The 57,671-nt window shown below is 53.7% G+C and carries 43 protein-coding genes and 2 pseudogenes; 18 read left to right on the top strand and 27 right to left on the bottom strand.

What is annotated here, in order from left to right; all coding sequences use genetic code 11:
• Positions 1–268 precede the first annotated feature (268 nt).
• The 4 genes from MLE19_RS20455 to MLE19_RS20440 all read left to right on the top strand — a co-directional run bounded on the left by MLE19_RS20455 (position 269) and on the right by MLE19_RS20440 (position 4,153).
• The gene (locus MLE19_RS20455) at positions 269–1,576 is read left to right on the top strand and encodes an ATP-grasp domain-containing protein (protein ID WP_240720075.1); all 1,308 of its coding nucleotides are present in this window, start codon (positions 269–271) and stop codon (positions 1,574–1,576) included.
• A gap of 202 nt (positions 1,577–1,778) precedes the next feature.
• Positions 1,779–2,582 (top strand): M48 family metallopeptidase, encoded by an 804-nt coding sequence (locus MLE19_RS20450; protein ID WP_240720074.1) that lies wholly within the window; start codon positions 1,779–1,781, stop codon positions 2,580–2,582.
• A gap of 58 nt (positions 2,583–2,640) precedes the next feature.
• A complete protein-coding gene (locus MLE19_RS20445; RefSeq protein ID WP_240720073.1) occupies positions 2,641–3,225 on the top strand; it encodes an exopolysaccharide biosynthesis protein in 585 nt (194 codons plus the stop codon).
• Positions 3,226–3,532: 307 nt separating this feature from the next.
• The gene (locus MLE19_RS20440; RefSeq protein ID WP_240720071.1) at positions 3,533–4,153 is read left to right on the top strand and encodes a LysE family translocator; all 621 of its coding nucleotides are present in this window, start codon (positions 3,533–3,535) and stop codon (positions 4,151–4,153) included.
• A 62-nt stretch (positions 4,154–4,215) separates the two neighbouring features.
• Here the strand turns inward: MLE19_RS20440 and MLE19_RS20435 are convergent, their stop codons facing one another.
• The 17 genes from MLE19_RS20435 to phnC form a co-directional block, all read right to left on the bottom strand.
• Positions 4,216–6,180, bottom strand: coding sequence for a 2Fe-2S iron-sulfur cluster-binding protein (locus MLE19_RS20435; protein ID WP_240720069.1), 1,965 nt, complete (start codon positions 6,178–6,180; stop codon positions 4,216–4,218).
• Between the two features lie 57 nt (positions 6,181–6,237).
• Positions 6,238–6,885 (bottom strand): glutathione S-transferase, encoded by a 648-nt coding sequence (locus MLE19_RS20430; RefSeq protein ID WP_240720067.1) that lies wholly within the window; start codon positions 6,883–6,885, stop codon positions 6,238–6,240.
• A gap of 139 nt (positions 6,886–7,024) precedes the next feature.
• Positions 7,025–7,933, bottom strand: coding sequence for a LysR family transcriptional regulator (locus MLE19_RS20425; protein ID WP_240720065.1), 909 nt, complete (start codon positions 7,931–7,933; stop codon positions 7,025–7,027).
• Between the two features lie 2 nt (positions 7,934–7,935).
• Positions 7,936–8,847, bottom strand: a complete 912-nt coding sequence (locus MLE19_RS20420; protein WP_240720064.1) for a LysR family transcriptional regulator — start codon at positions 8,845–8,847, stop codon at positions 7,936–7,938.
• 80 nt (positions 8,848–8,927) lie between these two features.
• Positions 8,928–9,749: a phosphonate metabolism protein PhnP gene (phnP, locus tag MLE19_RS20415; RefSeq protein ID WP_240720062.1), complete on the bottom strand. Its 822-nt coding sequence runs from the start codon at positions 9,747–9,749 to the stop codon at positions 8,928–8,930.
• Positions 9,731–10,288, bottom strand: a complete 558-nt coding sequence (gene phnN / locus MLE19_RS20410) for a ribose 1,5-bisphosphokinase (RefSeq protein ID WP_240720060.1) — start codon at positions 10,286–10,288, stop codon at positions 9,731–9,733. The genes phnP and phnN overlap by 19 nt, the downstream gene beginning before the upstream one ends.
• Entirely contained in the window at positions 10,288–11,436 is a 1,149-nt protein-coding gene (locus MLE19_RS20405) for an alpha-D-ribose 1-methylphosphonate 5-triphosphate diphosphatase (RefSeq protein WP_240720058.1), read from the bottom strand. The genes phnN and MLE19_RS20405 overlap by 1 nt, the downstream gene beginning before the upstream one ends.
• Complete coding sequence (phnL, locus tag MLE19_RS20400; protein ID WP_240720056.1) at positions 11,433–12,191, bottom strand: phosphonate C-P lyase system protein PhnL; 759 nt, start codon at positions 12,189–12,191, stop codon at positions 11,433–11,435. The genes MLE19_RS20405 and phnL overlap by 4 nt, the downstream gene beginning before the upstream one ends.
• A gap of 40 nt (positions 12,192–12,231) precedes the next feature.
• Positions 12,232–13,095, bottom strand: coding sequence for a phosphonate C-P lyase system protein PhnK (gene phnK, locus MLE19_RS20395; protein ID WP_240720054.1), 864 nt, complete (start codon positions 13,093–13,095; stop codon positions 12,232–12,234).
• Positions 13,092–13,961, bottom strand: a complete 870-nt coding sequence (locus MLE19_RS20390; protein WP_240720052.1) for an alpha-D-ribose 1-methylphosphonate 5-phosphate C-P-lyase PhnJ — start codon at positions 13,959–13,961, stop codon at positions 13,092–13,094. Before MLE19_RS20390 ends, phnK begins: the two co-directional genes overlap by 4 nt.
• Entirely contained in the window at positions 13,958–15,049 is a 1,092-nt protein-coding gene (locus MLE19_RS20385) for a carbon-phosphorus lyase complex subunit PhnI (protein WP_240720050.1), read from the bottom strand. The genes MLE19_RS20390 and MLE19_RS20385 overlap by 4 nt, the downstream gene beginning before the upstream one ends.
• Positions 15,049–15,771, bottom strand: coding sequence for a phosphonate C-P lyase system protein PhnH (gene phnH / locus MLE19_RS20380; protein ID WP_240720048.1), 723 nt, complete (start codon positions 15,769–15,771; stop codon positions 15,049–15,051). Before phnH ends, MLE19_RS20385 begins: the two co-directional genes overlap by 1 nt.
• A 2-nt stretch (positions 15,772–15,773) precedes the next feature.
• Positions 15,774–16,223, bottom strand: coding sequence for a phosphonate C-P lyase system protein PhnG (gene phnG / locus MLE19_RS20375; protein WP_240720046.1), 450 nt, complete (start codon positions 16,221–16,223; stop codon positions 15,774–15,776).
• 41 nt (positions 16,224–16,264) lie between these two features.
• Entirely contained in the window at positions 16,265–17,011 is a 747-nt protein-coding gene (gene phnF, locus MLE19_RS20370; RefSeq protein ID WP_051912784.1) for a phosphonate metabolism transcriptional regulator PhnF, read from the bottom strand.
• Positions 17,012–17,046: 35 nt separating this feature from the next.
• Positions 17,047–17,841 (bottom strand): phosphonate ABC transporter, permease protein PhnE, encoded by a 795-nt coding sequence (phnE, locus tag MLE19_RS20365; RefSeq protein WP_240720044.1) that lies wholly within the window; start codon positions 17,839–17,841, stop codon positions 17,047–17,049.
• 67 nt (positions 17,842–17,908) lie between these two features.
• Entirely contained in the window at positions 17,909–18,928 is a 1,020-nt protein-coding gene (gene phnD / locus MLE19_RS20360) for a phosphonate ABC transporter substrate-binding protein (RefSeq protein WP_240720042.1), read from the bottom strand.
• A 62-nt stretch (positions 18,929–18,990) separates the two neighbouring features.
• Entirely contained in the window at positions 18,991–19,854 is an 864-nt protein-coding gene (gene phnC / locus MLE19_RS20355) for a phosphonate ABC transporter ATP-binding protein (protein WP_240720040.1), read from the bottom strand.
• Between the two features lie 362 nt (positions 19,855–20,216).
• Here phnC and MLE19_RS20350 point away from each other — a divergent pair, with 362 nt between their 5' ends.
• Together MLE19_RS20350 and MLE19_RS20345 are read left to right on the top strand one after the other, a co-directional pair.
• Positions 20,217–21,839 (top strand): BCCT family transporter, encoded by a 1,623-nt coding sequence (locus tag MLE19_RS20350; RefSeq protein WP_240720039.1) that lies wholly within the window; start codon positions 20,217–20,219, stop codon positions 21,837–21,839.
• A gap of 146 nt (positions 21,840–21,985) precedes the next feature.
• Positions 21,986–22,840 (top strand): sensor domain-containing diguanylate cyclase, encoded by an 855-nt coding sequence (locus tag MLE19_RS20345; RefSeq protein ID WP_240720038.1) that lies wholly within the window; start codon positions 21,986–21,988, stop codon positions 22,838–22,840.
• Between the two features lie 305 nt (positions 22,841–23,145).
• On the opposite strand, the gene MLE19_RS20340 is transcribed toward MLE19_RS20345, so the two are convergent.
• Entirely contained in the window at positions 23,146–24,045 is a 900-nt protein-coding gene (locus MLE19_RS20340) for an ABC transporter substrate-binding protein (protein WP_240720037.1), read from the bottom strand.
• A gap of 248 nt (positions 24,046–24,293) precedes the next feature.
• Here MLE19_RS20340 and MLE19_RS20335 point away from each other — a divergent pair, with 248 nt between their 5' ends.
• The 5 genes and pseudogenes from MLE19_RS20335 (at position 24,294) to MLE19_RS20315 (ending at position 32,674) form a co-directional block, all read left to right on the top strand.
• On the top strand, positions 24,294–26,459 hold the full coding sequence (locus MLE19_RS20335) for a TonB-dependent receptor (RefSeq protein WP_240720035.1): 2,166 nt from the start codon (positions 24,294–24,296) through the stop codon (positions 26,457–26,459).
• Positions 26,460–27,478: 1,019 nt separating this feature from the next.
• Complete coding sequence (locus MLE19_RS20330; protein ID WP_240720033.1) at positions 27,479–28,657, top strand: dsDNA nuclease domain-containing protein; 1,179 nt, start codon at positions 27,479–27,481, stop codon at positions 28,655–28,657.
• A complete protein-coding gene (locus MLE19_RS20325) occupies positions 28,657–29,136 on the top strand; it encodes a hypothetical protein (RefSeq protein ID WP_240720031.1) in 480 nt (159 codons plus the stop codon). Before MLE19_RS20330 ends, MLE19_RS20325 begins: the two co-directional genes overlap by 1 nt.
• A complete protein-coding gene (locus MLE19_RS20320; RefSeq protein ID WP_240720029.1) occupies positions 29,133–30,926 on the top strand; it encodes a hypothetical protein in 1,794 nt (597 codons plus the stop codon). Before MLE19_RS20325 ends, MLE19_RS20320 begins: the two co-directional genes overlap by 4 nt.
• 593 nt (positions 30,927–31,519) lie before the next feature.
• Positions 31,520–32,674, top strand: a pseudogene (locus MLE19_RS20315) (IS3 family transposase).
• 249 nt (positions 32,675–32,923) lie between these two features.
• Here the strand turns inward: MLE19_RS20315 and MLE19_RS20310 are convergent.
• From MLE19_RS20310 to MLE19_RS20295, 4 genes are all read right to left on the bottom strand, one after another.
• Positions 32,924–33,619, bottom strand: coding sequence for a FadR/GntR family transcriptional regulator (locus MLE19_RS20310; RefSeq protein WP_240720027.1), 696 nt, complete (start codon positions 33,617–33,619; stop codon positions 32,924–32,926).
• Positions 33,620–33,792: 173 nt separating this feature from the next.
• The gene (locus tag MLE19_RS20305; protein ID WP_240720025.1) at positions 33,793–35,310 is read right to left on the bottom strand and encodes a tripartite tricarboxylate transporter permease; all 1,518 of its coding nucleotides are present in this window, start codon (positions 35,308–35,310) and stop codon (positions 33,793–33,795) included.
• The gene (locus MLE19_RS20300) at positions 35,307–35,780 is read right to left on the bottom strand and encodes a tripartite tricarboxylate transporter TctB family protein (RefSeq protein ID WP_240720023.1); all 474 of its coding nucleotides are present in this window, start codon (positions 35,778–35,780) and stop codon (positions 35,307–35,309) included. Before MLE19_RS20300 ends, MLE19_RS20305 begins: the two co-directional genes overlap by 4 nt.
• Positions 35,781–35,849: 69 nt before the next feature.
• Positions 35,850–36,815, bottom strand: a complete 966-nt coding sequence (locus MLE19_RS20295) for a Bug family tripartite tricarboxylate transporter substrate binding protein (protein WP_240720021.1) — start codon at positions 36,813–36,815, stop codon at positions 35,850–35,852.
• A 518-nt stretch (positions 36,816–37,333) separates the two neighbouring features.
• Between MLE19_RS20295 and MLE19_RS20290 the strand changes: the two genes are divergently transcribed.
• Together MLE19_RS20290 and MLE19_RS20285 are read left to right on the top strand one after the other, a co-directional pair.
• Positions 37,334–38,110 (top strand): SDR family NAD(P)-dependent oxidoreductase, encoded by a 777-nt coding sequence (locus MLE19_RS20290; protein WP_240720019.1) that lies wholly within the window; start codon positions 37,334–37,336, stop codon positions 38,108–38,110.
• Positions 38,111–38,239: 129 nt separating this feature from the next.
• Positions 38,240–39,820 (top strand): aldehyde dehydrogenase (NADP(+)), encoded by a 1,581-nt coding sequence (locus tag MLE19_RS20285; protein WP_240720017.1) that lies wholly within the window; start codon positions 38,240–38,242, stop codon positions 39,818–39,820.
• Between the two features lie 245 nt (positions 39,821–40,065).
• Here MLE19_RS20285 and MLE19_RS20280 read toward each other — a convergent pair whose 3' ends face one another.
• The 4 genes from MLE19_RS20280 to MLE19_RS20265 all read right to left on the bottom strand — a co-directional run bounded on the left by MLE19_RS20280 (position 40,066) and on the right by MLE19_RS20265 (position 44,144).
• Positions 40,066–41,586: a tripartite tricarboxylate transporter permease gene (locus MLE19_RS20280; protein ID WP_240720015.1), complete on the bottom strand. Its 1,521-nt coding sequence runs from the start codon at positions 41,584–41,586 to the stop codon at positions 40,066–40,068.
• Between the two features lie 50 nt (positions 41,587–41,636).
• Complete coding sequence (locus MLE19_RS20275) at positions 41,637–42,161, bottom strand: tripartite tricarboxylate transporter TctB family protein (RefSeq protein ID WP_240720013.1); 525 nt, start codon at positions 42,159–42,161, stop codon at positions 41,637–41,639.
• 180 nt (positions 42,162–42,341) lie between these two features.
• Positions 42,342–43,349 carry a Bug family tripartite tricarboxylate transporter substrate binding protein gene (locus tag MLE19_RS20270; protein WP_240720011.1) on the bottom strand — a complete coding sequence of 336 codons (1,008 nt, stop codon included), beginning with the start codon at positions 43,347–43,349 and terminating at the stop codon, positions 42,342–42,344.
• Positions 43,350–43,409: 60 nt separating this feature from the next.
• Complete coding sequence (locus MLE19_RS20265) at positions 43,410–44,144, bottom strand: ribonuclease activity regulator RraA (RefSeq protein ID WP_240720009.1); 735 nt, start codon at positions 44,142–44,144, stop codon at positions 43,410–43,412.
• A gap of 747 nt (positions 44,145–44,891) precedes the next feature.
• On the opposite strand from MLE19_RS20265, the gene MLE19_RS20260 reads away from it, so the two are divergent.
• The 4 genes from MLE19_RS20260 to MLE19_RS20245 all read left to right on the top strand — a co-directional run bounded on the left by MLE19_RS20260 (position 44,892) and on the right by MLE19_RS20245 (position 53,424).
• Positions 44,892–46,136: an FIST signal transduction protein gene (locus MLE19_RS20260; protein WP_240720007.1), complete on the top strand. Its 1,245-nt coding sequence runs from the start codon at positions 44,892–44,894 to the stop codon at positions 46,134–46,136.
• Between the two features lie 12 nt (positions 46,137–46,148).
• Positions 46,149–48,062 carry a putative bifunctional diguanylate cyclase/phosphodiesterase gene (locus MLE19_RS20255; protein ID WP_240720005.1) on the top strand — a complete coding sequence of 638 codons (1,914 nt, stop codon included), beginning with the start codon at positions 46,149–46,151 and terminating at the stop codon, positions 48,060–48,062.
• Between the two features lie 1,257 nt (positions 48,063–49,319).
• Positions 49,320–51,821 (top strand): bifunctional diguanylate cyclase/phosphodiesterase, encoded by a 2,502-nt coding sequence (locus tag MLE19_RS20250; RefSeq protein WP_240720003.1) that lies wholly within the window; start codon positions 49,320–49,322, stop codon positions 51,819–51,821.
• Between the two features lie 46 nt (positions 51,822–51,867).
• The gene (locus MLE19_RS20245; RefSeq protein ID WP_240720001.1) at positions 51,868–53,424 is read left to right on the top strand and encodes a methyl-accepting chemotaxis protein; all 1,557 of its coding nucleotides are present in this window, start codon (positions 51,868–51,870) and stop codon (positions 53,422–53,424) included.
• 672 nt (positions 53,425–54,096) lie between these two features.
• On the opposite strand, the pseudogene MLE19_RS20240 reads toward MLE19_RS20245, so the two are convergent.
• Positions 54,097–55,233, bottom strand: a pseudogene (locus tag MLE19_RS20240) (IS3 family transposase).
• Between the two features lie 521 nt (positions 55,234–55,754).
• On the opposite strand from MLE19_RS20240, the gene MLE19_RS20235 reads away from it, so the two are divergent.
• On the top strand, positions 55,755–57,671 hold a 1,917-nt coding region (locus MLE19_RS20235; protein ID WP_240719999.1), incomplete at its 3' end, for a response regulator.

Genomic DNA, 57,671 nt, shown 5'->3' with positions numbered 1-57,671 from the left:
CGTTCACTGATTTTACATCTCAACGATTGAGAAAATAATCAACTCCCAAACAAGAGGAAAAGTTCTACAGTTATTCAACAGTAACTCTACAGTTTAATTGCCATTTGTAACCGTATCGACTAGGTTAGTTACAACGGGTGCGCTAAAAAACTTTTCTAATGCCGGTTGTCCCTATCGCTCCTAAGCACCACTGACTGATGCTCTGCTCACTTGGTGCGCTCCAATCTCTGCACAGTCAGATGGGATCAACCAGCAAGGAGGACATTGAATGTCGATAACATCAGAAAAGCAATTACCCGAAGCAGTAACGGCCTGGCGTGATCCGGAATTGGACTCGGTAAAAGGCACTGAAACGCCTAAAGATCCGAACAAAGGTTATATCGCACTCCTTGGCTGGAGCGTCAATGCGATCAAGGCTGCGCAGAAATTTGACCGCCGCTACATTGTTGTGGCTCCGGAATGGGCCGCGGATTTCTGTACCGCTAACAACATTCCGTTTATTCCGTGGGATTTTATCCGGTTGAATGACCGGTCCATGGAAATCGCCGAAAGGTTGAAAGAAGAAGGCGTCGATATCGCCATTCCGCTGTTCGAAGAAACCGTTGAGTGGTCCGGCGCGATCAACTCGGTTCTTCTCGACAGCCCGCGCATGTACGGGCAGTCCATTCTGTTCCGTGACAAGGCTCTGATGAAGCGCCGTGCTCAGCTTGGCGGCATTCGCGTCGGCATTTTCGAAGAGGCGCATGAGAAAGAGGACATCGTTCGCTTCATGAAGCGTGTTAACCAAACGCTGCTTAAACTTGATGGCGACCCGGATGATCCGATCCATGTCAAAGCCTTCGATAAAGCTGGCTGTCTTGGCCACCGGATGATTCGCACGATAGAAGAGATCGACAACATTCCGGATGAAGAATATCCCCTGCTGATGGAAAGCCATCTGGATGGCTGGGAGTTCGCCGTTGAGGCCTGGATTCACGATGGCAAAATCCAGTTCCTGAACATTTCGGAATACGTGACACTGGGTTATTCGGTATTCGTGCCGGCCACCGCAGAGCTCGAAAGCTGGCGTACCGCGATCACTAAGCAGATTGAACTGCTGATCAAAACGTTCGACATCCAGTTCGGTTTGATTCACCCCGAGTACTTCGTCACGGCAGATGGTGAGATGTACTTTGGTGAAGTTGCCTACCGTCCGCCTGGCTTTAAAGCGTTTGAACTGATCGAGAAAGCCTACGGCTTCAATGCTTATCAGGCGTCAATGCTGGTGTTCGATCCCAAAAGCACCAAAGAGGAAGTGGCGGCATTCTTCCCCCGCGAAGTGGTCGACGCAAAAGGCTACGCAGGTTGCTTCGGTGTGTATCCACGCCGACGTGTTGTTAGCAAGCTGGAAATGCCCGAAGAAACGATTAACCACCCGTATTTCGAGTCGCACGAATTAGTCGCGCCTACGGAAGAGACCGTTCCTGACCGGTCGGCCTTCGGGACGCACTGGGGCTTGCTCTTCTTCTTTGGAGACGACCCCATCAAGATGCGCGACCTGTTGAAAGCGCAAGAGGACCTGGATTTCTACGTTTAGAGATTCATTAGCGTAATACGCTGCACTATGGGCGCGTCTATCTGCATCAGGAGTACTCAAACTCCCGAAGCGGATAGGCGCGCCCTTTTGGTTGTCAGCAAAGGCTCCCTCAGTTGAGCTGAGGGGCTCTAAACAGAGAGGTTTGCCTCTCCCATTAACCAAGGCCAAGGTATAATCATTTGGTTTACTGATGAGAGATGCAATGCACCCGAGATTTCTGCTACGCCTACTGGTTATCCTGCCACTGGCACTGCTAACCGCCTGCGATGAAACGCCGACAGGGCGCTCCCAGTTGGCACTGGTACCTGAGAATATGATGGCTCAGATGGGAGAAGATGCTTTCGACCAACTGCGCCGTGACCAACCAGTATCACGCGACGCCGCCATTAACCGCCAAGTACAGTGCGTAGCCCAGGAAATAGTTGCCGCCGCCGAAGCGATCTACCCTGCCGATACCCTACCCGAGGCCTGGGAGGTTGTCGTTTTTGAGGAGCCTTCCCCCAATGCCTTCGCCCTACCAGGCGGGCGTATCGGCGTGCATACCGGCCTGCTACAAGTAGCCGATACTCCCGATCAACTGGCTGCAGTCATCGGCCATGAAGTGGGGCATGTGTTGGCCGACCATGGCAATGAACGCCTTACCCAGCAGCTTGGCATTAAGGCAGGAATGCTAGTGGTAGGGTTATTAGGCGAAGGGGACCTGGGCCAACAGCAGTTAATGCAGGCTCTGGGCCTGGGCGCCCAACTCGGCATCAGCCTTCCGTTTAGCCGCGCCCACGAAGAAGAAGCCGACTTGATGGGCTTAGCGATCATGGCGCAGGCAGGGTTCGACCCACAAGAGAGCGTGGCATTGTGGCAAAACATGGCAGCGCTCGGCGGCGGCCAGCCCCCGGAATTTCTTTCCACTCACCCCGCCAATAGGACCCGTATCGCGGCATTAGAGCAGGCAATGGAAGAAGCTGTGGCTTCCTATCGCACAGTAAGACCGGCAAATTGTTCTGGGTGAAACATAAGGCAAGCCTACACCTAGCCCGTTCGCATTTGATCTCTTATAGAGTCCATTGATGACCCAGCCGTTACAAAATCTTGAACAGCTCCTTGATCGAGTGAGCACAGTGGCCCGTCAAAACGAGCGGGTCTCCATTGAGATGGTAATCGAGTCCATTGGCAGCCGCTCTTTTGGGCCACTATTGATGTTGATCGGCATCACCCTATTTTCGCCGCTAAGCGGCATACCCGGCATGTCGTTCTTTATGGCGGCATTCGTACTGTTGGTAGCCGTGCAAATGCTGATTGGCCGCAAACGCTTTTGGTTGCCCCACTTCATTCTCAACCGCTCGGTTGAGCATAAGAAACTGCAGAAAGCGCTCGATTGGCTTAGCAAGCCAGCGCGGGGCATAGACCGCGTGCTTAAACCCCGATTAACTTTTTTAGTACAAAGAGGTGGCAGCTATGGCATTGCCGCGCTGTGTGTCGTCGTCGGCCTGTGTATGCCGCTCATGGAGCTTGTGCCGTTTTCTTCTTCAGCCGCCGGGCTGGCTTTGCTGATCCTAGGGCTTTCGCTAGTAGCTCATGATGGGTTACTAGCCCTTTTGGCGACCGTTATCTTCGGTGGAGCATTTTCATTTCTTATTATCCACTTATTGTGATTAGGGCTATGCCGACGTCACCCCTTGATTGACACGCTCTCGATGAAATCCAGCAGATCCTATTGTGAAATCGCCAGCAGCGTCGGATGATCCAGAAGTTTGTCTCTAATAGCGTCCAATTGCAGTCGTATAGGCGGTTAACTTATTTTAGTTATCCCTCAGCCCTGATATCACTCCAATATTGTCCAGCTTAATGGGGAGCGTTGCAGTAGAAAATAACCACTGAAATGTTTGCCCCCTGGCATCTCAAGGTTTACAACTTCATAGATAGGTATAATTAATAATTCGTTAGCAGGAAATTAACGCTATGTCGATTGAGCTATGGTTGTCATTTGTGCTGGCCTCTTTTTTAGTCATCGCTTCACCTGGCCCTGCCGTTACCCTGTTGGTAATGACGGGCATCAACCATGGGCGCAAAGCAGCACTCGCGATGTTGCCTGGCTTTTTCTTAGGCGATTTGATGGCGATGTCGCTCTCGTTTGCAGGCGTGGGCGCTCTACTGATGGCATCAGCAGAGCTATTCGCCATCTTAAAGTGGCTGGGTGTTTTTTACCTACTTTATCTAGGCATCAAGATGTGGCGTGAGTCCGGCCAATTGAACGACCTGGAATCTACTGGAGTAAACGTCAAGCAAGGGACTGCAAAGGCATTTTGGGTGACACTCTTGAACCCTAAAAGCATTCTTTTCTTCATGGCCTTTATGCCGCAGTTTGTTAACCAAACCCAACCTCTTGCACCACAGCTGGCGATTTTGTTTACTACTTTTCTTGCGCTGGGTCTCTTCTCAGATCTCGGCTACACGCTGCTATCGACCACCAGTCGCCAACTGATGACCGCCAAGTTTCGGCGCCTGCTACACCGTTGCGGAGCGGGTAGTTTGATTGGCGCTGGAGTATTGATGATGGTGATGCGTCGCCCTGCTGGTTAAAGCCCTGCCAGAACTTCTACCGCTTTGCCAAGCAGCCATCCACCGAAAGAACGAAACCCTACCTACCCCAATTCAATCGACAACTTCCCTGAGCCCGCCGCTGGGCGGGCGCTGCAGAGTAAGATTTTTCCCTCTGGTGCTGATATACCCTCTGGGTAAGTCACGCCTCCTGTGACCAGCGTGCAGGCGCACTCTCCACAGCTGCCACTGCGGCACCCAAAGGCAGGCGTTAGTCCCGCTGCTTCAGCAGTTTCCAGCAGGCTTTCGCCTGGCTGCCAATGGGCTACTGCACTTGGGTTAGCAAAGCTGACTTCTACCGGCTGTTCGGCGACGGGTATCGCGTAGGTTTGCGTCAACGCCGAGGGGCCGAACGCTTCGGTGTGTATCTGCTCAGATAAGAGCCCGATATCCAGCGCCTCTTGGTGGTAGCGCTGAACAAAAGCGGCGGGGCCGCATAGGTAGAGTTGCACCTCTGCAAGCGCTTGATCCGTCAGAATCTGCGCCAGCGACACCCGACCTGGAGTCCAACCGTTGGGTGCAGCGGCAGTTCCGGTCACGTGGCGCTTCAGACGCAGCCCTCGCGCTTCAAGGTCGAGTAGCTCCTTACCAAAAGGCGCCTGATTAATATCTCGCACGCTCTGAATTAACGTTACCGGGCCTCGCTCTGCTGCTGTCAGTTCATGGGCAAGGCTCACCAGCGGCGTAATGCCGATGCCGCCGCCCAGCAGCACCCAGTGAGCGCGCTCTGAGCCGCTGGCCGCCGCGGTAAACGAGCCCATCGGCAGGCTAACGGACAGTTCTGCGCCCACTTGCAGCGCACTGTGCAAATAGCGCGAGCCCTCACCATCGGCCTTCACACTGATGCGATAAGCGGCCTGGTGGCTGTCACCAGAAAGCGTATAGCTGCGCACTAGCGATGTTGCATCCAAACGCGGCACGCGTAGCGTAATAAACTGCCCGGCGTTAAAGGGCGCCAGCGCCTTGTCTTGTTGTGCTCTGTTTAAATAGAAAGAGCGAATTTCGGGCGTCTCCTGCACCACGTCAGTTACCTGCACGCGCTGTAGCTTCAACGGCACAAGCGCCTGCCAGGGCCCAAGCGGCGCGGCTTCAGCGGCCACCGTGCTGGCATGGCTACGCCAACCCAAGGCGCCAGGTCGCCACACGATATGGCGCGGTGTGAGGCACCAGTAGCGTTCCGCACCGGGATAACGGGCCCCTGCAAACGATTCATCCACCAACCGCGCCTCCCCGGAAAGATGCAGCACATCCCCGCTGACAAAATCCGGAATAGCTAACGCAGCACGGCCGGTGGTCAGCACGTTGCCCAGGGTGTTGAAGAATCGGTTGCCTGCAAAGTCGGGCAGAATCAGATCACGTCCCTGGCGGCGAATAAATCCCGCCTGCCCACCGCGATGAGAGGCATCCACCTGAACGCCCTGGTCGGTATGCGCGTAACTGCCCACGAAGGCTGTGATCGCCCGATCGATATGCGCCAGCACCGCGCCAGGCAGTTGATCCAGGGAGGAACTGCGGCTTTTTAAAACTGAGCCGGGCTGAGGCTGCACCCAGTTCATCGCCGACCAGTCATGAATGTACTGGGGGCAATTGCCGAAGGCATGAGTCACTTCCAACTGCCATTGGCCCGTTGAGCCTTGCAACACACCGTTGACCCGATTGCGGCGGCGCGTGTGCAGCTCAATGCCCAACAGCCCGATGCTGGTACCGCTGTTCAGTAGCGGTTCAAGTGGGTCATCCGTCGGTGGTGTTAATGCTAGCTCAAGCCGTGAGTCATCCGGCGCATCAACAAATCCCGGTGCGCCCTCTAACAGCGTGACCCAAGGCCAGCTATCTTGATCTACTGCCGCTGCCGCTACAAACGGTAACTGGGGAAAGAAGTGTTGCAGCTGTGGCGTTAAATAGGGCCGCATCACCTTACGGCCAACCCCATCCATCTGCTGCTCCACGCCGACCACGCGCTGTAAGGCAAGCTCGCCTTCATGCCATGGGCTGCCGATGTCGTTATTCACCCTCGACTCCTCGCGAGCCGTTTGCCCGCGTCGTTTTGAAATGCTGCATCGGCTGGCTCAGTTCACCAGCCCCACCTTGGTCACGCCCATCGGCACAAACCCTTCCAGCGCCTCAATGCGTTTCAACCAGCTGCGAATATGCGGGTAGGGTTCCAGCGAGACATTTCCTTCAGGCGCATGGGCGATGTAGCTATAGAGCGAAACCTCCGCCAGGGTGGCCTGCTCACCCACAAGGAAAGGCTGATTCGCTAAGTGGGCATCGACAATTTCAAACAGCGCATGAGCATCGGCAATCAGCGGTTCAGGATCGAACGGGGCATTAAACACCGTGACCAAGCGGGCCTTCATGGCGGAGTTCGCCAACGGGCCCGCCGCCACGGACAACCAGCGCTGCACCTGCGCCTGAAGCATCGGGTCGTCCGGCAGCCAGTGCCCAGTGCCCTGCCCAGAACTATGCTCAGAACCATAGCCGCGCACCAGATAGACCAGAATGGCGTTGGAATCAGCCAGGATAACGCCCTGGTCATCGAGCACCGGCACCTGCGCGAAGGCGTTCAGGTTCAGAAAAGGCGGCGCCTTGTGCTCACCCGCGGCAAGATCGACATCTATAAAGGTGGCAGGCAAACCGAGCAGCGAAAGCATCAGCTCGATGCGGTGGCAGTGGCCGGAAAGGGCGTGGCGATAAACCTTGATAGCGTTGGACATTAGCTTGTCTCCTTGGATGGGCGCTGTTAGCAGATGAGTGTCATCACTATTTAGTGAGCGATGTTACTCATCCTGCGCCAAATCAAGAGAGACAAGAATAGTGATTATCAGCAACGCAAAATTGCGCTGAGTGAAATAATCACTGCGCCAACTGCCCGCGCAGCCAGGGGGTCGCCAGCTCCAGAAATGCCAGAACGCTGGCGGGGGCTCGAATACCGAGCGCGTAGGTTAACGCCAGCGTGTCAGCCGCTGGCCAGAGGGGTTCAGCAACGGGTTCTAGTAGCCCCTGCACGCAGGCACCACGCGCTTCTAGCTCATAGCAGCGCACGATGCCTGCGCCCTCAATCGCGGCACGCAGCGCTGCGGCATCTGCGCTAATGCTAAGCCTGGGTTCAAAGCGAAGGAGCTGGCCTTCCGCTAAACGCCAAACAGATGCCTGCCCCTCTCGTGGGCAGTGAATGAGCGCATGGCGGGCCAAGCTATTGAGGTTTTCAGGGCGCCCTGCCCTATTCAGATAATGGGGGCTAGCAAACAGGCCAATACGCAAATCACCCAGGGGTCTGGCGTAAACGCCCCCAGGCAGCGGCCCACGCATCAGACGTAGGTGCGCCGGTGCGTCGCTCTCTATACGAACGGGGTGTTCATCAGCCAGCAAATTGACCTTCAGCCCGGGATGCTGCTCTTGCAGCCGCAGCACCAACAGCAACAGGAGTGGCTCTATCAACGCCTGGGGCGCCTGCAAACGGAGCGTGCCGCTGATTTCAAGGTGCTCTTGGCGCGCACTGGTTTCAGCGTCAGTGACGGCGTGGATCAGCGTCTCCGCGTATTCGTGCAAACGCTCGCCCGCCGACGTTAACGTGCTGCCTCGCGTTGAGGTGGTCACTAAAGCAACGCCTAGGCGCTGCTCCTGCGCGCGAAGCAGGCGATGGAGCTTGGGTGCCGAGAGGCTACTCGCCTCTGCGGCAGCCTGCACGCTGCCATGATGGGCAACGGCAGATAGCGCTATTAAAGCCTCGTAGCGCAGCATTGATTCAGTGGGAAGCGCCATGGTCAGCCACGGTAGCCAAGCGCCGGATCGGCACGCAGCCGCTCGGCAAGAAAATCAACGAAAGTACGCACGCTGGCGGCGCGACCACGGCCCGCCGTTACCCAAATGTTAATAGGAATGGCAGTGGCCTCGAAGCGCGTCAATACGCGCCGCACCCTGCCTTCGGCTTCACTGGCCGCCACCTGGTAAGAGAGCAGCCGAGTCAGCCCAGCGCCCGCTTCGACCGCTGTTAAAGCGGCGTGAATAGCACTGATGCGCAGCCGTGGCGATGGCGTCACCTCAATGCGCTTGCCTTCCTCTTCGAACCACCAGTGGCCACTCAAGTTACCGCCTTCCGCCACCACCGTGGGCAGTGCCTCCAACTCTAGCGGATGCGTTGGCTCACCATGCTGGGCTAACCACGCGGGGCTTGCGCAAACCACTTGGCGCACCTCACCCACCGGCACGGTCAAGTGTTGGCAGTCATCTGGCACGTGGCCGATACGCACCGCTACATCGATACCCTCCTCCTGTAAGTTAACCGGCCGATCAACCAGTTCGGCGCGCACCTGCACCTCCGGGTACTGTTCCAGATAGTCGACGATCTGCGGGGTAACGAAGTACTCGCCGAACAGCACCGGCGCGGTAACGTGCAACAGGCCGCGTGGGGTGAGATAGCTACCGGTCGCGGCGGCCTCGGCTTCGGAAAGCTGCGCTAGCACCTGCTGGCAATCCTCCAGATACCGGCGCCCCGCTTCGGTTACGCGCACCTGCCGCGTGGTGCGCTGTAACAAGGCAACGCCCAAACGCGCTTCAAGCGCCGCTACCGCCCGAGTCACCCGAGGCGGCGACAGAGATAGCTGCCGCGCAGCAACTGAAAAACTCTCCAGCTGCGCCACCGCCGCAAACACGCGCATCTCTTCGAATCTATCCAAGGCAGTACCACAAACGTTATTAGGAAACAGTTAAAGATATTCTATATAGTCGGCCAGCATCGGAAATAATGGTATTTAAATTATGGCGATACCAACCATTCTTTAAGACTCTCGCCATCTCGGGCGATACGCACGTTGGGGGGTAAGCGCGAGGGATTCGCCAAACGCTCGGCGTCTAAGTCGTGACCAATGTGAGTGAGATACGCCTGCGGGGGATCGAGTCGGGTAATAATCTCCAGTGCCTGGGTGATAGTGTTGTGATTATGCGGTGCCTGATAGGTGGCGGGGTAACAGGCATCTAACACCACCACGTCAGGCTTCCAACTGCGTAGAAAGCGTTCCGTTTCAGTTGGCAGACCGCAGGTGTCAGTGAGATACGCAAGCCTTGTTCCACCGTCGTCAAGACAGTAGCCCAATGTGGGTTTCGAATGCTTAAGCGGTACGGGTGTCACCGTTAAGCTCTCGAAGTTAATGGCTTTAAAAGGCTTGAGTCCGGGCTGGAAATCCAGCACCCCCGAATTTTTGTACAAATCGGCGCAGCCATGGGCATCCTTGGGGCCATACACGGGGATCGATTCTCCGCTTCCCCAGCGCAAATGGAAAAGCCCCTGAACATGGTCGGCATGGTAATGCGTAATCAGAAAAGCCGACGGCCGTTCGATCTCGCAACTGTGCGCCAAGTCCATGCGCCCAGCGTCGAGCAAGTAGAGCTTGCCATCGACCCGCACCTCGGCCGAGCAGGGACCACGCTGCAAGCTAGTCAATACTCTCGCCCGACTGCAGGCCTCACAGTCACATCCAAAGCGTGGCACCTGGGCACTATCGCCGGTACCGCCAAAACGAAACTCCATCAATAGCTCTCCCGCCATGAAGTCCCAGGCCATCAAGCCTGAGCAGAACATCCCTTGATCACCGCTGTCAGTTCCGTAAGGCTATCTGCAAGTCGCCCCCCATTATTGACTCGGGCAACGCCAGGAAAGGCGTCCAGCAACTCACGCTCCATTTCCTGATGACGCTTGAGTCGATGCTCAATCTCATCGATCGACTCTCTCCCACGCCCCATCAGCCGACGGCGCAACACTTCCGGGGGCGCAGTGATCACGACGGGCACCAGTGCATCACCGAAGCGTTCAAGCGCCATCGGTAACGCCCGGCGGCTACCATTGAGCAGCACCGTAGTGCCCCTGCCGAGCCACGCTTCGACCTCTACGCCTACGCCGTACTTGAGCCCATGGGCCTGCCAGGAAAGGCATAGCATTCCCAGCTCACTACGCACCGAGAACTCAGCATCGCTGAGCGCGACGCAATCCTCGGTGGCACTACTTTCCCGGGTCAGATAGCGGTGGGCGACCAGCCATTCCGGGTGCGCACGGCGGGCTGCTTGCAGCAGGCAATCTTTACCGACGCCACTAGCCCCCATCAGGTAGATCAAGCGGCCCATTAGTACACCTGCTTACCGGCACACCACACTCTCTGAACCAGAGGATGGCTATCGACTTCACGCACACGAATCAGGTCGGCACGCAACCCTTCGGCAATGCGCCCCCGGTCATTAAAGCCCACCGCTTCGGCAGGTTTTCGTGAGGCAGAGGCGACGGCACGAGGTAAGTCATAGCCATCCTCCATCTTGCTGATCAGGAAGACAGCATCGAGTAGTGCAGCGGGGTAGTAATCCGAGGAGAGAATGTCGAGCATACCGAGCCGCACCAATTCGCTGGCAGCAATGTTGCCCGAATGAGAACCTCCGCGTACCACATTAGGCGCGCCCATCATTACGGCCATGCCGTGGTGATGAGAAGCATGAGCGGCCTCCAAGGTGGTGGGGAATTCCGCCACTTGGGTGCCGTACTCAAGGCTTTCGGCCACGTGCTCTATCGTGGCGTCGTCATGACTGGCGAGCGCCAGACCACGCTCATGGCAGGCCTGAGCAATCGCTTTGCGGTAGGCGCTTGAGTATTGAGCACTAAAGCCCTGCTGGCGCTCGATGAACGCATCAAGGCTGGCGTCATCGAAACCGTGTTTGCCCTTGTAGTACACCCGGTAGGCGTCGAGGCTGGCGAACTGGCGCTGCCCTGGCGAGTGGTCCATCAACGATACCAACCCAAGCTCGGGTGTATCCGCAAGGGACTGAAAGCGTGCCAGCGTATCCGGATGGCAAACTTCGCAACGTAGATGCAAACGATGGTCTACCCGCGCCATACCGCTGCGGTTGATGTCAGCTAGCGCTTCCACCATTTGATATAGCGCCTCTTGGCGCATGCTCTGGTCATCCACATCGCCGATGGAGACAGCATCAAATACCGTGGTGATACCGCTTGCTGCCATTTGGGCATCGTGAGCCAAGGCAGCGGAGCGCGATGGCCACGACACCTTGGGTCGCGGCTGAAAATACTTCTCCATGTTATCGGTATGCAGTTCTATCAGCCCAGGGATCAGCAAGTCGCCTTCGCAGTCGATGGCACTGGGCAGCGCGGTATTACCCTGCTCGATCGCCTTGATACGCCCTGCCTGAATTACCAAGCTGCCACGGACGATAGCGTCATCAAGCACTAAGCGGGCGTTGGTCAGAACCTGTTCATTCGCTCTCATCGTGGCAACTCCTGGGTATCATCGTTCACAGCAGTTGAGGCGTCACCCGCTCTCAACATATGCTCTTCCAGCGGCAGTTGGCGGTCAGCGACACGTTCGCGCACATCCTCATCATGGAAAATTCCCAGCATCGCCGTACCGCGCGCTTTGGCCTCCTGAATGAGCTCAACCACCACATCACGGTTGGCGCTATCCAGCGAGGCGGTCGGCTCATCCAACAACAGCAACGGATGTTCGGCGATAAAGCCTCGAGCGATATTCACACGCTGCTGTTCACCGCCGGAGAACGTTCCCGGTGCTAGATCCCATAGCCGCTTAGGCAGGTTGAGCCTTGCCAGCAGTGCCTCGGCTCGGCAACACGCTTCGTCCTGCGCAACGCCTTGCGATAGCAGTGGCTCCATCACCACCTGCCGCGCAGAGACCCTGGGCACCACGCGTAGAAACTGACTGACGTAGCCGATCACATCGCGCCGAAGCACGTGCCAAGCCTGGGCGGGCAGGTCGGAGAGCTCCAGCTCTCCGTCATCAAAGTGCAGCGTCAACCGACCCGCGGAAACGCGATAGTTGCCATTCACCATTTTGAGCAGCGTGCTTTTGCCTATACCACTGCGCCCGGCCAGCACAAGACATTCGCCTGGCATCAGACTCAGCTCGAGACCGCGCATCACATCTAACTGCTGGCCACTCTGTGCGTGTAGCACGAAGGACTTGTCGAGCGCCGACGCGCTCAGAAAAGGTTGCCTTATCGCCGTCATAGCAGGCTCCTGAAGATGAGATCCTGAATATCAGTGCGGCTCATGGTGTTAACACCGATGAGACGAGTAGTTGGGTATAGTCGTGCTGCGGGTCGTCGAGAATTTGGTCGGTCAGACCGGCCTCCACGACCCGACCTTGCCGCATGACCATCAGTCGGTGGGCCAGCAGGCGGGCAACGGCTAAATCATGTGTCACCAGGATCACCGATAACCCAAGCTGCCGGGTCAAGGTGCGGAGCATGTCGAGAAGACGCGCTTGCACCGACACGTCGAGCCCGCCGGTGGGCTCATCCATGAACACCAGGCGTGGCTCGGTCACCAAGGTGCGGGCGATCTGCAAGCGCTGCTGCATGCCGCCAGAGAAGGTACGTGGCGCATCATCGATACGTCGTGGGTCCAGTTCCACGCGCCCCATCCAGTCCTGGCTTGCAGCGCGTAAATTGCCATAGTGACGCTGCCCCAACGCCATCAAACGTTCGCTGACATTGGCCCCGGCGGAAACACCAAGGCGCAGACCATCGCGGGGGTTTTGATGCACTAGCCCCCACTCCATACGCAGTAGCGCGCGGCGGCGTGCCTCGCTAATGGCGTAGAGATCAAGTGCCCCCTCGGCCCCGCCTAGCCCGGTGTGAGCAGGCTCTGGAGTAGTAAGATCTGTGCCAGTAAGCTCAGAAAAAGAGGGTTCAGAACGGTGATAAATCACCTGACCGTTGTCCGGTTTTTCAAGCCCTGAAAGCACTCTTAGCAAGGTCGACTTGCCCGAGCCGGACTCACCGACAATACCGAGCACTTCACCCTGGTGCAGTGTGAAGTCAATCTCTTCGCACCCCTGCTTGGGGCCGTATAGACGAGTGATATTGCGTGCTTCAAGCAGTGCCGGGCGTATTAACTGTGGGCGTTTCATGCCACCTCCCCTCGACATTGCTGGCAGTAATCCGTGTCTGAGCAGACGAACATCCGCCCCCCTTGGTCATCGGTGATGACCTCGTCTAAGTAGCTGTCCGACGCTCCACACAACGCGCATGCCTCATCCCAAGACTGGATCTCGAATGGGTGATCCTCGAAATCGAGACTCTTGACCTGTGTATAGGGAGGAATCGCGTAAAGGCGCTTCTCACGCCCAGCGCCAAACAGCATAAGCGCCTCATTCATATCGAGTTTAGGGTTGTCAAACTTGGGAATGGGCGAGGGATCCATCACATAGCGTTCATCCACCTTGACCGGATAGGCATAGGTAGTGGCGATATGGCCATGGCGAGCAATATCTTCGTAGAGCTTCACGTGCATCACGCCGTACTCTTCGAGAGCGTGCATCACCCGAGTTTCCTCTTCGCTCGGTTCGATAAATCTCAACGGCTCAGGAATGGGCACCTGGAACACCAGGATCTGGTGCCGGGAAAGGGGAAGTTCCGGAATTCTATGGCGCGTCTGGATAACGCTAGCCGCCGCTGTACTGGTGGTGGTTTCAACCCCCGCCACACGCTCGAAAAAAGTGCGAATGCTGACGGCGTTAGTGGTGTCATCCGCGCCTTGATCGATCACTTTAAGTACATCGTCAGCGCCGAGGATGCTGGCGGTAAGCTGCATCCCACCAGTGCCCCAACCATAGGGCATCGGCATCTCGCGACCACCGAAAGGCACCTGATAACCGGGAATCGCCACAGCCTTTAACAGTGCGCGGCGAATCATACGTTTGGTCTGTTCGTCCAAGTAGGCAAAGTTATAGCCGCTGTAAGCTAGACCGCCTTGGTCATCAACGCGGAGAGTCATACGGGGCGCTCCTGCTCTGAGGGTTCGCGGAGGTCGTGCTCCCGGCGTAGGCGGCGCAACAGCTCTAGCTCCGACTGAAAATCGACGTAGTGCGGTAACTTCAAGTGAGAAACAAAGCCCGAGGCCTCGACGTTATCGGCATGGGCAAGCACGAACTCGGCTTGCTGGGCGGGCCCTTGTACCGGTTCGCCAAGCTCTTCAGCGCGCAAGGAGCGGTCGATCAACGCCATCGCCATGGTTTTGCGCTCATTGCGACCAAAGGCCAAACCGTAGCCGCGGGTAAACTGCGGCGACTTTTCGCGGCTGCCGCCGAACTGATTGATCATCTGGCATTCACTGATCATGACCTCACCGATACACAGAGGAGCATCGAAGCCTTCCACCTCGATTTCTACTTCGACGGTGCCCTGACGAATCTCGCCAGCGAAGGGGTGGTTGCGGCCATAGCCACGCTGAGTCGAGTAGCCCAGCGCCAGCAAGTAACCTTCATCGCCTCGCGCTAGCATTTGTAAACGCGTGGCTCGGTCGACGGGGAAATCCGGGGGATCCCTGGTGATGTCATACGGCTCGGTGCCATCATCCAGCTCTTTTTCAATCAACCCTTCGGCATCGAGCGAATCCAGGATCTGAGGGCAAGCCTCAAGCCCCGCCTGGGCTCTTTCCGGATCAGGAATCTCCCCTTCTGCCAGCAGCATGAAATCCAGCAGTCGATGGGTGTAGTCGTAGGTTGGCCCCAGCACCTGCCCGCCAGGCACATCCTTGAAGGCGGCACTGATACGCCGCTCGACATGCATGGCCTCTGTTTTGAGCGGCACGCTGTCGGCCAGCCGGGGTAACGTGGTTCGATAGGCACGCAGCAGAAACACTGCTTCGGTTAGGTCACCGCTGGCTTGCTTCAACGCCAATGCGGCAAGCTCAACGTCCATCAGTGAGGCCTCTGCCATGACGCGATCCACCGCGAGCCCCAACTGATCGCGAATCTGTTCGGTTTGCAGTTCAGGCTGGTGTCGGTCGCCTCGACGGCGATCCGCCATCCAGCGGTGGGCGTTAGCAATGGCCTGCTCGCCTCCTTTAACGGCAACGTACATCAGACGCGCTCCTTGGCTGGATGAGTAAAGGGAGTGGGTGATGCATCCTCCAACGGCTTCTGGATACGAGTGCTACGGGGAATGGCCGTCAGGGAAGATCCCGAAGTGAGAATAGTGTCGAGTCCCAGTGGAAAGCTTGCGCGGTTGAGCGCTAGCCGCTGCATTAGCGCCTCAGCCGTGTCATCGAGCTCAAGCACTCGCTGGTTTAAAATGCCGGGGCCGCTTAATTGCCAACATGTATTACCGCGGCGGCTGGCATCACTACGCCCTTCCGCCAAGGACGCCAGCACGACGATGAGCGTGGTACTCCGGTCAGGGTAGATATCGCTGCCTTCAGAAAAGCGCGGCATTGCCTGACAGGTGGATGGCACCACAAGCGCAAAATCGGCCTCTTCCGCGCGACTCACAATGCGTGCCCCGGTATGAAAAGCGATAGCCTCAGCTAAACCATCACGGTTTAGTTCGTCAGCAATCCACACCCGTGTATCCAGGTCACACAGCACCAGTAGCACTGCCCAGGCAGCGGGCGACATGGCAACGTCTTTCGGTAGCGGTGCCAGGTCCACCTCAGCAAAGGTGCCGGGTTCGGACATACTGTTTAATACTTGTCGGAAAAGCTGCTGGCTGTGATGAACCGCTTCCTTTAATGCTGGCCATTGATGTGGCTTGGGCACATAAGGTGGTTGTTCCGACGACGAGAGCTCCATCGTGATGTCGTGCATATCTACTCCCCTCGCACCATTGTGAAGAAATCGACCCGCGTTGCCGCAGCAAGCTGGGAGCGCTCAACGCGTTCGTCCGCTAGCGCCTGAGTCAGTGGCTCAATCAGCTCCGCATCAATGCGTCGCGCCCAGTGCGCTTTGTGGGCACAAGCATCGATCAAGGCGATTAACTCCGCGTGTTCACGGCTCCGCCCCGCGACCCACCCATGGCCGATGTCGCCGCCATCGGGCGCGTTTTCATCGAGCACCACACTGACACGGGTCAGGGTCATCTCGCCCAGGTTAAAAGCATTGCCCGTTCCGCCTATACGGCCACGCACCATGACCATCCCGGTTTCAGGCCCGCGTACGCAGCGATGAGTCGCCTTGATACCAAGCTTCAGCCAGCCCTCATTGAGGCGCTCTAAAGGTGTCAGCGCGAGAATGCGGTGACGCTGTTCAGGAGTCATCATTGTTCCTCGTCGTTGTCAGATCGGTGAAGGCCGACCCTGAGTTAGCGCTCATTCGGAAAATCGAAGTGGTAGGCAACACGGTCGGCCCGGGCGCGACTGACGGAAATTTCCACCAAGCGCCGTGACTCATCGACGTTGTCGCTGGTTAGAATCAGTAGCGGCGCAAGCTGAGGGCACTGCAGTAAGCGACTATCGTCACGATCCGCCTGAACTGCATCCAGGCGCACTTCGGCGCGGGTGAGTCGCAGGCCATAGTGCTGGTCAAGCACTGCGCGGGTAGAGCCACCGCGATAACGCTCACACCAGTCGGGTACGCGCGTGGCATCGAACCAATGACGCAGATGAAGCAGCGGCGCACCATCCACAAGCCGCAGCGTATCCACGCATAACAGACACTCACCCTCAGCCAGTTCAAAGCGCTGAGCGATAGCTTCTGGCGGGCGCAAAAGCCCTTGATCTAAACAGCGTGTTTCGGTGTTAAGCCCCAATTCCGCTAAGTTGTGGGTGACCTTGCTACCGGCGCTCACCATATAGTCCAATCGCCTATCTACCACTTGTGTGCCCCACCCTTGGTGGCGAGTCACCATGCCGGCAGCGACCAGTTCATCCAGCGCACGGCGAACCGTATGGCGATTTACCTCAAAGCGTTTGGCCAATGCCTGTTCGCTGGGCAGTTGGTCACCGGCGCTATGGTCGCTACGAATTTCCTGGGCCAGAATCGTGGCCAACTGGCGATAGCGCGGCTCGCTCGCTTCCTGACGGTGGTGCTGTATCAGTTGTCTAGACATTTATACTCCTGACAAATAGACGCTGGGTTGCCAAGCTAGATGAAGCGCTTGCGTAAACGCTGGGAGGCCACATCAAGCAACGTGACGGCGACGATGATGACCAGCATGATGGTGGCGGTTTCAGCGAACTGAAATCCGCGCATGGTTTCCCACAGCGCCACCCCAATGCCGCCGCCACCCACCATGCCGAGTACGGTGGCAGAACGAATATTCGACTCGAAGCGGTAAAGGCTGACCGATATCCATAGCGGCAGTACCTGAGGGATCAGTCCAAAAATGATCTCCTCGATACGCCCTGCTCCTGTCACGCGAATGCCTTCCATTGGGCCCGCATCGCTGGCTTCCACTGCCTCTGAAAACAGCTTCGCCAGCACCCCCGTTGTGTGTACAAACAGCGCCAGCGTGCCGGCAAAAGGCCCCAGCCCCACGGCCACCACGAACAGCATGGCAAAGACCAGCTCATTGATGGCGCGGCACGCGTCCATGAGACGACGCATCGGTTGGTAAACCCACCAAGGCACCAAATTCTCGGAAGAGAGTAGGCTGCAGGGCACCGCGACAATGATGGCCAGCAATGTGCCCCAAATAGCGATTTGGATCGTTACCAGCATTTGATTGATGTAATGACCAAGATTGCCGAACGTGGGGGGAAAGAAGTCCCCGGCCAACGTGGCCATGTTGTCGGCATTCGTCACCAGCAAGCTTGGTTGCATTTCGGCGCCCTGCCAGGACCAGGCCAGCACACCCAGCAACACACCCCAGGCGATTAGCGAAAACCAGCTGCGTCGGCGCTGCAGCGGTGCGGTCATTTGAGAAGCGTGAGTATTCATGGTCTCTCCGGGCTGGGGGATCGGCCAGCGATCCCCCGCCGTGGATAATCAATTAGGTGCTTGAACGTTATTCGGCGTTGGCGTCAGAAGGGGCGTCCGATTCAGCCTCTTCCATTTCCTCGAGGCGTTGATTGAGCGCATCCAGCTGTTCATCTAACGTCGCTAGCTGCGCTTCACGATCAGCGTCAGAGAGACTCTGGTCATTGGCGATATCAGCTCGCTCACTAAACAACGCAAGTTGACGAATCGGTAATAGGCTATCGTTGCTGGAAGGAGCAAAATGACTCCACTGCAGCGGGGCTAAAATCTCCTTCTGTTCATCGCTTTCGCCATAATTGAAGAAGAAGTCGCGCAAGTTCTCTTTGGTCTCTTCGGGCAAGTTGCTGCGCCATACCAGGGGATCAGAAGGGATCAGCGGCGATGTCCACACCACGCGAAGTTGCTCCGCTTTATCAGGTGCAGTGATCTCCAGACGCGCCATACTCTCGGTATTGAAGGTCGCCACATCGACTTGTTGGTTGGCGACCGAAAGCGCGTTCGTTTCATGGTTGGAGTTCAAGGTGCGCTTAAAGGCTGAGGACGCATCCACGCCATTCTGGGCAAACACGTAGTAACCGGGCACCAAATAGCCAGACGTTGAATTGGGATCGCCGTTACCAAAGACGAGATCAGACGCGTTAGCCAATACGTCTTCGATGCTGTGCAGGTCGCTATCCTCATGCACAATCATCAAGCTCCAATAACCTGGCTCACCACTCTCCGGAATCGTCTGGGCAAACACCTCTCCACCCGCACGATCGACGGCTTCCATCGCCGATTTGTTGCCGTACCAGGCAAGATCGATCTGATCAAAGCGCATTGCCTGAATCACCGCGGCGTAATCGGTCGCAAAGAAAGGCTCAACTTCTACCCCAAGGCTCTGCGACATATCATCCAGAAACGGCTGCCACATGGGCCGCTGGTTCTGGCTCGATTCGGTAGAGATAATGCCAAACTTGAGCGTTTCGGCGGCGAACAGCTGGGCGCTAGCTACCAGACCAATTCCCGCCATCAGCGGCAGAACCAAACGGCGATATTTAAACGTCATGGGTGTCTCTCCAGATTAATAGGGTTATCAATGGCAGGTTTCATACGTGACCGGCACAGGTATCAGCCCAGCACCGGCGTTACGACGGTATGTGGCGTTCTATCTCTGCGATCACTGGGCAGCGCTTCGCCGTTTGAGGCTTCGCTTGCGCGGAGCTCATCCAGATCGGCATTTTCGTAAAGCGCTTGTAGGCGTTCATCGGTGAGTTCGTTAATGGGGCCGTCGAAGTACAGGCGGCCATCCTTAAGAGCAACGGCACGGTGGCAATAGCGACGCGCTATATCGACTTGGTGAAGAGTGACGACGACAGTGCGGCCGTCTTCGGCGTGGATACGGCTGAGAATTTCCATGACCTCGCGAGCGCTACGCGGATCGAGGGAAGCAATGGGCTCATCCGCCAGGATCAGTTCGGCGTCCTGCATGAGTACCCGAGCAATGGCTACCCGCTGCATTTGTCCACCCGAAAGCGTATTAGCGCGCTGATCAATAAGCTCTTCCAGTCCTACGCGGGCCAAGCAAGCACGCGCACGCTGGCGCTCCTGATCGGTAAAGCGGCCACAAAGAGCTCTTAGCCGCGACATGCTACCCAATTGCCCAACCAGCACATTGGTCAGTACGCTGAGACGTCCCACCAAGTTGAACTGCTGAAAGATATAACCGGTGCGGCAGCGCTCGATGCGAGCGGCTCTGCGCAAACGTCCGCTCGCCTGCACTTCACGACCCATCAGCGACACACGGCCACCCTGAGTACGGTTTCCACAGGTAAGACCGACAAGATGACGTAGTAACGTGGACTTGCCTGAGCCGGATGGCCCAATCAGCGCAACCATCTCGCCTGTTGCAACGCGAAAGCTGATGTCGTTTAGCACCTGGCGGTGTCCAAACGACTTGTTTAAGCCTTCAGCGTTAATAGTAGGAATAGACATGACGCTTCTCCTTTAGGAATAGCGCCATTCTGGTGGAAGCAGATGAACACCAGTTGTCTAGACAATGTCATTTTGATGATAATTTCAGCCGCTCCGCAGCCTCCTCTAAGCAACGCCAATAGTGTCGTTTACCCAATATCAAGGACTTATCTCTTAATGACACACGATTGAAACGTGTATGTCACCCGGTCGTCACAGTGTTATCCGACCACTCTCCGGCCACCCCGCGTGGCGTTATCCGCCTATAGCTCCTACGTTGTTTAAAGACTGGTTTTAAAGAGCGCTTTGAAAGACTGGTTTAAAAAAACGAGTGAAGGTCTGGCTTCAAAGACGGGGTTACAACAATTCAGGGAGACGTAACGATGGATGCACTTGCGCGAAAGCTGGGCCTTAAAACGGATCCCACCATATTTTTTACATCCGCAGGGATCATGATCATTTTTCTAGTGGCGCTGCTAATTGCGCCAGGCCCCATAGGAGAAGCCTTTGGCGCGGGTCGGGAATGGATCGTTACTAACCTGGGCTGGTTTTTTATTTTCGGGGTAACCAGTTGGGTGGCGTTTCTGTTGTGGGTGGCGATCAGCCGTTTCGGGGCGATTCGCTTAGGTGGCAATGATGCGAAACCGGCTTATACCAACGCCTCCTGGTTCGCGATGCTGTTCGCTGGCGGTATCGGCACAGTGCTGATGTTCTGGGGCGTCGCCGAGCCGATATCTCACTTCGCAACGCCGCCAAGGCCGGGTGTCGAGCCCTTCTCTGTGGCCGCCGCCGACGATGCCATGAGCTTTTCGATTTATCACTTGGGTCTGCATACCTGGGCGATTTTCGCCATGCCGGGGCTGGCGTTTGCGTATTTTATCTACCGTTACAACCTGCCGATGCGGTTTAGCTCGGTATTCTTCCCACTGTTGGGCGAACGTATTCACGGCCCTATCGGCAAAACCCTGGATATCTTTGCCGTGCTCGGCACGTTGTTTGGCGTGGCGGTGTCTGTCGGCCTGGGCACCCAGCAGATCAATGCGGGGCTAACGGAACTATTTGGTGTTCCAGACGCGGTGCTGACCAAAGTGCTTATCATCATTGTCCTGACAACCGTGGCCGTGGGGTCGATCATCGCAGGGCTGGATTCAGGGGTGAAGCGCCTCTCTAATATCAATATCTGTATGGCCGTTGGCCTGCTGTTGTTTGTGCTGTTTACCGGTTCAACCGTTTTCCTTTTGCGCGCCGTTGTCGAAACTTTTGGCCTCTATATAACCAACCTGCTGCCCATGGCGTTTTGGAATGACACCTTGGCACGCTACTCCAGCGAGGGTGGCGCCTGGGGGTGGCAAGGCAGTTGGACGGTATTCTACTGGGCCTGGACAGTAACCTGGTCACCGTTCATCGGCATTTTTGTCGCGCGGATTTCTCGCGGACGAACCATCCGCGAGTTCGTGCTCGGTGTGCTGTTCGCCCCTTCCATCTTTACGCTGATCTGGTTTGCGATCTTCGGCTGGTCGGCGATGGAGATCGATGGCATCGGGCCCGATGCCCGGGCCGCCATGGGGGAGCAGGCAGGCGTCCTGTCGGCCGCTGTCGCCGACAGCATCCCCCTCGCCATGTTTGCGTTTTTTGATAACTTTCCGGCCGCCACCTTAATCCAGGGCCTGGCGGTAGTGATCGTCGCCATCTTCTTCGCCACCTCATCGGACTCCGCCTCCCTGGTCGTCGATATGCTGTGTACCGGCACCGCAGACCCAGGCCCATGGCATCAGCGGGTATTTTGGGGCGTTTCCGAAGGCATGCTGGCCGCCATGCTTATTGTGCTGGCTGGCGATGCCGGGCTAACCGCTCTGCAGGAAGTGATCACCGTGGTTGGCCTGCCGATGTTCATTCTGGTATTTATTATGATGTTCGCACTGTACCGAGGCCTCGCTCAGGAGGAGCTCAGCGAAGTGAAGGTAGGCACCCCGCCCAAACAGGAAGAGCTAAAGCCAGAAGATTAGGCGATAAAAACAGGGGCTGTGAGCACTCGCAGCCCCCTGGCCAACAGGTTTCAGGTAGCATTCAACCTAAAGTGGGTAGAATTATTTCTCTCCCCTTTGCGCGATTGCTCTATAGTCGAGGAATGCTAACCGGATTACCCCAGCCTATGGCCGTTGACCTGCAAGCACTCTACCCAAAACTGATTCACCTGATGCTAGACACCGTCTTCGTGGTGGATAAAGACAACCAGATCATCTTTGTGAGTGATGCCTGTGAGCCACTGCTCGGTTACCTACCCCACGAGTTGATCGACACCCAGATCATCGACTACATGCACCCTGACGATTTAGTCGCCACGCGGGACTCTATCGTTCGGGTGATGGACGGTAAGCCCCACATTGATTTTCGCAACCGCTACATACGCAAAGACGGCGGGATCGTCCACATCCTGTGGTCTGCCCGCTGGTACGAGGAAGAGGGAGTTCGGATAGGGGTCGCGCGCAACGTGACGGCCCTTACCCAGGCCGAGGAAGAGTTGCGCCACCTCGCCCATCACGACCCGCTGACAAAACTGGCTAACCGAGCGCTATTCTATGATCGACTCGTCACAGGCCTGCACGCAGCCTACCGGCATCAAAACAACCTAGCCTTGCTGTTTCTGGACATCAATGAATTCAAAAGCATCAATGATGTTCATGGGCATGCGGTGGGTGACCGAATCCTCTGCACGGTAGCCAGACGGCTGGAAGGCTGTTTAAGAGCGACAGATACCGTGGCCCGGATAGGCGGTGATGAATTCACGGTTCTGTTAACGGAAATTAAGTCAGCGCACGCGGTTACCGAAAAGGTGGAGCAGATACTCACTGTCATGAACCAGCCGCTAGGCGCTGAGTTCGGTGAGGTGCGAATGCCCACCTGCAGCATCGGCGTAGCCTGTTACCCCACCGACGGAGAAGAAGCCGACACTCTGCTAAGCCATGCCGATAGCCATATGTATCAGATTAAAAGATGTGGTCGCTAGTAGCGACGAGCTTGTGGGGTAACAACACTATGCCTAAGGGGTTAGACGTTCCTCTTGATGATTAAGCCCACCCATTGGCCGGATAATGTAATACCTGAATTCAAGCAGTACGTAGCTAAGACAGAATATCAACGTCGCCAACATAGCATGCAAAGAACCCAGTTCCGCACCAGCTACGAATGAGTCGGATTGCTCGCGAGTCATGAAGAAGTAGCCTGGGTGCAGGCAGTAACCCAGTCAACCTCCTCTATGTCCAACCCGATGGCAGCGCCATTGACGCCGCACTGGCAGCCAAAACAGCAGGGCTAGTTCAGTACGAAGACCTGGGCAATCTCAGCCTGGCAGAGATCGACAGCCTGGTTGCGCGACGTCAGGGCAGAAACCAGCTCCCGAGCAAAGCGCTGAGCGGAAGGCAGCGCGCCAAAACTCCATACTGGTGGTAAGCGCAATAGAGTGGCGTTTTTAACGCTGGGTAAATGTTGCCATAAACCACTTTTCGCCAGCGTGTCTTCGACCCCAGCGGGCACCGGCTCGACAACGACCAGCGTGGCCTCAGGATAGTCGTAGAGCGCTTCGATACCCACGAGTGAAAATCCCCAGGCGTTGGTGGGCCGATCCCAGGCATTGGTCAAATTGATTCGTTCAAGCACGGCATTATAGAGACTGTTGTCGCCAAAAACCCTGACATGGCGGGCATCCATGAACTGCACCATCAGTAGCGGCGGTGCATCGGGGCGCTGTTGGCGAAGCGAGTCCATCAACGCATGCGTTTCGTTGATTAGCTGCGCTGCCTGCAGCCGGTGGCCGGTCAACTCACCTAGCTGCCGGGTGAGTGTTTGTATCTCTTGCCAGGTATGGGTGCCGGGTGAATAGGGAGAGAACGACGTGACCGGGGCAATTCTCTCCAGACGCTCTGTCAAACTGGCGAACATCGGCGAAATGAACGTTTGCGTCGGTGGCGATTGCGCCATGAGTTCAAGGTTGGGCTGTGATCGCAGGCCAAGATCTGCAACGCCGTCGGGAATTCTTGGCTCCCCTACCCACTCATGGTAGCCATTTTGTTGAGCGGTACCACTCAGCGGCGCGTCAATGGCCAGTAGCGTTTCGGCAATGGTCCAGTTGATAGTGGCCCACTGCGCGTGGGCACTCGACAAGGGCAGCAAGCAAGCGGCCGTTAAACAGCAGCGAGCCAAGAAAGAGAGCATCGACCGGTGGCACATAGCAGCGAGAGCATCAGAAAAAAGGGATCACATTGAGACGTCAATGCGCATTTTTTGCAAGGCAGTACGTAAAAAATATCATCCGCATATGTTAATACATCTCATTTTGTTTATCATATACAGCCATGCGGGAAAGGTGATCATGGCACGACAGCCAAGCCTCCGCTTTCTTACATCGGTTTCATAAAAACGCGGCGGCTGGGTGCTGCTATAAAAACGATAGGATCGACACTATGTCTCTTGGGAACACCTCCAACGCAGCACGCAAAGCACGGCTTCTGCGCGCGCTGACGCTGATCGCGATGGGTATTACGCCCGCGACCGCCTGGGCGCAAACGAGTGCTGACAATCAGTCCCTGGATACCGTCACCGTCACGGGCTTCGTACCCACCTATGGAGATACGCCACCTCCGGCCTTCGCCGGTGGCCAAATCGCGGCGGGTGGCCGAGTGGGCCTGATCGGTGAAAAGGACGCGATGGACGTGCCTTTCAACGTCATCAGTTATACCAGTGAGCTGATGGAGAACCAACAATCCCAGACACTGGGCGATACGCTTCAGAACGATGCCTCAGTATCGGTAGGGCTGGGCTTTGGCATCTATGGTGAAGCGTACAAAGTGCGCGGTTTTGACCTGACCGGTGACGACGTGGCTTATGGCGGCCTCTACGGTGTACTGCCACGCCAAATCATCAACAGCGACCTTGCCGAGCGCGTCGAAGTATTCAAAGGCGCCAGCGCCTTTACGTCGGGCATTCCCATCGGCGGGAGCGGCGGAATTGGTGGCACCATCAACATCGAGCCCAAGCATGCGGGGGATGACCCGATGCTCAATCTATCCAGTGGCTATCGCTCCGATGGCTACGGCGAAGTGGGCGTCGATGCTAGCCAGCGTTATGGTGATCAGAAGCAATGGGGAGCACGGGTAAGTGCCACGCGCGGGCGTGGTGACACCGCCATTGATGACGAAAACCAGCGCGATACCTCTGTTGTCGTTGGGCTCGACTACCGTGGCGATCGAGGCCGGATATTGTTCGACGTCGGTCATCAAAAGTTCACCCTGGATGGCGGCCGTTCAAGTGTCAGAACCGGCGCGGCCACTCGGGTGCCCACTGCGCCGGACTCCTCGTTGAACTACACCCCCTCTTTCGGTGGAACCGAACTAGAAACCGATTTCGGTATGGTCAGGGCCGAATATGACCTCACCAACACCTGGACCGCTTTCGCGGCCTTGGGGGGTAACCGCACGCACGAAGGCATCGTGTCGGCGACTCCGAGCATTACCGATGACGCGGGTAACGCCAGTGTCAACGACTTCGAGACCAACAACCACATCGACAACGTCGCCAGCCAGGCGGGGCTGCGTGGGTATGTGTTGACCGGCCCGGTTAGCCATGACATCACCGTTGGCTACTCTAGCGCCTATCGCAAGTTCGACACGGACTGGAATTCCCTCGCGGCAGGCACAACCAACATCTACGATCCCGTCGATTTATCTCGCCCGGATGGCACGCCTTTCGTGGGAGGGAACGTGAGGCGCCAACGCTCCCAAGGGATCACGCTAAGCGATACGCTTGGATTCATCGATGACCGTCTGTTGTTAACGCTGGGCGCACGCTATCAGGAGCTCGAGATCGACGAACGTCCTAACGACGGCGGCAGCAATCGCTATGCCGATCGTCGGGTCACCCCCGCTGTCGGCGCGGTGTTCAAGACCACGGATAATATCTCGCTCTACGCTAACTACGTCGAAGCTTTACAGGATGGCGGCACGGTCTCCGATACCGCAGCGCTGAACTATGGCCAGTACTTGGGCATTGCCCATGCCGAGCAGCACGAGGTGGGCGCTAAGTTCGACTACGGCAACCTAGGCGGTGGCATTAGCCTGTTCCAGATCGAGCTACCCTCTGCAGCGGTCGTCGATGGCGTTGGCAACCTGGATAACGAGCAGCGTAATCGCGGCCTGGAGCTAAGCCTTTACGGTGAGCCGACGACAGGAGTGCGCTTGTTCAGCAGCGCGACCTGGATAGATGCCGAACTCACCGAAGCCCAGGATGGCAACGAAGGAAATGACGCCACGGGCGTTCCTGAGTATCGTTTTGTGCTTGGTGGCGAATGGGACACGCCCTTCGTCGAGCGTCTCACTGCCACTGGTCGCGTCCTGCACACGGGGTCACAGTACGCCGATGTAGCCAACGACTTGGAGTTGGATTCCTGGACACGCCTCGATCTTGGCCTGCGCTACACCACGCCGGTCGGTGGCGCTGATTGGATCTGGCGCGCAGGCATCGACAACGTGACCGACGAAAATTACTGGTCAGGCGCCTCGACGTCCTTTGCGAATTATTTGATTCAAGGCGAACCGCGCACCTTCAAGCTTTCGGCGACCGTCGAGTTTTAAGTAACGCACCCTCTTTACCGTTACCATGAGGGCGCTTCCTATGAAGCGCCCTCACTGTTTGCGGCACGCTTACCTTAGGCTTGCTTAATTTGATGTATTACCGATTGGGTCGCCCGCTAGATGCTGCCTATGACTACCTCAACTGGTGATTTTCTGGATGGCCCGGTTCCGTTATGGCCCGCCCAGAGCCTTCCTAGCCCCGATGGCACCGCTGATATGATTCACCGAGGCTAATTCCGCGACGGCGGAGACTACCAGACAAGAATGAGCCATATCACGGTATGGAATATCGTCATGGATGAGCATAACTATTTGGTAAGGCGCTGGAACGATTTTATGTCGGCTTTAGTCTTGTGCTTGAACTAGCATTTAGCTTCTTCAGATCCGCTTCCCTGGCATTGGCAGCTAACAGCGTGATGAGCATAGGATAGAAATAACCGAAAATGAGGCCATCATTCTCGACTGAAGTGCTCTGCACTTTTCGAACCCATGCCCTATGAATCCTCACCACATTCCCCCGCATTTTGGCTTTTAGCAGCTTTCATTTAATCAAGACTGCGCCGGGTAAACACCCGCCAGCACTGGAAAATATTACGAGCCCACACCAGCAGGCCACGAAGTAGCGTTGAAAAGAAACTTTACTGGCCTCATCCTACTTCAGCCGCTTGTGCTAGGCTAAATTCAGTAGAAAACTGGGCTCGTGGCCGAAACTAAAAAGCAACATATAGCTAAGCAGCACAAGACTGGAAACGACACTGAGCAGATATATCGGAAAATGCAGTGGGCACGAATGTTGAACATATGGCCTAATGAAAATTCATATCCCAAAGAATCATAGGCTTGAGAGAATTTGGCTGGCTGCTTTTACCAGAAAAAAGTACCAGCACGTTCATTCAATCATAGAAAGCGCTGTCTAATACGCTGTTATACGGTGGTCGTACTGAATACTCTCAAGCATCAAAAAAGGAGAGGGGAATGCGTATAATGAGGCGAAAAATACTTATTAAGGGAAGATGAGCGTGGCTGGAGAAAATAGCGGAGGCCCAAAGCTTCATGAAGTTGAACCACGGGAGAACATTGGAAGGGAAACCATTGCCCGTTATCAGGCTCAGTTTCGCGGAGCGGCTTTCGAGTGCTTGTCTTTATTGGAGGATGAGGCACTAGACCGGGTCTATTGTGATTACCAGGACGATTTCGTGTCTCGCCTCCATGTCAACGGTAACTATGTTTATAATTTCTTTCAGGTCAAAACCAAGGGTAAGTTGAATTACCAATGGTCTGTAAATGATGTCTTAGGGATAAGGAAAGGCGCAAAGACATGCGAACCAGCCAAGATTACTGATAGCTACGTTGGAAAACTCCTTATTCACACTATCAGATTTGATAACTCCTGTGGGAACGTCGTTTTTCTCACCAATGTTCATCTGAATGACGATTTAGAGGGGTTATGTGATGCAATACAGAAAGGTAGCGATAACAATTATTACAAATTATTGCTTAAACATTTTAATGACGCCTTAAGCCCAGGAACACCAATAGAAGATCAGGATATTATAGATCGCATTAAGAAGCTTCAGCTTAAATCGAACATCTCCTATCTGAATCCGCACGATGATAAATTCTTCTCTGAGGCAAGAGAGACCATTTATCAATACAGTGAAATAGATTTGCAGCATTCAGAGTGCGAAGGAATCCTTAACAATCTTATCTCTCTTGTTGAACGGAAATCGTTTGGTAAACTATTAGAGGAAATCGGTGAAAAGGATCTCGATGACATAGCAGGCGTTAGTCTCACCGAAATGCTAGATATTTTGAGCATCTCCAAAGCGGCATATCAGAGTTTAAGAGATAACGGCGACTCACAAGCCATTAAGAATGCTTCGATTATTCACAGGTTGATGAGTAAAGCGGGTGCCTCAGAGCGAATGATAGGATTCGTATCTGACTGTAAAGTTCGATGGGATATATGGTTTAGAGATAAACGCCATACTATTCCAGAGTTCGAGCTGAATTTCATTCTTGAAGAAATAGAGAATAATGCTGCTGAGTGGGTTAAATCTGGAGAAAGCCTGCAAACTCTTCGAAGTCGAATTTATAAAGTATTGTCAGATTTGGATGACGAAGACTTATCTGCCACTCTGGATCGTGAACTCCTTCTCGGCGCTGTTTTCTCATTTTTAGTTAGAGGAAACCCGTGATGGATTACGAAGAATTCTTTAAAGAGGCATCTGAAAAAGAAATTGAATTGTCTCTAGATCAATTCAGAGGCTCAGCAACTCATCGGCTTAGTAATGAGGCCCTTTTTCATCTCCCCTTGCTTGCGATGACTATTCTCTTGTTGTCCAAAACACGCCGTAAGCCTAAGTCAGACGAACTAGGTCAGTTGATTGGCGAGTGCTTTGAGCGAACGTTTTCAGGCTTTAAAGGTTCATCCCAACACTTGGGATGGTCGGCGAATCTTAGGATGCGGACAGTCAAGGCGCTAACCTTTCTAGAGACAGTAAGCCTTGTAGAAGTCGACCGTCATGATTCCCGCATTAAAGCTACTGAATTTGGGAAAAAGGTCGTATCAAAAGCAATAGATGTTCAATCAGACCTCGGCTATACGCTTCAGGTAATTGAACGAAATTATTTTGACTTACAGATAGAAAAACAGATTGCAATGGATTTAGAATGAAACTTGTTGAATTAAAAATCCATCCTTCAGGGAAGGACGGTTGGGGTTCGAAGAACCTCGTGTTTGCTAGTGATATTACCCAGCTATATGGGCCGAACGGCGCAGGAAAAACGCCTGTCATTCATTCTATTGCTTTCGCGCTTGGATACCCTGTTCGATACAGGGAAGATATTATGGCGAAATGTTCGTCAGCCAGCCTCACTGTAGAGCATGAAGAGAGTGTCTTCACTTTCGAGAGAGCATTTTCTAATAAGTTTCACATAGAAGTATCGGAGCAAGGCTCCAACGAAAAGCGTATATTCTACAACGAACAAGAGATTTCAGAATACCTTTTTTCGAGAATTGGACTCTCACCGCTAGCGTTGACCACCAATAAGAACGAGCCCTCATATCCGTATATATCGACATTTTTGCCTCTCTTTTATATAGACCAAGACGCTGGTTACACAAGTGTTTACAAGCCCCCAGGTAGTTTCATAAAAGATCAATACGCCGAGATGATCAGATTGGGGATTGGTATAGCACCAAAACATTCGTTTGAGGCAAAGCGTTTTCTCATAGAAAGGAAAAGAGAGCTTGATTTAGTAAATATTAAAATCGTCAACACTGAAGAGTTCATCCGAAAACTCGAAGAACAGTCCGATATTGATAACGTTTCCGTCGCAGAACTCGACGGTGAGTTGGAACAGTTGAGTGATGAACTGGAAGAACTCCGTAATAGTTTTGATGCGACGAACGATGCAAATTATGTTCTACATAGGCTAATTCGCGAGAAGCAGAATGAGCGGCTTAATCTTTCTACTTCAATAAAGGATCTAGAAAGTCGGATATCAGGGTTGAATAAAATAAAGGGCGAAATTGAGACTGAAATCAACACCTTATCTCTTAACGAAGAATCTCGGCGACTTTTTAGTTCTTTTAAGGATATTTGTTTCACGCCAGGGTGTGGTCTTTTCACCTCCAGCTCCGATTCCTACGGGAAAAATTTGCTTTATCTTCGCGATCAAATCAAAGACTTAGATAGAAATACTAATTCTCAAGAAACCAGAGTGGATGAATATTCAACTAGCTTGAGAAAGCTCGATAAAGAAATTGCCTCGCTCGAATCTAATTTGACGAAGGAAGATGGTGATTCCCAAACAACCTCTTTGATAGCGGTAATAAGTGCCTTAACGCGTGCGATTATTGATCGACAAGGCAAAAAAGAAGTAATGGAAAGGATCGAGTCCGAGAAACAGGATTACGTTCAGCTATTGAATAGGCGCAGGGGCCTTCAAGGCGATATCACTTCTTTTGAGGGCGGTGCGGGTTCGAATGATATCAGAATTCTCGAATTCAGAAATTCCTATCGTAAGAAGATTATTGAATGGCTTGATGTTCTCAGTACGAAAAACGTTTCGAGGGACATTTCTGTCGACTCTGATTTTAATGTTCTGTTTGGAACGGAAAAATTATCCCAATTCAGTGGTAGTACACTTTTGAGAACAGTTCTTGCTCTCAGAGCTGCCTTCTTTGAACTGTTCATTTCCATGGGGTGCACTTCCATAGAATTTCTAATATTTGATACACCACGGCAGCATGATATTGAAACCAAGGATTTTGCAGCATTTATCGCTAGGTTAAAAAGCATCTGCAAAGATAATCGAGCTCAGATCATTTTTTCTACCACAGAGTATCACTACAACGCAGCTGAGGGTGACATAGAGTGGCTGCCGGAATTTTCTGGCTTTGAGCAGCCAATGTACTTAGGGGTAGTTGATAATAATCAAGTTCCTAGCCAAATCCAGTAACGGCAAAGTATGAAATTTTGAAGGTGGGAATACCATGAATGAAAAGTAGAATGAATTGTGCTCTTGCTTTTGGCCAGATGTATAAAAAGTGATGATGGTGCAGATTACGTATAACAAACGCAAGCACTCGAAACAATTTTCCTCTTCGCTCCAAATTGTCCGGTGTTGCAAGCGTTAATGCGCTATATCAGTGGCACCTAAAAGGCTGCTCCTGGCCGATAGCAACCAAAACCCAAAAAAGGGGCCTGCGATTTCGCAGGCCCCTTTTTTACAATTTGGCGCGCCCGGCAGGATTTGAACCTGCGACCCTCGGCTTCGGAGGCCATATCCTGCTAGTTTCAGTTTTCTTGCTACTAAAAACAGAAATCTAAATAACTTATTAAAATCATATAGATATATTTAAAAATAGTAAAAAATTTTAGGAAACTAGCACCAATTTACAACGAGTAATGCCTTTTACAGCGTAAGCAATGGGCACATTGCGTGACTTTCATACGTCTCTTTTTCGGACAAGAATGACCATTGGCCAATGAATCGCCCCAGGGTTTCGTAGACACCTCCAGGCCTTATACTAAAGGTATCTAGGAGGAACCATGAGCCGTCTCCGCTACACTGAAGAATTCAAAATCGAAGCCGTTAAACAGGTAGTAGAGCGCGGCCATCGCCTGGCCGAGGTCGCTGAGCGGCTAGGGGTGTCGGGTCACAGCTTGTACCACTGAATCAAGCGCTACGATAAGCCGGTAGAACAACGGCAAGAAGATGATGATCTCCAAGCTGAAAACCGTTGTTTGAAGGCCGAACTTAAACGCGTATCAGAAGAGCGAGACATATTAAAAAAGCCACCGCGTACTTCGCCAGAGAGTCCGACTGAGGTACGCGTTTATTCAACATTATGCGAGCCAATATTCGGTACGTCGCTTGTGTAAGATGATGGCAGTGCATCCCAGCGGTTACTACGCATGGTGTAAAAAAGTGCTCTCTAATCGAGCTCGGGAAGATGAGCGCCTGCTGGGATTGATCAAACACTCCTGGCTTGAAAGTGGCGGTGTATATGGCTATCGCAAGGTCTATCAGGATTTGCGTGAGGCTGGCGAAGCCTGCGGTAAGCACCGAGTGGCCCGCCTGATGCGTAGGGAAGGTTTACGCTCTCAGACGGGCTATCGACGACGCCCTGGCAGCTATGGCGGTGGAAAACCGGCTGTTGTATCACCCAACCCTTTTAGACCGTCAGTTTGAAGTGACAGCACCCAATGTTGCTTAAGTGACGGACATCACTTACATCCGAACGTACGAAGGCTGGCTTTACTTAGCGGTAGTTATCGACCTGTTGTCTCGCCAAGTGGTTGGCTGGTCGATGATGTCTCGCATGACCACGGAGTTGGTACTGGATGCTTTGTTATCAGCAGTCTGGCGACGCAAGCCACAAGGAACGGTGATGGTGCATTCGGATTAAGGGAGCCAGTTTAGCAGTGGAGACTGGCAAAGCTTTCTGAAAGCGAATCACTTGGTATGCAGCATGAGCCGACGTGGTAACTGTCATGACAACGCCGTTGCTGAAAGCTTCTTTCAACTTCTCAAGCGAGAGCGAATCAAGCGACAGATTTATTCAACACGCGAAGCGGCTAGATGTGACGTGTTCAATTACATTGAAATGTTTTACAACCCAAAGCGCCGACACGGCACAAGTGATAACTTGTCACCGGTTGAGTAAAAAAAGGCGTTACTTTAAGAGCCTAACGGGTGTCTAGAATACTCGGCGCGATTCACTTGGTCCGCCTTGTCACTTTTCTGAGTGGTTCAGAGTAGCTTGAAACCTATCGCCAATATCTTCACTGGAAGCTACCACACCGACTGTGCTGGGCATCGTACCTTGGCAACAGTTTAAGAGACGACTGGCTGCTTGCATTCGGCGATACAATTACTAGCGAGATACAGCGCGCGCTTTACCAGGCTTATAAGGGGCTGTAGGTAACCCAGTGTCAGGAGAGAGGAACGGCCTAATGAGCCCCCTCAAACATGCGGTGGCGAGCATTATCGATGTGTAAGCGCATTGCGGCCTCTGCCCGCTCACCATCTTTATCGCTGATAGCCTCCACTATGGCCAAGTGTTCATTCTGCACCAGCTGTAAACGTTCTTGGGAGGCCATCAGCGACAACCCCCTAGTCAGATTCATGCCTTCTCTTATGCTCTCGTTAAGTGATTTCATGACGGTGATGTAGTAATGGTTGCTAGCCGCCTCGGTGATCGCCAAGTGAAAGCGGTAGTCCTCATCAGTTGCTAATTCGTGACGGGCATTAGCTTCGTCAATGATATCGTAGCAACTGCGAATCCGATCAAGTTGTTCCTGCGTTCGCCGCAAGGCGGCCAAGTGTGCTGTGCGCGCCTCGACGTTGGTACGAAATTCAAAGCAGCGCTGAATATCGGCAATACTGGATATCGGCGCAAACTTGAGAACAGCGCTGTCGGGCTGTCGGATCACGAAACTACCAGAGCCTCTCCGAGACACCACTAGTTCGTCTTCCTTGAGTCGTGATAAGGCATCACGCAACACCGGGCGGGACACTTCATAGCGTTGGCACAGTTGCGCCTCGGTCGGTAGTTTCTTGTTAACCGGATACTGACCTTCAATGATCGCTTCCAGAATCTTTTCGTAGACTGCAGAAGCCAGTGAAAATGTCTCGTCTTGTGCCATCCTGCCTTGCTCCGGTGCTTGATTTCCTGGAGGCCGCTGGTGAGCGGTATTTCCGTATACCATACCAAAGGTGCCACCGACTGGACGTTTTCGGCCAAACAGGGACACCTTTATATGCTTGAACTGCTATATGTTTGAACTGCGATTTAGCAGTGATTGAGAGCCCCCTGCGCTCAAGGTGCCTTGACCTGCGCCTTGGTTTCACCGCCCCCTTTCCTACCTCTCCAGATGCCACTGGCGATAATCAATGTCCACGTCAGGATCGCGAGTATCGCTAGCACCATGGCGATAGGCCTGTCGACGAAGGCTATCAGGTCGCCGTCGGACTTGAGAATAGAGCGCATGAAATTGCTCTCGATAATCGGCCCGAGAATAAATGCCAGAATCAAGGGGCCCAGCGGAAAATCGTTCTCCATCAGAAAGACGCCTACCAGCCCTAAACCGAGCATCACCCAGACATCAAACATGGTGTTATTGGCGGAGAAGGCCCCTACGATACAAAACATCAGTATCAATGGGTAGAGAATACCTGTTGGCACCGCCAGTAATCTTCCAGCGCCCTTGATTGCCATCAGGCCCAACGGCAACAGCAGTAAGTTGGCCAACACGAATACCATGAAGATGGCATTGACCAGCGCACCTTGCTCGGTGAAGATATCCGGGCCCGGTGTGATGCCCTTGGTGATCAACACCCCAATGATAATTGCAGTGACGGTGTCGCCGGGAATACCGAACACCAGTGCGGGAATATATGCGCCTGACAGAGCCGCATTGTTGGCAGCACTGGCAGAGACCAAGCCTTCAGGGTGACCAGTACCGTACTTCTCAGGGTGCCGAGAGAGCTTGCGACTAATGGCATAACTGATCCACGATGCGATATCCGCCCCGGCGCCAGGCAGTGCGCCGATCAGGGTGCCGAGAATGCCGCCCCGGGCAACACCACCCTTGTAGCGCCAGACAGTACCGGCCACACCATCGAGCATCTTGCCTTTGGGGGTCTCTACTTTAGAGGCTTGCTGCCCCGCTGTGGGCAGGCTACGCAATAACTCAGTAATGGCAAACAGGCCGATCAGCACTGGCAACAACGAAATGCCCGCCAGCAGATCGTAGCTGCCCATCGTAAATCGCACTTGCCCAGAGACACTGTCCATGCCGACCAGTGCCAATGACAGGCCAATCAACATCGAGATGGCACCCTTGAGCGGATCACCACCAGCTACAAGAATCGCGCAGGATAGGCCCAGAAGAGCTAGCCAGAAATATTCGTCGCTGGTGAATTGCAGTGCGAACTCGGCAATCCTTGGCGCGAACAGCGCAAGCACCGCCACCCCGATAACGCCGCCCAGCATCGAGCAGGTGACATTAATGCCCAGGGCCAGACCAAGTTTGCCCTTCTTACCCATCAGATAGGCTTCGTCGGCATAGACCGCCGACGCCGGGGTTCCCGGCATGCGCAGCAGCGCGCCGGGTATATCCCCAGCAACGATGGCCATGGCGGTAGCGGAGACGATGGCGGCAATCGCTGGCAGCGGCTCCATGAAAAAGGTTACCGGCACCAGCAAGGCCGTCGCCATGGTGGCGGTGAGTCCCGGTATGGCCCCCATAAACAACCCAAACAAGGAGGCCGCGAAGATCACCAGGATCACCTCCCCGTTGAATACCATAGAGGCGGCTTGCATCAGTTCGTTCATCGGTAAAGCACCTGTTCAAGCAATCCCGGATTCAGTGGCACATGCAAAAGCTGAGCGAACATTATCCAGATCATCGTCGTAGCCACTGCTGCAAATAACAAAGCACGCCACCACCCTTGGCGGTGATAAGCGCGAAATAATAGCGTCAACAATGCCGTAGCAACGATGGGAAAACCGAGTACTGGCGTCAGCAATACATAGGCAACGACACTGGCCACCACCGCCGCCAGTGCCTGCAGAAAAGGACGCAGGGCCACCTTGGATGTCCACCGCGCCCAAGCTTGACGTTGTTTAAGCCCTTTGATAACTAGAAGACCACCCATCAGTAGCAGCAGGCCCCCTACCACCTTGGGAAAGGTCCCGGCACCGTAAACCTGGCGTGGTAAAGGATCCAGGTCGGCAGAAGCAACGATGAGGACGGCCCCGAGGGCCGCCGCCATTGTTCCCGATACCGCATCACTGGTGCGCATGATGGCTATCTCCCGGGCGTGGTAACGCCTCAGTCAATGCGCCGTGGACACGGCGCTTATTCAGGCATGTCACTGAGCAAGGCCCAGCTTGTCGATTATGGACGCGTTGTTGGCGTCCTGCTCGGCCATGAAATCCTCGAAACCTTCCGGACCTTCCCATACAGCGCCGAAGCCCCGACCTTCCATGAACGACTGGAAGTCGTCGGAGTTCCACACATTGTCAGCCGCGGTGAGCAGGCGCTCAGAGATATCTTCCGGCAGGCCCTCGGGGGCTACCAGGCCGCGCCAGGAACCATGTGTCCACTCATCACCCGTCACTTCACCGGCTGCCGGGGTATCAGGGAAAGCATCTACACGATCTGTGGACAAGACCGCCAGCGTGCGGACACGACCGGCTTCACGCATGGAATCGATCTCGGGTAGCGACGAAAAGACGATATCGACACCACCCGCCGCCAATTCTTGCAGCCCCGGAGCCGCCCCTTCACTGGGCACTAGATTAACGGTGTTCGGATCGATGCCTTGCTGGTCCAGGAAACCGGCAAAAGACAGGTGGTAGGCTGCACCAGGAGCGGAGCCCGACACAGTGTACTCATTTGGCGATTCGGCGAGATCGGCAAGCGCGTCATCCAGGTTCTTCCACGGTGAATCAGCGCTAACAGTGAACGCCGCGTAGTCGAGATTAAGCAGAGCAATCGGAGTGAAGTCTTCGTAGGACAGATCGGCAGTACCGATGTGCCTATAGGTGGCGATCTCAGCGGTGCCCAAACCTAACGTATAGCCATCGGGGCGAGCCCTTGTCATTGCTACGTGGCCGACAACACCAGCACCACCTGTACGGTTGACTACATTGACAGGCTGCCCCAACTCTTCCTGTAGACCGGCAGCAAACTGCCGACCCACGGCGTCGGTACCGCCACCAGCGGACCAGGGCACAATCAGTGTAATCGGCTTGGAAGGGTAGTCGGCACCAACAGCAACCGTAGAGGTGGCCACCAACAGGGAAGTGCAGAGCAGTTGTGTAAGCGTTCGCATGGATTATCTCTCTTGTTGTTTACTTGTTAGTTGAGTTCTGAAGGCCCGGCTAGGACCTGCAAGGACCGCCACCGGGAAGCACGCAAGCAATCGTGACTTCTCAACATGGATTATACAAGTTATTACAAGTTAGACTTTCTACTAATACACCACTTCGACATCACCGAAATCAACTTCATACACTTTCACATTAAATATTTAAAATTATTGAAAACATAAACTTATATAATTATTAGATTAAATATTCTTTCACTTAAGCGTCAGAAAAAAATCTCTTCATAAGTGCTACACCTCATCAAAATCCAACAACTTGTTATTATTTGTTTGAAAGCTAAAGAGCGCTGGTCTAAGGTTAGGTGGGTAATGCTGGCTAGCTACGTGTAGCTACGCACGGCCCTTACTGCATCCAGGCCGATGCCCAGCAGAATTAAACCAAGCTTTTCGCTACGTAGCCCTTCTCCCCATTCTTCAACCCTATGCGGGGCTCAGTGCAGACCCGATTCATTCAGGAGTACTTCATGTTCGCCGATCTCAACGACAAGACCGTTCTTATCACCGGCTCTACTAAAGGCATTGGTCGCGCCGCTGCGGTAGCCTTTGCTCGCCAAGGCGCTACCGTCGGCATCAACAGCCACCAGAAGGACGAGGCTGCAAAGGAGCTCATTACCCAGCTGGAAGCCGAAGGCGCGCGTTTTGCCTACTATGAGTGCGACCTCACCAAGAGCGGTGAGTGCGAGAAACTGGTCAATGCTTTCGTCGAGCAATTTGGTAGCCTCGACGTACTGATCAACAACGCCGGTGGCCTCGGGGTACGTAAAGGCCTTGAGTCCCTCGAAGACGACGATTTTAATCTGGTGATGGACCTGAACCTGCGCTCCGTCATCATGACCACACGCTTCGCTATGCCGCACCTGAAGGCCTCCGCCAAGAAGCGTGGCGAAACTGCCAGCGTCATTAGCACCGGCTCGATCGCTGGTCGCGAGGGCGGTGGCCTGGGCGCATCCTTGTACGGCGGCTCCAAGGCCATGCTGCACAACTTGCACCGCAATTATGTGAAGGAATTCACCAAGGATAACGTACGCTTCAACATCGTCGCGCCGGGCACTATCGATACAGCCTTCCACGCTGACAAGAGCCCCGAGCTTATGGAAAAAATCGCTTCCAGCATCGCCATGGGCCGCATCGGCACGTCCGAGGAGTGCGCACCGTCCTTCCTGTTCCTAGCCTCCCACGCTGCCAGTGGCTACATCACCGGCCAAGTTATCGACGTCAACGGCGGCCAGATGTGCCCCTAAGGCGTCTCACGCCTGTGTGAATGTTTTGGCGCTACCTGATCGCGCACCCCAAGCGGTCGGCCATGTTTCCGGCCGCTTCGCCACCACCTACCATCCACCGACGTTATCCCCTATTGCAGGAGACCCACTATGACAATCGAAGGCCATCACCTGATCGGCTTTGAGTCGCTTGCCGGCTCCCCCGACGACCGTGGCATCTCGGCAGTCAACCCCGCTTCTGGCGAGCCTATTGCTCCCCAGTACCCGCTGGCTGGCCAGGATGAAGTTGAGCGCGCCTGCCAGCTCGCAGAAGACGCCTTTCTTACCTACCGCCGCCTACCGCTGGTCGAGCGAGCCGCCTTTCTTGAGGCTATAGCCGACAACATTGAAGCCCTCGGCGATACACTGACCGAGCGCGCCATGGCCGAAACGGGCCTGCCCAAAGCACGTCTTGAAGGCGAACGCGGGCGTACCTGCGGCCAGCTCAGGCTGTTCGCCGAGGTCTTGCGCAGCGGCGACTACCTCGGTATCCGCATCGAGGATGCACTCCCCGATCGCGCGCCCATGCCTCGCCCTTCACTGGCCCAACAACAAATTCCTATGGGTCCGGTCACTGTCTTCGGGGCCAGCAACTTCCCGCTGGCTTTCTCTGTTGCCGGCGGCGATACCGCGGCGGCACTAGCAGCGGGCTGCTCGGTCATTGTCAAGGCGCACTCAGCTCACCCCGGCACTTCCGAACTAGTCGGTCGCGCCGTACAACAGGCCGCGAAGAGCTTGAATATGCCGGAAGGTGTGTTCTCGCTGCTCTACGGCAGTGGTAATGAGCTCGGCCAGGCACTGGTCAAGGACCCGCGCATCCAGGCAGTCGGCTTCACCGGCTCTCGCAATGGCGGCACTGCCCTTCTACGTACCGCTCAGGCGCGCCCGCAGCCAATTCCCGTCTACGCAGAGATGAGCAGCATCAACCCTGTACTGCTGCTGCCACAGCACCTGGAAGCCAACGCCGAGGCGCTGGGCGATGCCTTCGTCGCCTCACTGACCATGGGTGCCGGCCAGTTCTGCACCAACCCTGGGTTAGTCCTGGCCCTGTCCGGCACTGCACTTGAGCGCTTTGTTGAGCAGGCCGGTACAGTAGTGCGCGATGCCTCCTCTCAGCTGATGCTAACGCCCGGCATCCACGCCGCCTACCACCAAGGCGTGGCGCGGCTTAAAGAGCAGACGAATGTCACCCTGGTCGCCCAGGGCAAAGGCAATAACGAACTCGCCTGCCCCTGCCAACCTCACCTTTTCCGGACCACCGCCGATGCTTTCATCGGCAACGCCGAACTACACGACGAAGTGTTTGGCTCCTGTGCACTGGTGGTTGAGTGCGAGTCGGTAGCTCAGATGCAACAGGTATTGACCGCGCTGGAAGGCCAACTGACCGCCACGGTCCATCTTGAGGAAGCTGATTACGAGCTGGCAGACAAACTGCTCCCGCTGCTAGAGCGTCGCGCCGGGCGCATTCTGTTTAATGGCTGGCCCACAGGCGTAGAAGTGTGCCACTCCATGGTTCACGGCGGCCCATGGCCCTCAACCTCCGACTCACGCACTACCTCGGTGGGCAGTGCCGCAATTCAGCGTTTCCTACGTCCGGTTTGCTACCAGGCGCTACCAGAGCAACTGGCCCCTGATAGCCTCAAGGCTAACAACCCTCTTGACCTGCCCCGCCAGGTTAACGGCAAACGCTAATGACCTATCAGTTGGCGACACCCAGGGTTACCTCTCCCCGAACTCTCGCCTGACATGATTAGGCCCTCGCCAATGGCGAGGGCCTTTTTTATTCATCGCAGTTCTATATGTCGACAAGGCCATGCTGACAAGTCACCATTCATGGCTAAGAGTCGGCGATATAAAAGGCGTCTGAAGTGAGGTTTTTCAACCTCACTTCAGACGCCAGAACCTGCTGCTTTTGTTATTCCGTTACCTCAGTTGGCTTATTCACCGGCCTTCAACTGAACTGGCTTACGGATTGCCAGAAAATAGACAAAAACCGCGGTTAACACAATGAAGAACAGGCTATCAGGCTGGGTAAAGAATACCGTTAGGTCGCCGTTGGACAATGTCAAAGAACGACGCAAATATTCTTCCAGACCTGGGCCGAGGATAAAACCGAGTAGCAGGGTCACCACTGGATAGCCATACTTGCGCATATAGAATGCCAACACCCCCATGACCAACGTCATCAGCATCTGGAAGGTCGAGTAGGTCGCTACATAGCTACCGACTACCGCCAGCATAGCGATTGAGCCAAACAGTACGTCGCGGCGAATGCGCACAATGCGGATAAAGTAGGGACCAAGCAGGTACATGGTTAGCGGGATCAGAACCAACGCACTGAAGATCAGCGCTGCCAGCATAGGGGCGATCAACCCAGCTTGCGACTCCATCAACTGGGGCCCCGGCTGAATACCGTTGATCACCAGCACGCCAAGCACGATGGCAGTGATCGGGTCACCTGGGATGCCAAAGGTCAGCATGGGCACGAGGGCACCCCCACAGACCGCATTGTTGGCACTTTCCGCTGCAGCAATACCTTGCGGATTGCCCTTACCAAAGCTGTCTGGTTCGCGCGAGGTACGCACCGCTTCAACGTAAGCCAGGAAGCCGCCCATGGAACCGCCCGCACCAGGCAGGGTGCCTACCAGATAGCCGATGGTAGAGGACTTAAGGTAGCAGGCGGCACCAATACGACGAATCGATGAAAACGGCGGAATAAAATCGCGGCGGCTAATCTTCGCAACGCTTTTTAATTTCTCGCGAATGCGCTTCGCCTCGTCGTTATCGGCCAACTGCACCAAGAGCTCGCTGATCGCAAAGGTACCGATGATCACTGGCATTAAATCAATGCCAGCGGCCAGATCCCCCATACCAAAGCTGAACCTCGCCACAGGCACCATGGCATCGAGTCCCACGGTGGCCAGCATTAGACCAAGGCAAGCCGCAATGGCCGCACGGCGCACATTGCCCCGCTGTGCGATCACGATGACCGTTAACGCAAACAGGATTAGCGCGCATTTGCCGGTGGTCTGCACTAGCAACGACAGGTCAGCGACCAGCGGTGCCAACACTACCAGCAGCACCGCACCGAAGACGCCGCCGATCATTGAACCAAAGGCAGCGTGCCCCAGCGCCAGAGGGCCTTCGCCTCGCTGCTGCATGGGATAACCTTCCAACGCCGTCATCATCGAGGACGGCGCACCGGGAATATTAATGGTAGTAGCGGTGATGCTGCCACCACACATGCCCGCCATATAAATGCTGGCGCAGGCCATTAGTGCAGTGGTCACGTCCAGGCTATAGGTCAACGGCAATAACAGTGCCAGCGCCAGAGTGGCAGTCAGGCCAGGAATTGCCGAAAAGATAGTGCCGATCAGAAAGCCAGCGACGACATAAAACAGCACCGTGGGATTGAGCAGGAGGCTAAAGCTTCCCGCCACTTGCATTATAAAGTCCACGCATCACCCTCCACGCATTGGTGTACGGTTATCGAATTACTAGGCATGGCTTACCCCCAGAGTGTCGGCAAACGGACGTTGAAGACCTGGTTGAACAGCACAAAGCCCACTGCGGTGATCGCCAGCGCAATCACCACCTTGCTCAACCACTTGCTCAGCCCTGAGAACAGCAGCATAACCGCCAGGACGTAGACCGCAGTAGACAGCACGTAGCCCAGCCACTGGAAAGCCAGTACATAGACCAGGGTCGCTACCATCAGCGTCAGTTCCAGCGATAAACGACGGCCTCGTGCGGCACCTGTCGGCGCCTCGTTATTGCTGGCCTCGTTAGCACAATCTGCGCCATCAGCACTGGTATGACGTACCGCAGACCACCACTGCAGACTACACAGCACCGTAGCCAGTACGCCGATCAACAGCGGGAAGAAAGATGGCGTCAACTTGCCACCTTCTAGGGGTGGGCCCATCTCTAGGCTGCCAATCAAGTAGGCAAGCGAAAGCAGTGCCAGCACACCATGGAACCGGGCCGCGCCGGAGCCAAGCGAACGTGCTAGCAGGGAAGAAGAACGAGACATCAAAACCTCTCTCGGTCTCTACGCTTTGGAGACCGACAACTCGGTGATCGGGGGGAGAAGTGGATTACGACCAGAATCAGTGGGCCCGGGCGGGCGCCTTATGTACCGTCAGGCGCCCTACCCGGTTGAACCTTTGCCATCGGCGAGGCGTCCCGCCTATGTCCCTGAAGCCAATAGGGCTTAGAGATTCAGCTCATCCATGGCGTCAAAGGTTTTCTGCTGGTAGCTCTCGATCCACTCGTTGACTTCCTCGCTACCGAGCCAGCCCGGAGCAACACCAATGCTGGTGACCCACTCCTGGAACTCTTCACTCTGGTAAGCCTCGTGGTAGGTAGTCTCCAGCGTTTCAATGACATCCTCTGGCGTATTGGCCGGGGCCGCCAGCACAATGAAGCTACCAGTTTCAAGGTCGATACCAAATTCAGAGATCGGTGGCACGTCAGGATACGCGGCGTTCTGCGAACCAGACAGTTCGACCACACCTAAAGCATCACCGGAGGACAGGATGCCGGAGAAGTCGCCCAGGCTTGAGATAGCAGCATCGATCTCTCCGGACAATAGTGCTTCGGCTTCTGCCGTGGAAGATCCCGGATAGGAAATGACATTAAATGATACGCCTGTAGCTGCTTCCAGACGGCGCACCGCCAGATAAGGGCCAGACCCCTCCGGCGCCACCCCGATACGCACCGTGCCGGGATCAGCCTCGGCTGCCGCGATCAGCTCTTCATAAGACGAGTAGCCGGACTGCTCCGACACCACGATAGCATCGGCCTCCTGAGTCACTCTCGCGAAAGGCTCCAGATTATCCAGCGAGTAGCCTGGCACCATATTGCCACGAGGCAAGGTCACAACGCTGTCGTAGGTCAGCACACCAATGGTATGTCCGTCGGGACGCGCCTGGCCCAACTGCATCAGCCCGGTGGCTGTCACTGCCCCGCCGATATTCTCAACGTAGATGGAGGTAGGCAGCGACTCTTCGGCCAGGCTGCTGATCTTACGCGAGATCGCATCAGCACCACCACCAGCGGACCAGGGCACAATCATGCGGATGTCCCGCTGAGGGAAATCGGCCTGGGCGACGGCTATTGCCGACATAGCGGTGAGCGCCGTAGTGGCTAACGTGGCACCCGCCACACCCTTGGCAATACGTTGACGAATGGACGAGTTGAGAGCGTTAGAAATGAACATGACGTCTCCTAATGATTGTGATTATCTTTGGATCGAAGTCGCCCGCGGGCAGCCGCAGGATTATTTGCTACGGAGATAGGCCTGATATTCTTCCTGGGCCTGTTCGTTGGGTGGATACAAGCCGATGACCGCCGCGCCGGCATTTACCTTCTCCAGCACATAGTCCTCGAAAGCTTCCATGCCGCTGGCCTCTTCAGCGACTTCATCGGCAAGTTCTAGCGGCACCACGATGACCCCATCGCCATCGCCAACTAGCACGTCTCCCGGGTAGACCGGCACACCACCGCACCCGATAGGTTGCTGGATATCCACCGCATGGTGCTTGGTTAAGTTGGTCGGGGCGCTAGGCTTGGTACAAAACACAGGCATGTCCATGCCGCCGGCGTACTCGGAATCACGCACACCAGCATCGGAGACGAAACCGGCGCATTCGCGCACCTGCAACCGAGTCAGCAAAATGCTACCTGCACTGGCAGCACTCGCATCCTGGCGGCAGTCAGACACCAGTACACGTCCCGCCGGCACACTTTCCACCGCCAGACGCTGAGGGTGCTCCGGGTTCCGGAAAGCAGCGACCACATCCAGATCTTCCCGGGCTGGGATGTAACGCAAGGTATAGGCCTGCCCAACCATCTTGACCTGAGAGTCGTTCATACGACCGACGTGTTGGATGTAGGTATTCCTAAAGCCCCGCTTGTGCAGCAGCGTGTGAAGTGTCGCCGTTGAAGCCCGTGTCAGACGCTCACGGGTCAGGTTAGACAGCTCTTCGTGGGGATAGTCGTTAATGATGCTCATTGGCTCCGCCTGTAACTGGCAAATAAAGTCTTTGGATGACGGGATCACTATAGGAATCGTCAAAAGATATTTCAAACAAATTTTTACAACTTAGCCAATATAAAAAAAAATCCTATTATTTGAATGGCATAAATTTTATAGACAAGATACATTTATTAATAAAAATCAATTATTTATTTCATTATTGATAATAAAACCAAATCAAAGGCCACCAACTTAGACATAGGTCTAATAAGGAAATATTTGTATTTAAATCATTCTAGAGACCAAGACTTGAGATCAACAACCGGACGCCCCAAGCTGTCTCTCAATAGTGAGCTACTCAATCCGGGGCGTCGGCGGTACTCGAGGCTATTCTCTAAAGTAACACTCATGACACCCGGGCAGCTCAAGGTTCGCGAGCTTGTAAAGCGCATCCGTGATATTGAGATGTAAAAATACATCCTAAAAAACCTACCGCTTTCTCAATGTCGTGCCCCCCTGAAATGCGCGGGCTCGATTTTTTGCACATCAGCGCTACAAATCGTCGCTTGAAAATGTGTTCAGAAACTGTTGCCAGATCACTCACCACCTCTACTGCCTATCTTGCGAGGCTTATTGCTCCCATCAGACTCGTAAAGTTTTACCGTCACATGCCGATAGAAAGTAATGCAGGCGTGCTCAAGTGGCTCACCGTTCAAACTCTCAATAGTGTCGCAAACCGAATAGCGTAAAACCTCGTCGGTCAGCTCCAGGCGCGCGATCTCAATGCCCGAGGCAAATATTATGGTTGCATTGAAGTCTTTTGTTATATCGAACTCGTCCACCGCAGAGGCCCTATCGGAGTTATCCATCGCTATTGACGCCGTTGAGATCGACCCGAATCTTATCTGTGTGTTCTATGACGGCGATCATGAGGATGCGTTGATTTTCGATTACGTCCGCACTCGTTTCCCGGATGCTGCCCTGCTCGGCGGCACCTCCTGTAGCGGAGTAATGAGTGAAGCTGGGCTGGGCGGTGCGGGATCGATCGGCCTGCTTTTGATCGAGGATGCGGACGGGGACTACGGCACCGCCGCCGTCCGGCTTGGGCCGGATGCGTGCGGATGTGCCGAACAGGCGCTTCATGCGGCCTTGGCGGCAGCGGATTGCTCCGGGGAACTGCCGGAATTGATCTGGATCTATCAGGCCCCCGGGCGGGAGGAAGCGGTGATCGAAGGCCTCCGGCGCGTGGTGGGCGACAGATGTCCCATTATAGGCGGCAGTTCCGCGGACAACACGGTGGCCGGCGGATGGCGCCAGATCGGGCCGGAGGGACCGATGGACGACGGTCTCGTGGTGGCAGTGTTGTTTTCCTCCGGCGGCATTAGTTTTGCTTTTCAGGGAGGTTACGAGCCTAGCGGTGCGAGCGGCCTTGTGACAAGTATCGGGTATGATCCGGCCGGCGAAAGCGGGGTCGTCACCAAAGTCAGCGGTCGGCAGGTTCTAACCATTGACGGCGAGCCGGCGGCGGAGGTTTACAACCGGTGGATTGGCGGAGTCTTATCGGAAAAAATAGAGAACGGAGGATGCATCCTCGAGGACACCACCACCTATCCGCTGGGCATCGATGCGGGTCAAATCGAGGGTGTCACTCAATATCTTCTCATTCACCCTGAGCAGATCGGAAAAAATCAGTCGCTTTCCACGTTTGCCTCCATCGAAGAAGGCACTCGTCTCTATAGCATGCGCGGGGACAGAACCCGATTGATCCAGCGTGCTGGTAAGGTCGCCTCGGCAGCAGCGGACGCGCTTCCCGGCGGCAGCAAGAATCTAGCCGGCGGACTGGTTGTCTATTGTGCGGGCTGCATGCTTGCTGTTGGCGAACAGATGCCCGAAGTTTCGCGGACAGTGTCGGCAAGCTTCAACAATATGCCCTTCCTGGGCTGTTTTACCTTCGGCGAACAAGGCTCCGTGCTTGAAAAGAATGCGCATGGCAACCTGATGATCTCCGCTGTTGCCTTTGGGCACTAGATGCAGCACGTCTTGGAAGGTTCCGAAGAGCTTCGCGAAGCACTGGTGGCGTTGCGCCGCGAGGTAGGCACCCTACGCGTCGAGGTAACGCATGCCAATGTACTGCTTGAGGCGCTGGAGGCGATGCTTGATGTCGATGGCGACGTCGACCCTTTTGTGGGTGTCTTCAAGGCGCTATTGCCGGTTTTCGAGTGCTCTTACGCTATTGTCCTCATCGAAAATATAAAAGATCCGTGCAAGCTGGAATGCGTCGCCTCAACCCACGCTGCGGCGGTAGCGTCACTCTGGGAAAACGGCCGGAAATTGGGCAAGGTGCTTTCTGGACGCATTGTAACGACGATTTCCACCGCGGATGATGAAGCCTGGCCTCAGATTGACGGTTTGTCGAAATCGCAGCCTACCCTCTATTTGCCGCTGAGCGTGCGCGGTCAGCGCGGACTCATGATGTTGCTACGGGATGAGGATCACCCTGGCTTTGACCGCACCCACGTGACGCTTGCCCGCAAATTCTCTCTGCTGGCCTCCCATGCGTTTGCGGCCAAGCGTGCCAGCCAGACCGAGGCGGAAAGTCATCGTCTGCAACATCTGACCCAACAATTGAAAGTCAGCCAGGAGGCGCTGAAGCTGCGCGCCAACCACGACCAGCTTACCGGCTTACCCAACCGGGCATATATTCAGGAACTCGTCGAGGCTATCCTTGCGCGCAAACAGCCGGGGCAGAAAATGGCCCTGGCATTTCTCGATCTCGATGACTTCAAACGGGTCAACGATTTCTACGGCCATACGGTGGGCGACGCGCTGCTAAAGAGTGTCGCGGACAGGCTTGGCACCGAAATCCGGCAAATGGACATTATCGGGCGAATCAGTGGCGACGAGTTCGTTATCGTTTTTGACCTGATTGAACAGCAATCAGAAATATCAGTCCTTGTTAACCGCGTAAGCGATAAGCTACGACAACCCTTCAGCATTGAAGGGCAGGAAATTAGAGCTTCGGGATCGATTGGCGTCGCGCTCTGGCCGGAACATGGCCATGACTATGATACGCTCCGACGTCATGCGGACACAGCCATGTACCGGGCCAAAACTGCGCATAAGGGGAGCTTCACGTTTTTCAGCTCAGCACTGGGTAACGAGATGTCAGAGCGATTGTCACTCGAACATCGGCTGCGCATTGCACTGACGGAACGTGAATTCCAGTGTGCCTTGCAGCAGAAAGTCGATCTACGCACTCAGGACATTGTCGGATTTGAAGCGCTGGTCCGCTGGGTTGATCGTCACGGCACTATCCATTCGCCGGCGACATTCCTGCAGCTTGCTACGGAGCTGGATCTGCTGGATGGGATCACCGATATCGTTCTCGACAATCTGAGCCAAAGATTACCTTTACTCGATGCCCAGTTCGGAACGGCCGCAACATACAGCATCAATATATCGGCGTCCCAGGCAACGAAAACACTCTTCATGCAGAAGCTGATAAGGCGAATAGCCGATACCGGGTGTGCAGAGCGCTTTCTGCTCGAAGTGACGGAAGAATCTTTCCTTGCAGCTGGCGCTTTTCAGACGCAGGTATTGCCCTTGATCAGGGAAGCGGGCGTCGGCGTTTCCATCGACGATTTCGGAATAGGCTATTCATCCCTGGCTATTCTTGCCGACATCACGGCGGACGAACTCAAGGTCGATCGATCACTGATAACTTCTATACATCAGCGACCGCGAAGCCAGAGCATCCTAGGGGCAATAGAATCCCTGGGTGCATCGCTAGGCATGTCCGTGATCGCGGAAGGCGTCGAAACACTGGATGAAAAAAACTATTTATTGAACTCGTCCAGAATAAAGACCGGCCAAGGATATTTATTCCACAGGCCGCAGCTCATCAGTGAGATCATCGAACAACAAACCTGCATCGTTCAGAAATTCAAGAGTTGAAAAACCCTCATGACATATTACAAGGGAATTGATATTAACCAATATAATCAATGATTTGAATCTATTTTAGTTAATGGTTTTATTACTACTGTCGATACAGGCACTTCGTCATGGATAGCCTGCCGCCCGAGCATATACTCTGCTCTCTGGCATGGCATCGTTATCTTAGTGGAGTCAACTCAAGCATAGCGTCGTTAGCTCGCTCCCAAATGGGTCAAGGCTGGCATGAGTCAATTGGGCCGCTCGGCGCCTGGAGGTCACCCAAGACGCCATCAGCAAATGGCTCGACTATGTTCAAAGGAAGTGAGGAGCGCTCAAAGCTCTGAGACAGTAAGGATTCAGCTTTGAAGATCAGCGCTGTACGACGCAGCGTATTAACGATGCCCTCGCACGACTGGCCGACGTTCACTACAGTACCTCGTCGATCAGCGTTCTTCTCAGACAACGGGGGCTAGTCCTGAAAAATGCTCAAGCGCTAGCCGAGCCGACTCGATGAGGCCTCCATCGACTACCGGCAAGAACAGCTTTGGCCAGAATTAAAGAATAGAAAGATGATCGGGGCGAAACGCTGATCTTCAATGTCATGCAGTGCGTGATCTGCTGCGCCATCCGAAAGTACAAGGTCGATTGCTACTTGAAGCGCTTTCTCCTCGTGTCGTGAACTCTTTAATCGGGCATTACAGCCAGCTTCAGCACAACAAAGAGAGAAGTACGAATCAGGCAGAGAAAAGGTACTGGACTAGCTATAAATCGGTGGCCATTTTTTCTTGACCACTACATTGTAATTCCCTGCTTCTGCACGCTTCATCTTCCTAGAAGGTCGAACGCAGTGTACCGCTTTGTATTCACGAGAGAGTGACGAAGGCCTTTATTCTCTCGGGTGAAGGCGGTGATTAATAGACGCGTATTGAATTGCCATTAACACCAATGAAGCTGAAGAATTTGGCGTGATTTAAGTGCTTAACTCCGCTCGTGCTGTTCTGCGATTGAGCCACGAAATGCCCCACCGCTTCTCTGTTAAGGGTGACACCTGTTTCGTTGCCGGTGAGCAGCCATTTTTTTTAAGTAAAACTTTCCTTTTTACATTAACCAACCCTTAACGTTGCATACACCCCGTTGGGGTGCATTACGTTACGTATTATTTTTTAGGATATTTGGGCGACTTTTTAGACGACTTTGAGTCAACCCATTACAGATTTAGGAGTAGGAGCCGATAGTAACTGTATTACCGATAGCCAACGGGTTGACGATCAATCAATGTTATTCAATATGTTGCAAGACCCTGACATCATAAACGCGGTTCAGGGAGAACATGATTTTTTCTTAGTAGTGCTCTCCTGGCTAGTTGCTTGGGTCGCTTCATTCGCAGGTTTGGATATTATTAAACTGGTGCGGAAGGGATCTAAGACGATCTGGCGCAGCACATGGCTACTTGCTGGTGCCAGTTCCATGGGCTTGGGCGTATGGAGCATGCACTTCATCGGCATGCATGCCTACCGGTTGGACTTTTCTGTCAGTCACGCTCCTTTGCCTACATTGTTCTCCATTATTCCCGCCATTCTCGGTAGTTTATGTGCCATGGCCGTCATTTCGCGCGATAATCCTTCCCATCGCGCCCTAGTGATAGCAGGGCTTGGTTTAGGAATTGGTATAGGAACAATGCACTATAGCGGCATGGCTGCGATGCGCATGTCCGCCGAGCTATACCATGCACAGGACCTATTTTTGTTATCGCTGCTGGTCGCCGTTGGCTTAGGCATTGTCAGCGTTTATGCCTATCGCCTTTGCCAGCATGAATGGGGTATGAAGCGCGCCAGAACCTGCGCCTTTATTGCGGCACTTTGCGTTTCTGTCGCGGTTTGCGGCATGCATTATGTCGCCATGCAGGCTGCCTGGTTTTTGCCGACTTCTGATGCTGGCACGCCTGCCTTGTACATGTCTCACTGGATAATTTATTTAATTGGTAGCGTTGCTGTATTAATAGCATTACTAGCGCTAATCGCTACCCGAGTGCAGCGCCGTCTGCATACCAGCGAGCGCCATGAACACATGACTCAAACCCGCTTACTTGAGGTAATTTCCGCTCTTCAGGATAGCGTGATACTGCTCGATGAACAGGCTCGGATTCGTCTGTGCAATGCTGCGTTTGAACGGTTGGTGGGTATCAGCAGCAAGCAGCTTGAAGGCATGCCGGTGTCACAACTTAACTACGCTGAAGAAAGCCATTCACTCAGCAAACACATACGCCAAGTATTAGACAAAAAGGGTGAATGGAGTGGAATGATCAACGCACTGAGCGCCAATGGTGAAAGCTTTCCCGCATGGCTGAGCGTAAGCCGTGTCATATACGCCGACAGCAACGACCAGGACTACGTTGCGCTGCTCAGCGACCGCTCTAAAGAACAGCAGGCCCAACAGCGTATTCACTACCTTGCCTATCACGATAGGCTGACAGAGCTTCCCAACCGGCGAGCGCTGCAGGAAAAACTTGCCGAGCTTGGCGCCAAGAAGTCGCTCCCCCACCCGTATGCATTTTTGGCTCTATTCGATATTGATCGTTTTAAAGTACTCAACGACAGCCTAGGGCAAGATATCGGCGATGAGTTGCTTCGCCAATTGGGCGGACGCCTTAAACAGTGGCTAGAGACTGAATGGCTCGTTGCCAGGCTCGACGGTAACGAGTTTTCCTTAGCAGGCACACTTGCTTCGCACGAAGCGCCCAACGCCGAGCAGGAGGCAATGCGCTTTATTGATGAGGTAGTGCTATCGCTGACGGCTGACTATTTGCTTCAAGGCCATACCTATCCGTGTCAGTTAAATGTCGGTGTGCTTATCTTTCAACCCCACGACCGGGAGATGACGCCGCAGCTGTTCAAACGAGTAGGACTTGCCCTACTGGAAGCCAAACAACACCGGGATGGTAAACCTAGGCTCTTTCATCAAGCACAAGAAGACGAGTTGGAAGAGCGCCTGACGCTTGAACGTGAATTGCAATACGCCATTGAGCACGACGAACTGTGCCTCTATCTCCAGCCTCAGGTCGATGCCGAAAGGCAAGTAATCGGAGCCGAAGCTCTTATACGTTGGCAGCATCCAACACGAGGTATGGTTTCACCTGGGCGATTTATTCCCGTCGCTGAAAAAACAGGGCTAATTTTGCCGCTGGGGCACTGGGTATTGAAAGAAGGCTGCCGCCTGTTGGGCGAGTGGCGTCATATGCCGGGGTTCCAAGACCTAAAGCTGTCATTAAATATCAGCGTTCGTCAATTCCAGCAGCCTGATTTTGCTGAACAAGTGCTGGCGCTCATCCAACGCTATGATGCGCCACCCGCACGCTTAACGCTGGAGCTTACCGAATCGCTGTTATTAAGTGACACTGATAGCACCATAAAAAAAATGGAACAGCTACAACGAGTGGGAATCAGCTTTGCACTGGATGACTTCGGCACGGGCTATTCATCACTTTCGTATCTCAAGGTATTGCCCTTGGACACGCTTAAAATCGACATTGCATTCGTCAGGGACTTAACCCTGCATATGCAAGCCACGCCAATTGCTGCCACCATCATTACCCTTGCAGAAAGCCTGGGACTGCGGGTGGTTGCCGAAGGAGTGGAAACCGACGAGCAGCGCGTGGTGCTGGCTCGACTGGGCTGCCATATTTATCAGGGATATCTGTTTGGTCGTCCCAGCACGGTAAAGGCTTTCTCAAATGCAATAGTTGAATACGATGCAGTAGATCATGCCAGCTTTACGTAATAATTAATCATCATGTACTGCTCATTTTTATAAGCATACTTGTACAATGCATGACATGTATTTAGCAATTATGAGCATTTATAATACTAAAAAGGACATTAAAATAATGGCTGATGCATCACTTTCAAACCATATCGCACGCACCGACAGACTCATGTGGTTGCCGATAGGCTTTATCGTTTTCTTATGTGTAGTTGTGGGTATTTTCACCCAAACCCTATTATTGGCTGTCGTAGTGGGGGTGATTACTCTGCCGCTGACCTACATCGTCCAACACCAATGGCGCGGTTACGTTATTAACAGCTTCGTCAAAGCTGCCGTGATGATGGTCTGGTCAGCCGTGTTGATCGAACAAAGTGGTGGACTGATTGAGGCACACTTCAGTATTTTTATCCTGCTATCTGTATTGATCCTTTACAGCGACTGGCGGGTTATTGCATTTGGTGGTCTAGTCATTGCGCTACACCATGTTCTATTTACTTGGCTCCAATACCAAGGTGTCGTCCAGCTCTATAACAGTATGGGCGATATGGAAAGCATGATAGCTGGTGACAGTAGCCACGGCTTTGTAGATTTACTCTACTGCTTGCTAATGCATGGCGGTGCTGTTGTTATCCAGGTGGTGATTCTTGGCTATTTGGCCAAGGTACTGAGAAACATGGTTAAAGAAGGACTTCACGTGACTCACTTTGCGGTTGCCGCAGGCAGTGGCAAGCTCGATATGACTTTTAATGATAGAGAGCAGCAGTTACCTGCCGTAGCCGCCGTCATCAAAATGCGTAACCAGGTCTCGGAAAGTTTGCGCAAAACACAAACCGCAGCAAGTCATGTCACAGCTTACAGCCAGCAGCTTTTCGTTGCCCAGGAACAGTTACGGACACAAACAGCACGTAACAGTAGCCAAACCGAGCGTATATCCACCAGCAGCACTGAACTCGCCACCACTACTCGCGAGACCGCCGAGGAATCCCAGCACATTCGCAAACTGGCCAACCATGCTGAGCAAATCGCACGTCAAAACGGCGAACAGGTGGAAGAAATGCGTAAGATGATGCGCCTGCTTAATCAAAACACAGGCAACATCCATGAAATGCTTAGCAAAATTGATAACATCACATTTCAGACTAACCTATTGGCGCTAAATGCTTCGGTGGAAGCCGCAAGAGCAGGCGAACACGGGCTAGGCTTCGCCGTGGTGGCTAACGAAGTTCGAACGCTGTCGAAAAATACTCATAATACGGCCTCTCGAATACGCCAAACCATCGCTGCCACTACCGATCAGATCTCAAAAAGCGTTGATCAAACATCCATCATTGCTGACACCACCCAGTCCCTTATTCAAAGCTTCGAGCAAGTGGCGATGCGCTTGACTAATATGGACAACGCTATCCAGCAGCAGCATCAGGGCGTTGAAGAGTTAGAGCAAAGCGTGAACGAAATTTATAATGCGTTGGAGCTTTCCCGCGAAGCTGTGGATAACTCACACCTTTTGGCAGAGCGGCTCTCCGGTACTGCGGACACTATGATGCAAGCAGTAAGTGGTTTCACACTACCCTCACTTTCCCCATTGACCAATAAGCAAACACTTATCGCACATTCTTAAGGCATAACGCCAAACTTTAACGTCGCACGATAATTCCATGTATTTAAAGCCCAAAGCAACGTCGACTCTACGCCCCAGGTATACGCCGGTGATCAGCTGATCACCGGCTACGAAGCGCTGTGTGAGCATTTGGGGATGGACATTCCTCACGCCATAGGGCACAACTTACCGGCCATTGTTGGCAATTTTGCGTCAGCACTATTAATTAAATTTGTCATTGGTTGTATCGCGCCAAGGGCTTGCTTTTTTACGGTCCCCATACCCGGAATACGCCGTCGACACGGCCATGGTAGTGCTGAGCCTATAAGAGTTACAGGATGTCGAGAGCGTCTCGCAGCATGTTATTGAACTACGACCCGCTACCCCAGCGCTATTACCTCTACAGCTATTTTTATTCCTATGCCAAAACTGACAGTAAACCTCCCCGAGTATTGCGAAGCCGAGATTTTCGAGTGTCGTACTAAGTACCCAGTTCATGCGCTACGTCGAAGTAGTTATGAACCGAGTTGTTTTATCTTCAGTGTACAACGCATAAGGCCGGTCTTCCAAAATGAACTCACCAAGTGAAGGCAGAGGTTTACAAATGAACATTTTTACCTAACTGCGTTAATCGCTGCAGAAAGCCGTTAAGATAAAGCAGTGGAGTGCCTCAGGTTTTTGGCAACCGAAGCCTCACGCTAAGGCTGTCTCGAAAGCCTCTGGGCTTAAGCTGCCCGGACGGCTGTGGCGTCGATTTCGATTATAGAATACTTCGATATAATCGAAAATATCTGCTCGAGCTAAGTCTCTGGTTTTGTAGATGCGCTTTTTAATTCACTCTTTTTTTTAAACTGCTAAAAAATGACTCCGCAACAGTATTGCCCCAGCAATTGCCGCGCCGACTCATACTGGGTTCAAGGTTGTGGTGAAGACAGAATCGTCTCCAGTCGTCGCTTCCATACTGAGACCCTTGATCTGAGTGAACCAGTACTCTGCTACGAGGCTTGCAACGCCAGACGGCCATCATTAGTGTATCTAAAACGATCTCGCGCGCTAGCGTCGGCTTCATGGACCAGCCCACTACTCTGCGTGAGAACAGATCCAAAACAACCGTCAGGTACAGCCACCATTGCCATGTCCTGAGGTAGGTAATGTCGGTTACCCAAAAGGTGTCTGGTGTGGCCACCTTAATCTCCCGGTTAAGCGTAATAGGCGCCAGGAACGTTGGGCGGCCGTTCACAACTCTTGGTTTTTTTATAACCGGGTATCGCTTTGATATTGTGGGCCTTCATGATGCGATAGACTCTGTGCTTACCGCACGTTTCACCAGTCTCTTTCAGGTCCATTGATATCCGCCGATAGCCATAGACGCCAAAGCTGGCACCGTAAAAAGCATGTATCAAAGGCAGCAGCCGAGCATCTTCGATAGCTCTGTCGGACAAGGGCCGGAAACGCCATGCGGTAGTAGCCGCTTCGCGAGATATTAAATAGGTTGCACATGGTACGCACCGGAAACTCGTCATTGTGGTCGGCAACAAACCGGTACTTCACTCGGGCTGGATTGCGAAGTACCGAGCGGCCTTTTTTAGATATCTCGCTCCTCCTCGGTTCGTCTAAGCTGGTCGCACAGTTTAAGAATTTCCTTTTTTGCGTTGTTGAGCTCTGAGGCCTGTTCGTCGGATTTACTCGACTTAATGGCCTTACCTATTTGTGAAGGCTGTGGCCATAGACGCCCAGTCGCTCCGACACCTCGGTTACTGGGTATCCTCTTTCGACGATCTGCCGGACGGCTTTGTCTTTGAATTCGGGTGAATATCGTTGGTTACTCAACACTCCCTCCTACGCTCAAATAAAAGGCTAGAAGTGTCCGGAGCACACAGAGCAGTTCAGTCGTCGCCGTAGACTAGTCGCTTTCACGCTGATGCGTATGCATGCTAAACCTGCATCTAGACTATAATTAGGGTAAAAGAGGGTGGAGTATACCGAGATCACTCAAAATAGTCGTACAACCATCTCTTTTGTTGACCCGCATAGCCTACACGGCAACGAGGCACCAATGAGAACACCAAGAGGCTGCTGAGGCAGTACTGAACACAGGGCACAAACATGTTAATTGACAGCCTGGAAGAACTTAACGAGATCGCCAGCTCACTGAACACAATACGCTAGACCGATGATGCGTCACTGGACGTCTGCGCAGAGATGCCCAAGAAATCTGCTGCCAGACCTAGGACCCTTCAATAATGCTGTGCTCGCAATAACGTTGTGTTTGAAAATGAAAACCCCTGATATTCTTTATAACCAGGGGCTAAATTTCGTCAAATGTTCAGCTTATATGAAAAGGGAATTACATGAGCAGTTCGAATAACCAAAAAATGGAAAAGCTACTCTCTACTTACAAAGAGCACTTACTGCTCTATAAAACTGAACTAGAAGCAGATTGGCAAGCCGCCCAACACGATACTAAACGGGTACAACATATTATGAGCATGGCTCATAAGCTTAGCGGTTCTGGAAAAGCCTATGGCTTTGTCGAACTGTCTCAGCTGGCCCGGGAGCTAGACCACGCCTGCGATATGGCAAAAAACATGCCGCCAAAAGAGCTTATATCCAGTTTAACACGTCCAATAGATGATTTGCTGAGTGCCCTTGAGCGTGACTCAGACTCTAACGGTGAGAGACATACTCCCAGTAGCGACTCTGCTAATGCATTGTTCGAAAACGATACCTCCGAGGCGATCGATATACTGTTGGTAGATGACGACACTGATTTTTCAACAAATTTGAGCGAAATACTTAGCCAGTACGGATACCGCGTTCATTGGCAGGATGATATATCTCAGTTAGACCAAGCAATAACAGACCATCAACCTTGGGCCTTGATTGTAGATATGGATTTTTCTGGCGAACGCTTTGCCGGTGCCAGTCAGGTAAGCACTTGGCACCAGAAAAATGGCACCCCCTTGCCTGTATTTTTCGTATCTGGCTACGACTCTTTTGATCTGCGACTAGCATCCGTTCGTGCCGGAGGGACTCACTTCCTTAGAAAGCCTCTGGATATCCCTAAACTTGTCTCACTACTCTACTCGGAACTGAATCTTGCCCCTAGCGAGCCTTATCGAGTGATGCTAGTAGATGATGATCATGATTTGCTCAGCCTGTATGCGGAGTTTTTAACTAAGGCAGGCTATAACGTCACTAGCGCTACCAGTGCCCAGGAGGCACTGCGCTTATTAGAACAAAGCCATCCTGAGCTGATATTAGTAGATGTATATATGCCGGGTTGCAGTGGTATTGAGTTAGGAAAAATTATCCGTCAGCATGAGGAGTTTGCCACTATTCCGCTGATTTTCATGTCTGCCGCTGCGGATACCGATTTGCAGCTGGCCTGTGCTCGCTTAGCTAATGATGAATTTATCAATAAACCGATCGAACTATGGCGTTTATTGATGATTGTCAAATCCAGGGTGACAAAAGGACGATACTTACGCTCCCATATAGGGGCGTTAACAATTGCAGAAACACAAATCACCCAAGATTCACTGACAGCCTTACCTATGCTTGCCAACATACGGCGTGATATTGAAGACGCACTACAAAAGCGGGCCCCAGACAACATAATGGCAGTTGTTAAATTTGATATTCGTGACTTCCACACTATCAACAACCTCCATGGTCATCATTTTGGTGATGAAATTTTACAGCGGCTTGCTTGGGAACTCACCCAGACTATAAGCCCGAGTGACACGCTATACCGCGAAAGCAGTGATGAGTTTCTACTCCTGACAAAAGAGCATGCAAGCCAAGCGTCGTTAAAGAAATATGTTACTGGCCTTACCAAGTCGATTGAAGAGATTAAAATAACGTTAAAGCACGGTCTCATCGCGCTTTCGGCAGACACCGGTGTCGCATTTGCTACGCAAGATATTAGCAAGGCTAGTGAATTACTCGATAATGCAGACATGGCTATTTTCAAAGCGAAAAAATCACCTACTACAGACATATGCTACTTTGATGCATCTTTAAAAACCATGCAGCAAAACCGCTTTCTTTTGGAGAACTCCATTAAAGAAGGGCTGTCTAGCGATCAATTCATTGCCGTTTATCAACCTATCTACACGGTGAATGAGAATAAGCTTATCGGCTTTGAGGCCTTAGCCCGCTGGCAACATCCCGAAAAAGGGCTACTCAGTCCCGGAGAGTTTATTCACCTGATGGAGCAACGCGGGCTGATACCTCTTCTCACCCAAAAAATGCTAACACAAACC

This window comes from Vreelandella neptunia (genome assembly GCF_022489065.1).
Classification (GTDB): Bacteria; Pseudomonadota; Gammaproteobacteria; order Pseudomonadales; family Halomonadaceae; genus Vreelandella; species Vreelandella neptunia_A.
This window is presented reverse-complemented; position numbering and strand designations above follow the sequence as displayed.

Coding starts and splice junctions, on each gene's coding strand:
- phnF (WP_051912784.1), bottom strand. CDS start 17,011: ATGTCTAGACAACTGATACAGCACCACCGTCAGGAAGCGAGCGAGCCG.
- phnP (WP_240720062.1), bottom strand. CDS start 9,749: ATGTTCTGCTCAGGCTTGATGGCCTGGGACTTCATGGCGGGAGAGCTA.
- MLE19_RS20250 (WP_240720003.1), top strand. CDS start 49,320: ATGTTATTCAATATGTTGCAAGACCCTGACATCATAAACGCGGTTCAG.
- phnE (WP_240720044.1), bottom strand. CDS start 17,841: ATGAATACTCACGCTTCTCAAATGACCGCACCGCTGCAGCGCCGACGC.
- phnC (WP_240720040.1), bottom strand. CDS start 19,854: ATGTCTATTCCTACTATTAACGCTGAAGGCTTAAACAAGTCGTTTGGA.
- MLE19_RS20275 (WP_240720013.1), bottom strand. CDS start 42,161: ATGTCTCGTTCTTCTTCCCTGCTAGCACGTTCGCTTGGCTCCGGCGCG.
- MLE19_RS20385 (WP_240720050.1), bottom strand. CDS start 15,049: ATGTACGTTGCCGTTAAAGGAGGCGAGCAGGCCATTGCTAACGCCCAC.
- MLE19_RS20335 (WP_240720035.1), top strand. CDS start 24,294: ATGTCTCTTGGGAACACCTCCAACGCAGCACGCAAAGCACGGCTTCTG.
- MLE19_RS20405 (WP_240720058.1), bottom strand. CDS start 11,436: ATGAGAGCGAATGAACAGGTTCTGACCAACGCCCGCTTAGTGCTTGAT.
- phnK (WP_240720054.1), bottom strand. CDS start 13,095: ATGAAACGCCCACAGTTAATACGCCCGGCACTGCTTGAAGCACGCAAT.
- MLE19_RS20445 (WP_240720073.1), top strand. CDS start 2,641: ATGACCCAGCCGTTACAAAATCTTGAACAGCTCCTTGATCGAGTGAGC.
- MLE19_RS20345 (WP_240720038.1), top strand. CDS start 21,986: ATGGCCGTTGACCTGCAAGCACTCTACCCAAAACTGATTCACCTGATG.
- phnH (WP_240720048.1), bottom strand. CDS start 15,771: ATGCACGACATCACGATGGAGCTCTCGTCGTCGGAACAACCACCTTAT.
- MLE19_RS20290 (WP_240720019.1), top strand. CDS start 37,334: ATGTTCGCCGATCTCAACGACAAGACCGTTCTTATCACCGGCTCTACT.
- MLE19_RS20260 (WP_240720007.1), top strand. CDS start 44,892: ATGCCCGAGGCAAATATTATGGTTGCATTGAAGTCTTTTGTTATATCG.
- MLE19_RS20430 (WP_240720067.1), bottom strand. CDS start 6,885: ATGTCCAACGCTATCAAGGTTTATCGCCACGCCCTTTCCGGCCACTGC.
- phnL (WP_240720056.1), bottom strand. CDS start 12,191: ATGACGGCGATAAGGCAACCTTTTCTGAGCGCGTCGGCGCTCGACAAG.
- MLE19_RS20270 (WP_240720011.1), bottom strand. CDS start 43,349: ATGTTCATTTCTAACGCTCTCAACTCGTCCATTCGTCAACGTATTGCC.
- MLE19_RS20425 (WP_240720065.1), bottom strand. CDS start 7,933: ATGGCGCTTCCCACTGAATCAATGCTGCGCTACGAGGCTTTAATAGCG.
- MLE19_RS20285 (WP_240720017.1), top strand. CDS start 38,240: ATGACAATCGAAGGCCATCACCTGATCGGCTTTGAGTCGCTTGCCGGC.
- MLE19_RS20245 (WP_240720001.1), top strand. CDS start 51,868: ATGCATGACATGTATTTAGCAATTATGAGCATTTATAATACTAAAAAG.
- MLE19_RS20440 (WP_240720071.1), top strand. CDS start 3,533: ATGTCGATTGAGCTATGGTTGTCATTTGTGCTGGCCTCTTTTTTAGTC.
- MLE19_RS20325 (WP_240720031.1), top strand. CDS start 28,657: ATGGATTACGAAGAATTCTTTAAAGAGGCATCTGAAAAAGAAATTGAA.
- MLE19_RS20455 (WP_240720075.1), top strand. CDS start 269: ATGTCGATAACATCAGAAAAGCAATTACCCGAAGCAGTAACGGCCTGG.
- MLE19_RS20300 (WP_240720023.1), bottom strand. CDS start 35,780: ATGCGCACCAGTGATGCGGTATCGGGAACAATGGCGGCGGCCCTCGGG.
- MLE19_RS20295 (WP_240720021.1), bottom strand. CDS start 36,815: ATGCGAACGCTTACACAACTGCTCTGCACTTCCCTGTTGGTGGCCACC.
- MLE19_RS20450 (WP_240720074.1), top strand. CDS start 1,779: ATGCACCCGAGATTTCTGCTACGCCTACTGGTTATCCTGCCACTGGCA.
- phnG (WP_240720046.1), bottom strand. CDS start 16,223: ATGATGACTCCTGAACAGCGTCACCGCATTCTCGCGCTGACACCTTTA.
- MLE19_RS20305 (WP_240720025.1), bottom strand. CDS start 35,310: ATGAACGAACTGATGCAAGCCGCCTCTATGGTATTCAACGGGGAGGTG.
- MLE19_RS20320 (WP_240720029.1), top strand. CDS start 29,133: ATGAAACTTGTTGAATTAAAAATCCATCCTTCAGGGAAGGACGGTTGG.
- phnN (WP_240720060.1), bottom strand. CDS start 10,288: ATGGGCCGCTTGATCTACCTGATGGGGGCTAGTGGCGTCGGTAAAGAT.
- MLE19_RS20390 (WP_240720052.1), bottom strand. CDS start 13,961: ATGACTCTCCGCGTTGATGACCAAGGCGGTCTAGCTTACAGCGGCTAT.
- MLE19_RS20350 (WP_240720039.1), top strand. CDS start 20,217: ATGGATGCACTTGCGCGAAAGCTGGGCCTTAAAACGGATCCCACCATA.
- phnD (WP_240720042.1), bottom strand. CDS start 18,928: ATGACGTTTAAATATCGCCGTTTGGTTCTGCCGCTGATGGCGGGAATT.
- MLE19_RS20340 (WP_240720037.1), bottom strand. CDS start 24,045: ATGCTCTCTTTCTTGGCTCGCTGCTGTTTAACGGCCGCTTGCTTGCTG.
- MLE19_RS20265 (WP_240720009.1), bottom strand. CDS start 44,144: ATGAGCATCATTAACGACTATCCCCACGAAGAGCTGTCTAACCTGACC.
- MLE19_RS20310 (WP_240720027.1), bottom strand. CDS start 33,619: ATGGCACAAGACGAGACATTTTCACTGGCTTCTGCAGTCTACGAAAAG.